The organism is Halalkalibacillus halophilus DSM 18494 (assembly GCF_000423105.1).
Taxonomy (GTDB): Bacteria; Bacillota; Bacilli; order Bacillales; family Alkalibacillaceae; genus Halalkalibacillus; species Halalkalibacillus halophilus.
The window spans coordinates 346,029-403,699 of record NZ_AUHI01000004.1 but is presented as its reverse complement, the minus strand read 5'-3'; the positions used below and the strand labels follow the sequence as shown (position 1 = coordinate 403,699).

Here is a 57,671-nt window from a genome sequence, read left to right as displayed (position 1 = left end):
TTTTTCTTGGTTACATTTTTTCGCAAAATCACCGTTTTCACTTAATAATCCATACCCCGGGTGGACTGCATCTACCCCATGTTCTTTAGCTACATCAATAATTTTCTCCGCGTTTAAATAACTTTCATTTACCTTTGCGGGACCTATTAGTACAGCCTCATCAGCTTCTGAGACAAATGGAGCTTCTTGATCTGCTTCTGAATATACTGCTACAGTTTGGATGTTTAGCTTTTTACATGTGCGAATAATCCGAGAAGCAATCTCTCCTCTATTAGCGATTAATATTTTTTGAAACATGCATACACCCCTTTTATTATTGATTAAATCGATTAGTTGCTTCGTCTCTTAATTTTGCTTTTTGAATTTTACCACTTGCAGTCATAGGAAATTCTTCTTTAAAATATATAGCTTGAGGGATTTGTTTATCAGGAAATTTTTCATTTAATTGTTCAAAGATTGCTTCTGAGGACAGTGCCTCATCCTCTTTAATCACCCAAGCAATTATTATCTCTCCATGTACCGGATCTGGAATGTTAACGATTTTCGCATCAAACACCCCGTCAATGGAAGCTACAAATTCCTCTACTTTATATGAATCGACTTCTTCCCCATATTGTTGCATCAAAGTATTCTCCTCCCTTTCAAACGGTCTATATAATTAACATCCTAGCTGTCTAGCAATAACTAGACGTTGAATCTCTGAAGTACCTTCTCCAATTTCAAGAAGTTTGGCATCTCTAAGGAATCGCTCTACTTCATATTCACGCATATATCCATATCCTCCATGAATTTGAATCGCTTGATTAGCAGCTCTAAAAGCTGTTTCTGTTGCATAAAGTTTTGCCATTGCTGCTTCTTTAGTGAAATTTTTACCTTGGTCTTTTAGCCAAGCTGCTTTCATAATCATGTTTCTAGCTAGTTCCACTTCCATTGCTATATCTGCAAGTTTAAACTGGATAGCTTGGAAACTAGAAATTGGTTGACCAAACTGCTTTCGTTCTTTCGCATAAGAAAGTGCCTTATCTAATGATCCTTGAGCAATCCCTAACCCTAATGCGGCAATGGAAATGCGTCCACCATCAAGTGTGTGTAAAAATTGTTTAAATCCTTGTTGTGGATCACCTAAAAGGTTCTTCTGCGGCACGCGAACATCTTCAAGTACAATTTCTGCTGTGTCAGAACCACGTACACCCATCTTGTCGTAATTACTTGAGATCGTCATCCCTTCCGTATCCGTAGGCACAATAATAGCAGAAATAATATTTTTCCCTCTGTCATCTTTCCCTGTAACTGCAGTTACGATGATTTGTTTTGCAAATGAAGCGTTTGTGATATAACACTTTTCCCCATTTATAATGAAATCATCACCATCTTTAATCGCAGTAGTTTTGGTTCCACCAGCATCAGAACCAGCATTAGGCTCAGTTAACCCAAATGATCCAAGTGCTTTACCTTCAGCAAGTGGTACAAGAAATTCTTGTTTCTGCTCTTCTGTACCGAAGTAATAAATAGGACTAGCACCAAGTGAAACAGCAGCTGCATAACTTAAACCAGTACTGCCGCACACACGACCAATTTCCTCAACTGCTAAAGCATATGTGATTGTATCACTACCCGCTCCACCATATTCTTCTGGAATAGGAATACCTAGTAATCCTAATTCCCCTAATTCTTTAAAAATATCTTCTGGAAACTCCGCCTTCACATCAATATCAATTGCGCGTGGTTTGATTTTAGCCTCTGCATAATCCCTAACCATCTTCCTTGTCATCTCTTGTTCTTTCGTTAATTCAAAATTCATCGTAAGCCTCCCTTATTTTGTAGACCGACTAGTTGGTCTGATAAAAATTAAATGAAAACGCTTTCTAAAAGCGCTAAAATTAATAGATGCGATCACTATGTAACAGGAGATCCTTATACTTTTCCTGTGACTCGCCCGTTAAAATCCCTCGAAGTAACAAATCGATGTAAACAGTTGCAATTTCATCTATTGATTGTTCTCCATCTCGTCTATACCACTGATAAGTCCAGTTCACCATTCCGAGAATCGACATTCCTGTTATGATTGTTGGGAGCTCTTTACGAAAGTCCCCTTGTTCTTGACCTCTTGCTATCACTTCAATCACAATTTCTTTAAAATCGTCACGTTTTCGCTTTATTTGTTCTTCATAAACTTCTTTTAAATATTTATTCTCTTGATAAAAAACAGAAATATGTTCATTGTATAAATCAAATACCCTCACGAATGAGCGGAGAATTTCATAAAGCTGAGTAACCGGTTGTTCTTCTTTCCATTTAGCTTCATGTGCTTCATTTAAAACATAAGAAATAAACAAGTCATGAATCACAAACAATAATTCGTCTTTAGAAGTAAAATGGTGGTAAAATCCACCCTTTGACGTTCCACAATGCGATACGAGATCATTAATTGATACTCCATGAAAACCATGTTCTGAAAATAATTCCAAAGATGATTGTATAATTCTTTCTTTTAAATCTGCCATATCCCCCTCCTACCTTTGTCAATATTTTAACACAATTTAGAAAACTATCAAAATAAAATTAAAAACGAGCGCTCAGTTAATTTTCTGAACGCTCGTTTGTTTATTTGGGTTCTTCAAAAGCTCTTTGGTACGTTGCGATTTTTTGAGTTTTTAATACTTCCCCATTCTGATCAGTATCTACAGCGAAAGATCCATTACTATATCGATTGTTATACTTAAAATCAAGTGGCAATAACTCTTGTTTCTTTCCACTCTTCAGCGTTAAGCTGACTTTTTCATCTTCATCAACTACATGAAATCCAACTATTCGATGTGGATTGCGTTTTAATTCCTTCAACATAGACAGTCCACGCTTGGCACGAGACCCTTGTTCAAAATCATCTATTTTCATTCGTTTTCCTGCACCACGTTGTGTGATGATAAACAAGGAAGGGTGAGAAAGCTCAGGGAAAACTTCCCCATTGACCACATGCTCTCCCTCTTTTAATTGAATAGATTTCACGCCAGCACCTTTAATGCCAATTGTTTTAACATCATGTTCGTGGTACCACAAACCATACCCAGTATTAGAAGCCAAGAAGATCTCATGATGACCATCCGTTATATGCACATTAACGATCTCATCATCATCCTTAAGTTTCATTGCTGTAAGCGCACGAGAATATCGCTGAACTTTGAAGTCCTCTAACAATGTTTTCTTAATCATCCCATTTTTAGTAATGCTTATTAAATAGAAGTCTTTTGAAAAAGTTCTGACTGGGATTGCTTTAACAATTTCTTCATTTTTACTAATCGATACCATACTAGCTATATGCTGCCCCATGTCTTTCCACTTAATATCAGGAAGTTCATGAACAGGAATATAAATATATCTACCTTTGTTTGTGAAGACCAGTAAAGTATCGGTAGTGTTGATTTCGTGTAAATGAAGTAATTCATCTTCTTCTTTCATTTGCATGTCTTCTACCTGTGAAGCTCCAAAAGAACGTAAGCTTGTTCGCTTTATGTATCCTGCCTTAGTCACAGATACAACGATATCTTCTGAGGGAACCATTACTTCAAGATTTATTTTTAAATCTTCAACCTCTTGTTCAATCTGAGTTCGACGCTCGGATTTATACGTTTTACGAACACGCTTTAAATCATCCTTAATAACTGTGAGCAACTTATTTTCATCTGCTAAAATTTCATTCAAATAATTAATTCTTTCACGTAATTGCTCAGCCTCTTTTTCAAGTTCCGTTATATCTGTATTTGTTAAACGATATAATTGCAACATAACAATTGCTTCCGCTTGTTCCTCAGTAAAATCATAAGCGGCTATTAATTGTTTCTTTGCATCTTGTTTATCTTTAGAGGCTCTGATCGTAGCAATTACATCATCTAAAATAGATACAGCATAAATAAGACCTTCTAAAATATGAGCCCTTTTCTTCGCTTTACTAAGGTCGAATTCTGACTGCCTTTTAACTACTTCTCTTTGGTGAGCAATATAGGATTCCAGCATGCCCGATAAGCTCATCATGGTAGGTGTTTTATTAGCAATTGCAACCATATTGAAATGATATGATACCTGTAAATCCGTGTTTTTATAAAGGAAGTGAAGCACACTTTGACTATCTGCTTCCTTTTTTAATTCGATTACGACACGTAAACCTGTACGGTCCGTCTCATCTCTTACTTCAGAAATACCTTCTACTTTTCTTTCCAAGCGAAGTTCATCCATTTTTTTTACCATACTAGCTTTGTTTACATCATAAGGTAGTTCAGTAATAACAATTTGTTCTTTTCCGCCTCTTAGGGGTTCAACGTTCGCTAGCCCCCTTACCATGACTTTACCTCTGCCAGTTTCGTAAGCCTGTTTAATTCCATCTGCACCTTGAATAATTCCACCTGTTGGAAAATCAGGGCCAGGTAGCTTTTTCATTAATTGATCTACAGTTGCATCTGGATGCTCAATTTTATAAATAACTGTATCAATAACTTCTTTCAAGTTATGTGGTGGAATATCAGTTGCGTAACCAGATGAAATCCCTGTAGACCCATTGACTAGTAAGCTTGGAAATTTCGCAGGTAATACTACTGGTTCATAATCTGTATCATCAAAGTTTGAAATGAAATCAACAGTTTCTTTATCAATATCTTGAAGTAGTTCAGATGCAATTCCAGATAACCTTGCTTCTGTATAACGCATTGCAGCTGGTGGGTCTCCATCGACACTCCCATTATTACCGTGCATTTCTACTAGTGGTTGACGGACTTTCCAAGTTTGACTCATACGAACGAGCGCCTCATAAACAGAGGAATCCCCATGTGGGTGATAATTACCAATAACTGTACCTACTGTTTTAGCAGACTTACGAAATGGTTTATCGAACGTGTTTCTTTCTGTATGCATCGCGTAAAGGATTCTTCTTTGTACTGGTTTTAATCCATCCCTCACATCTGGTAAAGCACGATCTTGTATAATATATTTACTATATCTGCCAAAACGGTCTCCAATTACTTCTTCTAAAGGTAAATCTAAATACTTAGCTTCTTCCGCCAAACTATTTCACTCCTAATTAAGCAATCTTTCATTATCTAAAATGCTATCATCTTCTTCCATGCCAAATGCTACATGAGATTCAATCCACTTACGACGAGGTTCTACTTTATCGCCCATCAGTGTCGCTACTCTTCTTTCTGCTCTTGCTACATCATCTATTGTAACACGAATAAGTGTTCTTGTTTCTGGGTCCATCGTTGTTTCCCATAATTGATCAGCATTCATTTCTCCTAGACCTTTATATCGTTGGATCGTATAGCCGCTTTTGAATTCAGCTAATAAACGGTCCATTTCATCATCATCCCATGCATACGCTTCTTTTAACTTTTTACCTTTTCCTTTTGCAATTTTAAACAAAGGAGGTAATGCAATATAAATTTTCCCTTGCTCTATTAAAGGCTTCATATAGCGGTAAAAGAAGGTTAACAATAATACTTGGATGTGAGCTCCATCGGTATCAGCATCTGTCATAATAATTACTTTATCGTACTGACAATCTTCAATAGTGAAATCAGAGCCTACCCCAGCGTTGATTGTATGAACGATGGTTGCGATTTCTTCATTTTTAAAAATGTCATCAATTTTAGCTTTTTCCGTATTAATAACTTTACCCCGTAAAGGAAGTACAGCTTGAAAACGACGATCTCTACCTTGTTTTGCTGACCCACCTGCAGAATCACCCTCTACTAGAAACAGTTCATTCTTAGAGGCGTTTTTTGACTGAGCTGGAGTCAACTTTCCACTTAGTAACGAATCTTTACGCTTTCTTTTCTTTCCATTTCGAGCATCTTCTCTTGCTTTTCTTGCGGCTTCTCTAGCATCTCTAGCTCGGATAGCTTTCTTAATTAGCATTTGAGAAACTTCGGGATTTTCTTCTAAGAAATAAGCAAGTTTCATAGCAACTACTTGATCTACTACTCCTCTGGCTTCTGGAGTACCTAACTTACTTTTAGTTTGTCCTTCAAATTGAAGCATTTGTTCAGGAATTCGTGTGGAAATGATTGCTGTTAACCCTTCTCTTAAATCATTTCCATCTAAATTTTTGTCCTTTTCTTTTAAGAATTGCATTTTACGGGCATATTCATTAAACGCTTTCGTTATTGCTGTTTTCGCGCCTGATTCATGAGTTCCCCCATCTTTTGTACGGACATTATTCACAAAAGAGAGTATATTTTCTGAATATCCATCATTAAATTGCATCGCAAAATCGACTTCTATTTCCTTTGCTTCACCTTCTAGTGAAACGACTGGATGAAGTATATCCTTCTCTTCATTAAGATATCCAACAAACGCCTCTAAACCATCTGGATAGACATAACTTTCTTCTTGCTCATTTCGCAAGTCGATTAGATCAATTTTAATGCCTTTAAGTAAAAAAGCGGCTTCTCTTAGTCGCTCTGAGAGTGTTTCAAAGTGATAATGGATGGAAGAAAAAATGATAGGGTCGGGCTTGAAGTGAATCAACGTACCGGATTTTTTAGTTTTACCGATATTCTCTAACCCTGTAGATGGTTTTCCTCCTGCCTCAAACAATTGTTCATACGTTTGACCATCTCGGTAAATGGTTACTTTTAGCCATTCAGATAAGGCATTTACTACGGATGCTCCAACTCCATGGAGTCCTCCACTTGTCTTGTAACCGCCTTGGCCAAACTTTCCTCCGGCATGTAGAATCGTGAAGATGACTTCAGGTGTGGGCTTCCCCATCTTGTGCATTCCAGTAGGCATACCACGCCCTTCGTCTCTAACTGAAATTGACTCATCCTCATGTATAGTTACTGTAATCGTTTCCCCGTGCCCTGCTAGTGCTTCGTCAACGGCGTTGTCAACAATTTCATAAACCAAATGATGAAGTCCACGGTGGTCTGTGCTACCAATATACATCCCCGGTCTTTTTCTAACTGCTTCTAGTCCTTCGAGTACTTGGATCGAATCATCGTTGTATAATTGGTCTGATTGCGTCAAGTTTAAGACCCCTTTCTTTCTGCTTTCTCGTATTCACTGTTACTGAATTTTATTTATTTTCCGATAGTCATTTGATGGACTACTTTTATACATGCATCCATTATGACGTTGATTTCTTTTTCTTTCAATATCTCATAAGCCTCATCATTTGAAACACCTAGCTGAGCCCAAAAAGTTTTTGCATCTGTTTCTAATGTTTCTTTAGCAATTTCAGGTAAATATTCAGATCTTCTAAAGACGTTCACAATGTCGATAGAGTGTGGAACTTCTTTTAAACTAGGATAGCTTGTCTCTCCTAAAACTTCTTTAACTTTTGGATTAACAGGAATGATCTTATATCCTAATGTTTGCATTTCTTTTGCTATCATATAAGATGTTCTAGCCGTATTATCTGACAATCCAACGACTGCAATTGTGTTCGCCTCTTCTAAAACACTTTTCATCGAATCTTTTGTTGGGTTTTGCATCGAATCATCCTAACTCCTAAGATTTATTGTAGTACTAGAATAGCGTTAATTCTATATTTTCTCAACTTTATATTGAATTAGTAAAGAAACTCTAAATCGATATCTTCTTTCATGAACATTAATTTGATAGAATAGAATGAAGAAAGAATAGGAAATGGGGATTTTTATGGAATTTGTACTTTTTGCAATTATAGCCTACATATTTGGCTCAATGCCTTCAGCTTTAATAATCGGAAAGCTTTTTTACAAAATTGATATTAGAGAACACGGTAGCGGAAACCTTGGTGCTACAAATACGTTTCGCACATTGGGTGTAAAAGCTGGACTAGTTGTAACTGTCATGGATATCTTAAAAGGTACTCTAGCTTCACTTCTTGTTATCCTTTTTGCAACAGATATAAACCCTTTAATTATTGGTGCCTTCGCTGTTGTCGGTCATACTTACCCCATATTTGCTAAGTTTAAAGGTGGTAAAGCAGTGGCGACATCTGGTGGTGTGCTTTTAGCGGTCAGTCCTATATTATTTTTCATTAGTTTAGCAGGATTCTTTTTATTCTTGAAATTATTTAAATATGTATCACTTGCCTCCCTGCTAACAGGGTTAACGGCAACAATCACTGCTATTATACTAAACGAAATTGGTCTCATTATTGTTACTGCATTATTTTTCTTATTTGTGATTTACAGACACATGGATAACATCAAACGTATTAAGGAAGGTACAGAACCAAAAATTAAATGGTTGTAAAGAGGTAAGTTTTGTATACTCGCGGAAGAAATGCTGGTGAGTATTGAGTAAAACAATCACACCCTTTAGGAATTAAATAGAATAAACAAATAAGAGGATTGTTTCACCGATAACTAATTATAACACTAAAAGATCTCATCACCTAGGAACGGATAATACTGCTGCGATATCTTTCGGTGAAACAAAACCAACAAATATACCTATTTACTGATCCCCTCAAAGCCGTCTCGTTTGAAGATTGAGTTCAATTAATTGAATCAATTTCATTCAATCTTGTATAATAAACTAGTACATCCTGAGAGATGGCAGTGTGAAAGGAGTCATAGCTATGCACGAAACAACTTCTAAGAAACAATTACCTAATAAACATGACCGCCACCAATTGTTTGGGTCAGTAGAACCTGGACCTCGAACCAAACCGGCAGAAAAAAGCAAAATGAAAGATTTGCAAAATACAAAGAAGGATTTTCTTTTTGAATTAGATGCTGTTGGGATTTCGAATGTAAAACATCCTGTTGAAATACCAAGTAAATTAAACCCTACCAAACAGACTTCCATCGGTACTTTTTATTTTGCATCATCTATTATGCAGGATTCAAAAGGCACGAATATGAGTCGTTTTACAGAACAGCTACAGGAATACCACACACAGGGATTTGAATTAAGTCTCGAAACATTAAAACAGTTTACGCATGACTTACATCAAAGACTTGATCAAAGAGATGCAGAACTACATGTATCTTTCCCATGGTTTTTTGAAAGAGAAGCACCTTTTACAGGTCAAACTGGATTAAATCACGCGGATGCATGGATTCAAGTAAATTACCACAAAACTACTGGCTTTGAAGTGAAGGTCGGATTAACAGGTAAAGTGACAACTCTGTGCCCTTGTTCAAAAGAAATTAGTGAATATAGTGCACATAACCAAAGAGGTAATATCAAGATGGAAGTAACTTTATCTCCTGATTTCGACGAGAAACAGGCAGATTGGAAAGAACTTCTATTAGAAGCAGCTGAATCAAACGCTAGTGCTCGGATTCATCCAGTTCTTAAAAGACCAGATGAAAAAATGGTGACCGAACAGGCGTATGAAAATCCTCGTTTTGTGGAGGACATGGTGCGACTTGTGGCAAGTGATCTTTATGAAATTGATTTAATTGATCAGTTCACGGTGAAGTGTACGAACGAAGAATCCATCCATTTACATGATGCGATTGCTTCGATCACATATGATAAAAGATAGGATTTTTTATGAAAACAGTTTTAGTTAGTTTGATTAAAGTTTATCAATCATTTATTTCACCCTTACTTGGACCAACTTGTCGTTTTCAACCTACATGCTCTCATTATAGTATGGCAGTGATTGAAAAGTTTGGAGTTTTGAAAGGGACTTACTTAAGTTTAAAGAGGATACTAAAGTGTCATCCTTTTCATCCAGGCGGGTTTGATCCTGTTCCCGAGTCTAAAAAGGAAAAAGCTAAAGAACCAAAATAGGTTCTTTAGCTTTTATTTTCTAAACGCTCTAACTGTTCTAACTTTCCTTCTGCTTTTAATATGTCTCTTTGAAAAGAACCGATTAAGTCAAAATGTGGGTACTTTTCATCTCTATGAATCCAGGATGCTTTGAGGCCATATTTTTTTCCCCAGTTAATTAATCGATCTAAGTCATTACAACCAACTTTCGTCACAGTATTCATAGTTGGGAACCTCTCATCTATCCAAAAATGAGTAATAAATGCAATTTCCCCTTTTTGAACTTTACTCTTCCACATTCTCAGTTCTTCTTTTTTTATCCCAAAAGCCATTTACTCTTCACCACTAGCTTTCTTGTAAGCTTCATGCCAATCCGGAAATTGTTTACGAATAGATATCGGCTTAAAGTTACTTCGTTTTACACATACATGCGATGATACCCCAGTTACACATAGTTGATCATCTTCATTATGTATTTCGTAACCATATACTACACGAAAACCATCATACTTCTTAATCCACGTTTTAACTTTTGCAGTCTGCCCATAACGAAGCGGGTATTTATACTTTGCTTGAATATCAATTACTGGAGATAATACATCCTCTCTTTCCATATCAGCATATCGAAACCCTAATTGTTCAATTAAATTCGTTCTTCCTATTTCAAACCACACAAGGTAGTTCGCATGATAGACAACACCCATTTGGTCTGTTTCTTGATACCTTACCTTTACTTCCGAATGATTAATTACCATTTAAGTAACATCTCCTATATTTAATTCTGTCTATATTCATTATTTTACACCAAAAAAAAGAGCTAGCAAAATCGCTAGCTCACTTCTATTCCTGATGTTTAGCTTCGTCAGATATTTCGTTACGCATGCCTTTAATGGATTGTTTTCTTCGTTCATTTTTTGCTTCTATTGTTTTCCGATCTTTGTCTGAAGCATGTTCCATTTCCTCTTTTGCTTCTCTATAGTTTTCGATCGTATCCTGTACCTTTGATTGCAGTTGTTCTACATTATCACTTCGATCATCCGGATTTGGATTATTACGCATATTGTCTGCCCCCTCCTATTCTTCTGATACATTTATTATGAGGGCATTTGACAAATACTATGCATGTTTGGTTTGATCCTTTATAACACTAAGTCTTTCTTCTACTTTTTGATGAATTTGTTCAAGTTCTTCCGGATTACTCAATATCTTCTCTTTTTCTTCTGTGAACAACTTTTGAAATGACAATTGCTCTCTTCTTCTCATTTAATCGACTCCTTTTTTTAAAAGGATAGCCATTAAATGTAATATTTATACTAATCTAACTCTTCAATATACCCAACCATCTCATCGTATGACATTGGACCTACTTTCCTAGGGATCTGAACAACTCCATCCGTATTTATAAAATAGGTCGTAGGAAGAGATATTGCTTGATAAGTTACATTCACTTCGTTAGTTTCATCCATAAGAATTGGGAAAGTTAAATCTAATTCGTTAACAAAATCCTGCACATTATCTTCATTGGTTTCTGATGCAATCGCATTAACTGCAAGAATTTCTACTTCATCTCCATATTCCTCATGAATATCTTGCATATGTGGCATTTCTGCTCTACAAGGTGGGCACCAAGTAGCCCAGAAATTAATAAACACTTTCTTTCCTCTTAATTCGTTTAGTTCGATCTCATTGCCGTCCAATGTGGAAAGCTTAAAGTTTGGGGCTTGATCACCAACATCGACACCATCCATATCAATATCCATTCCCTCAGGTTGCACAAAAACCCCTTCTCCTTCTTGCACTTCCTCTGCCTCTTCTTCAAAGAAGACATTATAAACAATGATTCCTAACAATACTCCGATAATACCAAGAGCAATAATTCTTTTTGCTACTATCATTCTACTCTTCCTCCTGTACCTTGGTCCACTTCCATTCAATCATTAGGTTTAAGAAAGCGAATATAATCAAAACGATTAACCAGGTTGTATGTAAATGTAATTGATCTGTTAGAACACGAAAAGCAATCCATACTAGGGCTGTCCATCTGGTAAATTTTAAACCTAGTAAAAATGCATCTTCTTTTCTTCTCCAAAATAAAGTTACAACTACTGCAATATACGCAATACTTTCCATAAACATGTATATATTCATTCGATAATACGCCTCAACTAGTGTATCTATAACCAAATATACTAATAAGGCTTGTATCATCAATAACACTTGTACTGAAAAATTTATATTGTTTCTTTTTCTTTGAAAAAACATATAAAGAACTATTATGAATAAGCCCAATAGTAACCCAATACTTCCACCGTCAAAATAAACAACAGCAAGTGGGTAATTCAATAAGTCTTGAGGATACATTAAAAAATAACTTAACTTCCATACTAGAATAAACACAATCCAATACTCTAACACTAAGTCAGTTGCTTTTTTATCAGCTGTTTGGAGCTTAAATTTTCCAAAATAACTTGCTGTAAAAACAGAAATTACTATAGCAATAATAGAAGCTACATAAGGAATATATAAATTAAATGGCCCTAATTGAATAACATCTGTCATCAAGCAACGCACCCCCATGCCCCTATCCTAACAAAAAAAGTGAACCATTAACCTATATAAAGATTAACGATTTTTGAACTTATATAAAATCATGTATAGATAACCGTTTTTTAGTACACAAATAGTATATAAGTCTTCAATGGATATGGAGGAGTTTTATGGAAAATAATAAAGACAATCAATCAAATAGAAAAAAAGAACAATTAGAAGAATACACCCAATCTGATGCAGGTACGAAGCATACAACCGACCAAGGAATTCCAATACACCACGATGAAACAACATTAAAAGTCGGTGAGCGTGGGCCATCTCTAATAGAGGATTTTCATTTCAGGGAAAAAATAACTCATTTTGACCATGAACGTATACCAGAACGCGTGGTTCACGCAAGGGGATTTGGAGCACATGGTTACTTCCAAGTATATGAACCATTATCAGACCTCACAAAAGCTGGATTTTTAAACGATACGAACGTTAAAACCCCGGTATTTGTAAGGTTTTCAACTGTAGTAGGCTCAAGAGGTTCTGCAGATACTGTCCGCGATGTGAGAGGATTTGCTACTAAGTTCTATACAAAAGACGGTAACTTTGATTTAGTGGGTAATAATATGCCGATTTTCTTTATACAGGATGCAATTAAATTTCCAGATCTCGTTCATGCAATAAAACCCGAACCCAATAATGAGATCCCACAAGCTTCTGCTGCACATGACACGTTTTGGGATTGGGTAGTTAATAATCAAGAATCAGCTCATATGATTATGTGGTTATTATCTGACCGAGGTATACCAAGAAGCTTTCGAATGATGGATGGCTTTGGCGTTCATACTTTCCGTTTCGTTAACAGTCAAAACGAAGCTCATTTTGTGAAGTTTCACTGGAAACCTCTTTTAGGAGTACATTCTTTAATTTGGGATGAAGCACAAAAAATTGCTGGTAAAGATCCGGACTTCCATCGAAAAGACCTTTATGAAGCAATCGAGCGAGGAGATTATCCAGAGTATGAGCTCGCTATTCAAGTGCTAACTGAAAGGGAAGCTCAACAGTTTAATATTGACCTTTTAGATGCAACGAAGATCTGGCCGGAAGAACAAGTTCCGCTGCAGCGAATTGGTAAAATGACCTTAAATAGAAACCAAGATAATTTCTTTGCAGAAACGGAACAAGCCGCTTTTCACCTTGCTAACATTGTTCCAGGAATTGATTTTACAAATGATCCACTTTTACAAGGAAGACTTTTTTCTTATTTAGATACTCAGTTACTGCGACTAGGCGGCCCAAATTTTCATGAAATCCCAATAAACCGTCCAATTATTCCGATTCATAATAATCAGCGTGACGGCTTTCACCGTATGACAATCAATAAAGGTAAAGTAGCTTATTCTCCGAACACTTTACAAATGAACAGCCCGGAAATGCATGAAGAAAAAGACGCTTTTATGCCATTCAAAGAACATATAGAAGGTATAAAGACACACAAACTTCCACAAAGTTTCTCTGATCATTTTAGTCAAGCTAGATTGTTCTATTATAGTTTGTCGTCCGTTGAGAAAAAACATATTATAGATGCATTTCATTTTGAAGTAGGTAATGTAAATGACCCATCTATTAAACAAAAAGTCGTCACTATGTTTAATCAAGTTGATCACCAATTAGCTGTTAAAATTGCTAATGGAGTTGGCGTAAAACAACCTGAGGAAACCGAAAACCAGGCCCCAGCTAATCTATCTCCAGCCTTAAGTCAATTAAACACACCTATGAAGCTTAAAGGTAGAAAAGTAGCTTTTTTACTTGAAAATGGATTTAACCATAAGGAAGTTGCTGATTTAAAATCCTTCTTAGAGGCTAAAGGCATTGTAATAGACATTGTTAGTGAGCAGCTGGGAGCAATTAGTAGTGATCAAGAAACATCGATTTCAGCGAATAAAAATTACGCTACTACTCACGCCGTTTTATACGATGCCATTTTTATCCCAAGTGGTGAGCAGCATGTTAAAAAATTAAACCAGACCATGGAGAGTAAAGAATTTATTCTGAATACCTTTCATCACATGAAAACAATTGGTTCCTGCTTTGATGCCAATCAACTAGTTAATCAACAAATAAAGCCTTCCTTCAAAGATTCATCTATTAAAAATTCTGAAGTAGGAATTATTCAATTGGACGATCAATTAGCTGAGGAACAATTCCTTACAGCCTTTTCTGATGCCATCAAGGTTCACCGCCATTGGAAGCGGGAAGTATAAGAAATAATATTTCTATATAAAAAACCGAATCGAGTGAACCTCGATTCGGTACATAATCTAGTTATTTTGATTTAAACATTTGTGTCCAGTACGTTGTCCCATTGTGTTCAACATATCCAACACCAATGTGTGTAAAGTTTTCACTTAAAATATTTGCACGGTGGCCATCACTATTCATCCAACCATTCATCACTTGTTCTGGACTACGTTGTCCCATTGCAATGTTTTCTCCAGCTGAACGATATTGAATACCATATGCATCCATCATGTCAAATGGGGAACCGTAAGTTGGTGACTGGTGACTAAAGTAATTATTCTCACCCATGTCCTGTGATTTCTGACGTGCTACATTACTTAATTCTACAGAGATCTCAAGTGGTGCTAATCCGCGAGATTCACGCTCTTGATTGACTAAGTTAAACACTTGCATCTCAAAATCATGAAGGTCAGAAGAAGCAGGTTGTTCCACTGTTGATTTATTTTCTTCAACCTCAGGCTCCTCTTGTACTGGTTCTTCTTGTGCTGGCTCTTCTTGAGCTGGTTCTTCTTGTGCTAGTTCTTCTTCAACCGGTTTATCTATAGGTTGTTCTTTATTTTGATTAAATTCTTCAAAGCTATTATTTTTTAGCTTATTATAGAACTCTATGACTGAATCCCAATCATTAAATTTGTTTATACCTTTTTCTATACTTTGATCAGATTGACCAAATTGAACGTCTATCGTTTTCACTATTTGATAGACATTATGATCTTGCTGTGAATCGACTTGGTTTGTAGCACCCACCGTTCCCGTCATTAAAACTACGGAAAGCATGACAGCGCACACCGTTAAAAATGTTGATCTAAACCACTTCATAAAAAATACCTCCTTGTTGTTTTGACCCCCACGTACATTATCGTTATAGAAGCGGGTTTATTCAACCATATAATGCAGGCCAAAAAATGGAAGAGATTTAAATGAGCTATAAACCTTGTTATAACAGGATTTCAATACTTATTTGAAATGTTTTCCTATTTCAATAATCGTAAAGTATCTACATAATTTTAGAATAAAAAAGTCACCACTATAAAAGTGGTGACTTTTCTCTTACTTATTTATTAAACCGTTTCTAATTTATTACGTAGTACCATTGGTAAAATTCCACCATGGCGGTAGTAATCTACTTCTACATCACTATCAAAACGAGCGATAACTTCAAATTCTTTCTTATTACCTTCTTCATCCGTTGCAAGAACTGGAATTAGATCGTGTGGTTTCACATCTTCTGTTACTTGAACATCAAATGTTTCACGACCAGTAAGGCCTAGAGAATCAAGAGTATCATCCGATTTGAACTGTAATGGTAGAACACCCATCATTACTAAGTTCGAACGGTGAATTCTTTCGAAGCTTTCTGCGATTACTGTTTTAATTCCTAGAAGATCTGTTCCTTTTGCTGCCCAGTCACGAGAACTTCCCATTCCATAATCTTGACCTGCAATGATACAAAGACCTGTATTCGTCTCCTTGTATTTCATCGCAGCATCATAAATTGGCATTACTTCATTTGTTGGCCAGAATGTAGTATAACCACCTTCTTTACCACCTGCAATTTCATTACGAATTCTGATGTTTCCAAATGTACCACGCATCATTACCTCATGATTACCACGGCGGGAACCATAAGAGTTAAAGTTACGAGGAGATACATCTTTCTCCATTAAATATTGCCCAGCTGGCATATCTTTTGGAATAGCCCCTGCAGGAGAAATATGGTCAGTTGTTACTGAGTCGCCAAATTTACCAACTACACGAAGTCCATTTAATGGATGCACTTCTTTAGGATCTTTAGACATTTCTTCGAAGAATGGTGGATTTTGAATATATGTTGATTCTTCGTCAAATTCATATAAAGGTTCGTCTGTTGTCTGAATTTTATTCCACTCTTCATTCGATTCAAATACTGACTCATATTCTTTACGGAAGATTTCAGGAGTAACTACTTTCGTAATTTCGTCCTTAATCTCATCAGAAGAAGGCCAGATATCCTTAAAGTATACATCATTTCCTAAAGTATCTTTACCAATTGGCTCGTTATAAAGATCGATATCAACTGTACCAGCTAATGCATACGCCACTACTAATGGTGGTGAAGCAAGATAGTTTGCACGCACTAGAGGGTGGATACGCCCTTCAAAGTTACGGTTACCAGAAAGCACAGAAGAAACTGTTAAATCATTGTTAGCAATTGTTTCTTCGATTTCAGGTAGTAATGGTCCAGAGTTACCAATACATGTCGTACAACCATAACCTACTAGGTTAAATCCTAATTGATTTAAATAATCCATTAATCCTGCGTTTTCTAAGTAGTTCGTTACTACTTTAGAGCCAGGAGCCAATGAAGTTTTTACATATGGTGGTACATCTAATCCTTTTTCTACTGCCTTTTTAGCAAGTAGTCCAGCACCAAGCATAACGTGCGGGTTAGAAGTATTTGTACAAGAAGTGATTGCCGCAATTGCTAAAGAACCAGTCTTCATTGTCGTCTTCGAACCATCGTTAAAGTTTACTTCAGCTTCACGGTCAATTTCTTTTGAAGTTAATCCGAATCCTTGGTTACCTGCAGGAGCAGTCAATGCTTCATTAAATGATTTTTTCATTGCAGATAAAGGAATTAAATCTTGTGGACGTTTTGGTCCAGATAGATTCGGCTCTAATTCTGATAAGTTAATTTCTACTAATTCCGTGAATTCAGGATCTTCTTGATCTGTAGTATAGAATAAATCATTTCTCTGCAAATACTCTTTAACTAACTCAATTTGATCTTCTGAACGGCCTGTTAAACGCATGTAATTAAGTGTTTCATCATCGACTGGGAAGAAACCACACGTTGCACCATATTCAGGAGCCATGTTTGAAATAGTTGCACGATCAGCTAATGGCATTGACGTTAGACCTGGACCAAAGAATTCAACGAACTTACCGACAACATTCTTCTGACGTAGTACTTGAGTTACTTTCAAGGCTAAGTCAGTAGCAGTTGTAGCTTCTGGCATACTACCAGTTAACTTAACACCAATAACTTCTGGAGTAGGGAAATAAGAAGGCTGACCAAGCATACCTGCTTCCGCTTCAATTCCTCCTACACCCCAACCAAGTACACCTAAACCGTTAATCATAGTAGTGTGTGAGTCAGTACCTACTAAAGTATCTGGGAATGCATCATACGTACCATCCTCTTGCTCTTGAGAATGAACGACATTTGCAATGTACTCTAAGTTAACTTGGTGCACGATACCAGTTGCTGGTGGTACAGCACGGTAGTTGTCAAAAGCTTTTTGTGCCCAATGTAAGAACTCATAACGTTCTCCATTACGATTAAATTCCATATCCATATTAAATTTCAATGAATCAGGAGTACCATACTTATCTACTTGCACCGAGTGGTCAATTACTAAGTCAACTGGTACTTCTGGGTTAATTTTATCAGGGCTTCCACCCATATCAACCATCGCTTTACGTAAAGAAGCTAGGTCCACTACAGCTGGTACACCAGTGAAGTCCTGTAAAATGACACGTGATGGCTTAAAAGGTACATCGACCTTTTCTCCATCTGCCCATTTTGCTAATTTTTCAATGTGTTCATTTTTAATTACATGGCCGTCATGTTGACGCAATACAGATTCTAGTAAAACACGAATAGAGAACGGAAGCTTCTTAATATTTACTTGCCCTTGTTCTTCTAATGCTTTTAAATGATAATAATTGTACGTTTTACCATTCAGTTCAAATTGCTTTTTTGAATTAAAAGCGTTGCTTGATCCCATGTTATTTACCCCCTTGAAGTATGTAATTTTTTTGGATTTTTAATTAGCAATTTTCGTTTAAAATAGCCAATCTTTCTGCACGTATTCATTTTATATGAAAATATATTAGAAGTAAAACGTTTAAAACGAAATTTCGGCAAAAAATATCCTTTTATAACAGTTCTTCACGTAATTGTTTATCCAACTCCACTATAGCATTCATACATCTTTTTTGTTCTTCCCAATCAAGTGTTCGAAAATCCAAAACACAAGCTTCGTGTTCGATTCTACAAACAATTGGTTGCTGATCACTTCTTAAAAGTTCTTGGATTTCCATACTATTTATACTTTCAGACTTTATTGCAATTCCGTATGAATCCAGTTCAACTTCTGGAAGCGTCCCCCCTCCCACTTTCGATATAATATCTTTTCCGTAAACTTTCAACATTTTTAAGTCATTTAATTCGGCTAATTTTGCTTCTACCTCTTGCCTCAGTTCACTAGCAGGCTTTAATATATCCCTAATAGTTGGGTTTTGACTTCTTAAAAAATCTGAACCCTTCGTATAATCTTTAAGTGTCTGTTCTAAGGCAGCATACGAGAATTTATCCATGCGAAGAACCCGCGCGAGTGGATGCTTCTTTAATTTATTTATCCATTCTTTTTTTCCAACAATAATCCCAGCTTGTGGCCCTCCTAAAAGCTTATCTCCACTAAATGAGACAAGGTCTGCGCCTGTGCGAATAACATCGGCCACACTAGGTTCTGAGCCTATTTGATGCTGTTTCAAGTCATAAATCATGCCACTTCCAAGATCCTCATAATAAAGTAATTCTTCTTGCTTTGAGGTTTTAATAAGTTCTTCTCTTTCTACACTGGAAGTGAAACCTTTCATATAAAAGTTACTTGTGTGGACACGCATAAGCATGCTACTCTCAGACGTTATTGCTTCCGTATAATCATATAAGTGCGTTTTATTCGTTGTTCCTACTTCCACTAATTGTGCGCCGCTTTCTTCCATTATTGTAGATACCCGAAAACTTCCTCCGATTTCTACTAACTCACCTCTAGACACAATTACTTCTTGATTTTTGGCAAAAGCAGACAGTATCAGATAGACCGCTGCCGCATTATTATTAACTGTCATAGCAGCCTCTGCTTCTGTTAAATGTATTAATTGCGATTCCACTAGGTCATGCCTAGATCCCCTCCTACCACTTTTGATATCAAACTCTAAAGAGGAGTAATTTGCTCCAATTTGTTGTAAAGCATCAAGAGAAGATTTAGAAAGGCGAGCTCGCCCCAGATTTGTATGAAGAACTGTTCCTGTAGCATTAATTACTTGTTGAAGATTGGGTGTAGAAATCTGATCACTATATCTCTTAGTTAAAACATAGATATGATCCATTACTTCTTCTTTGCTATTTAAACTTACTTTTTCTGCAAAAATAGACTCTCTAAATTCACTCAAAGATTCTTGTAATACTTGTTTTAGTTCTACACTGGTCAACTCATACTCACTTTGAATGAATTGAATTCGATCATCTAGCATTAGCTGATGTATGGAAGGGATAAGTCTCATTTTATCGTTCATAATTGTATCTCCGTTCTATTATTGAAGTAAAACCGTTTTCCTGTCCCTATTTTATACATAAACCCACCGAAATTCTTACTTATTCGGTGGGTTTGGGTTAATTATTTCATGGTGTGAATATCATTGATTATATCTTCAGACTTTGGAAACACGCCTGTATCTAACTTAGAATAAATTTTATTTCCGTCTATTTTTACTTCAAATGCTCCACCCGATGCAGGGATCAGTTTCATTTCTGAAATGTCATGACGAAAATGTGTAAATAATTCATCTGCGAAACTCGCAGCTTTTGGCGCATAGTTTCACTGCATGCAAAATTCGATAGATACTTTATAGCTCATTCCAATTCCTCCTAGTTGTATATTACTTCTAGCTTAAAAGAATACCCTTTAAAATTCAATCATTTTTAATTGTCCAATTGGCTTAGTTTTCTATTTATCTTATATCACGTATAATGAAATCAGTGGATTGGGGGTATGGGAAATGAATAAAAGTGAAGATGAAATCATCCGATTAACTTCTCTTTCAACCAAAGCTGGTTGAGGATGTAAACTCGCGCCAAGCGAACTGGCTCACGTGTTGAGTCAAGTAAAAGTACATCCAAAAAATGACGACGTTTTATTCAGCCAAAATAGTTCAGACGATGCTGGTGTGTTTAAACTCACGGATGACATTGCTCTCATTCAAACAGTTGATTATTTTACACCTATTGTCGATGATCCTTATACTTTTGGTGAAATAGCCGCTGCGAATGCTATGAGCGATGTGTACGCAATGGGAGGCGAAGTGAAAACTGCACTGAATATTACGAATTTCTCTGTAAAAAAATATGGTGCTGATATGTTGTCTTTTATCCTTCAAGGAGCAGAAGATAAAGTCCATGAAGCTGGAGGCTCCATTATTGGTGGCCACTCCATCGATGATCTAGAACCAAAATTCGGCATGGCAGTAACCGGTATTGCTCATCCTGATAAAGTTTTAACAAACACAAGTAGTCAAGTTGGAGATCTACTTGTATTAACAAAACCTATTGGTGGCGGAATCATTACTACAGCTGTAAAAAAAGGATTCGCTCCTGAACATATATCTAATGAAGCAATCTACTGGATGAAAGAATTGAATAAAAAGGCTGCATCTTTTTTACATGAGTGTAATGCCCATGCAGTTACAGATGTTACTGGATTTGGCTTATTAGGCCATGCTTTAGAAATGGCTCGTGGTAGTAATAAAACGTTTACGATCTTTAACGAACAAGTTCCAGTAATCAAAGGAACTTCAGAGCTAGCTGAAAAAGGAGCCATACCTGGTGGTAGTAAAGAAAACTTAAAATGGTTAGAATCATCTATTTCGTTCTCAAATGAGATTACGGAAATTCAACGGGTAATCCTCGCTGACGCAATCACTTCAGGTGGGCTATTAGTTTCTCTACCTGCTGAACAGGCCAAATCCTATGTAGAAAAATTAAATGCTACTGGCTCACTCGGAGCTAAGGTTATCGGAGAAGTATCTGAACAACAACCATATCCGATTTATGTTAACTAAACCTCTGGCAATACTTTTCGAATTAGGTGGCCATTAATTAAAAAACTCCAGTGTAATTCCATTTTAAAATGAATTACATTGGAGTTTTATTTGTTTGATCGTCGCAGAATACATTCACTTTAAAAGATAAATTACGAATTCCATACACGTACATTTTCCTGTCGAATGGTTATCCCTTTATGATCCATTAATTCTAGTAACGGTATAAGATACTTTCTTGATAGACCCAATTCATCTTTCGCTTCTTTTAAAGAGAATGACTCTTCAGAAATTCCCTTTAGTTGGTCCACACTCTCTTTAAACCTTGAAGAATCCATCATTAGTTCGTCGGTTAGAGGTTCAATTCGACTCTGATCAATTAAATAGTTTATCACATTTACTTGCTCTGAAGCTGACATCTCAGTTAAGTAATTGCTATACTCCTTCACCTCATATTTGTCTTTATACAACTGGTTCAAGTATGAATCTACCATTTCCTTTAAGTTGTCTGGAACATAAGGTGAAAATCCTTTTAGGTAAATATAATGCATCGACTGTTCAATAACTTCTTGGTCAATAAAGTAGTGAAGTAACGTCATTTCACGTTTGGTTTGATAAGGTAATGATTGAATGACTTCTGATTTATTTAATCCTTTTTTCATCGGGTTACTTTCATGGAATTTTGTTAAAGTCCTAATTAACGAATCTTCTGCATATTTCACCTGATTAACAGTATATAATTTGTAATCTATTTGTACGATTCTCTCTTTTTGTAATTCATGAAACTTATCTTCTACTTCTGACAAAGAGGAGGTGAATTGACTTTTCAATTTGGTAAAATCGATTCCCGGATCCTCTTCGATTAACAATAGTATTTGTTCCTCCAAGGAGGCTTCAGACCTTTCTTTTAACCATTCCACTGTATCCATCCCAAATTTATGTTTCGAGGCTTGTGGGACTATAATACGACCGCCTCCAATGGTTTCAACCGGAGTTGCCCTTCGAAGTACAAAACGATCCCCTTTATGGACATATATTGGGTCGTCTAATTCAACTTGAACATAAAGAAGTTCGTCTGGCTCCTCTACTCTATTCCTATCGAAAAAAACAATTCTACCATATGCTTCACTAGTGTTAACATGCAGTTTAATAGGTGAACGTTGTTTAATCCATTTATCTAAATACGGACTAACCCTTAACTCCAAGTCCACTCGTCTAGTAGCAAGTGCTTGTAAATTAGAGGTAACTACTTCCCCTCTTTTTATCTCATTCACTTGTAAGTTTCTTAACGATAGAGCAGTCCTACTTCCCGCCTTAGCAAGAGATACATTGTTTGAAAACTGTCTAATCGTTTTAACTTGAGTTCTATTATTTGAAGGGAGAAGTAGAACCTCTTCGCCTTCTTGCACAATCCCGCTCATTATAGTGCCTCTCACAACAGTACCAGTCCCATGGATAGAAAAAACTTGATCAACTGCAAGTCTGAATTCGCCAAACTGATCCTTTACAGGTGAACTCTCTAGGTGTTGCGTGATGGCATCTTTTAATTGTTTTATTCCTTGGAAGCTAACGGAGTCCACATGAAAAATCGCCTGATCATGATAATATGATTGTTTCATATGTTCTCTTAAATCTTCTTCTACAATGGAAAGCATCTCTTCCTCTACGGTATCCACCTTGGAGATCACAAACCACACATTCTCAATGCCGAGATAATGTAAAATCTCCATATGTTCTTTCGTTTGTGGCATCACGCCTTCATCAGCAGCAACAATTAATAAAACGAGATCAACGGAATAGACGCCTGCAATCATTTGACGAATAAATTTTTCATGTCCTGGAGCATCTATAATCGATATCGTTTGTTCCTCAGATTGGAGGAGCGGAGCATACCCTAATTCTATAGATATTCTTCGTTCTTTTTCTTCTTTCAACCTGTCTGTGTTTGTCCCAGTTAATGCCTTCGTAAGTTCCGTTTTTCCATGATCTATATGGCCAGCCATACCGATAGTATAATTTCGTTGAGACATTTTAACACCAGCCTATTATTTTAAGAATTGAACACGAAAGATACTTCCTGTTGGCTCATGGTCGATTATTTGAATCGTGGCATCATGTTTCTTTAAAATATCTTTAGAAATCATTAATCCAAGCCCAGTCCCTTTTGATTTAGTGGTTAGAAAAGGTTGCCCTAATTTTGCTTTCAATTCATCAGGAACCCCGCAACCTTGATCTATTACATCAATTGTTAAATAGTCACTGTAATAGACATTTACTTCTATTGTGCCTGGGTCTTCCATAGCTTCAATTGCATTTTTAATTAGATTAATAAAAACCTGTTTCAAATGCGAGCGATCACAATGTAGTGTGAATTGATTCATATTAAAATCTTGCTTTATTTTGATATCATTTATTCGTGCTTGTGAGCGCATTAATGTACATACTTCTTTAAGCATTATAATTAAATCATCTTCTTGGAATGTATTCGTAGAAGGTTTGGCAATATATAATAATTCAGATGAGATTGCTTCAATTTTTTCTATCTCATCTTTCATAATTTTTAGGTATGCCTCTTTCCCCTTCATATTGGTATCCATTAATTGAAGGAAACCCTTTAAAGAAGTGATCGGATTTCTTATTTCATGTGCAACACAGGCAGACAATTGCCCTGCTGTTGATAGTTTCTCAGATCTGACTAGCATTTCTGCAGCTTGCTTTTGATCTGATATATCTTGAGCTACAGCTACATAATAAGGTTTTCCTGTTTCAGGGTCTACAATTTTTCCTGCATAGCTTTGAGAATGAATATACTCACTATTAGCATTTTTAACAAGAAGCTCGATGCGCTGACGACTGTTTTCCTCTAGTCCCTGTACAAATGCTTTTAATTCTTCATGCTGTTTAGGATGAATAAAATAAAGTAACGAAGCACTCAGTACCTCTTCTTGGGTATACCCAAATAAACTTTTAACAGATGCACTGACACTATGTATATTAAAATCGTCATCGAAAACGACATGAACGTTCATCGAATAGTTGTCAATCCATTTACTAGCAGCATCATTAATTCTAGTGAAAGACTGCTCATCTGTTGCGCTCCTTGGCTCAATAAATGTTAGCGATTTATCCATTCGATATTACTCCTCTCAAAAACGTATATATCATCATCTTATGATAAACCTAACAGAATATAACAGTTCAAAACCATTTTATCCAATTTCATACGAAATGTCCAAGGAATTTCAGATATAATTCTTTATAAAGAACATTATTGTGGTTAACTTTGTTGCTACAGACGTTCTCAGCTTGTATAATAAACTAGAAAATTATTTTGGGGCTGGTTGCAAAGCTGGTGCGTGTCACGGTCTTCAAAACCGCTCGAGAGGCACGTGTTGTCTCTGGTGGGTTCGATTCCCACACAGTCCCGCCATTTATATGTTTAAGAGATTTTTATTATAGAGGATGACAAAAGATGTCTGGAATCGTTGCGATATTATTAGTTATTTGGTCATTTATTATGTTAGGATTGCTTACCATTGGTGGCTACTTTATGTTTCGAAAGTTTCTTAAAAAGCTACCAAAAGAAGATGGAAAATCAATTATCGACTGGGAAGAGTTTTATATTGAAGAAACTATTCATTTATGGAGTGACGAGAAAAAGCAGTTACTTAATGAATTGGTAGAGCCTGTCCCAGAAATTTTTCGGGATGTTGCCAAACAAAAGATCGGAGCAAGAATTGGGCGACTAGCATTAGAAAGAAAAGCAAAGTCTATTACCTTGGAACTACTCATTGAAGGATATATTCTTGCAACACCTAAGCGGGATCATAAATTTTTGATAAAACGTTTAAATGAGAAGAACATTGACTTTACACCATATCAACATCTATTAGAACCACAAAGCGGGTAGAAGTGATTTACACTTTTACCCGCTTTTTTTATGCTATTTGATTTTTTAGTTTCATAAATTTAATCAACATGGCTATTCTCCAAGTCACTAACATCGCAAATGCTAATAAGAAGAACATAGCGCTTGTTTCCCCTACCGATATTTCTTGTCCCAAGACGGACTTAAAGCTCACACGTATAACTAGCAAGCCAACTAAAATGAATGCTAGTGCTTTCGACGGTTTTAAATATATTTCATTCTTCTTCACTTCAAAATTAGAAGTATAAATTAATAGAATGGAAAATAAAACACCAACAATCATCGCTTCGATTACTTGTAACCAACTTATTTGGAAGTAAGGAAATAAAAACATAAGTGCACCTGTACTCATAAAAAATGGTGGTAATATTATTTTCTTTACAGATGCGGGTCGTTTAGCCGCACGGGACCTTATAACGATCATACCAATTGCCATAATAACTGCAATCACGCTTATAGTCCCAGCGATCAATGGTTGATCTAAAACATTCATTACGCCTCAACCTTTTCCTCATTCATTTCATTATCTTCTGTTGCATCCGTTGCGATTGTTAAGATAATTGTCATCGTTACCCCAACTACAGCTAGATACACTCCTAAGTCAAAAATGAGTGCAGTAGCCAATTCTGTTTCACCGAAAAACGGGATGTCAAAATACCCAAAAGTTTGTGATAAAAAGGGCACTCCAAACATGATTGCCCCTACACCAGATAGTGTCGCAATCATTAATCCGGCTATGAACATCGTAATGTAATTAATCGGCAAAATTTGTTGGATTTTTTCGATACCATACGTAATATACATTAGAATAATAGCAGATGCTGTCATTAAACCACCTATAAACCCGCCACCTGGTGCATTATGACCAGCGAAAAATAAGTAAATAGAAAAGCCTAATAATAAGAAAGCTATTAATTGTGTCAACGTTTTAAGAATTAAGTCATTCGTATTTTTCTTCATGTCATACTCCTTTTAGTTGTAAACAATTGTGGTATTAATTATAAGCGAATTAGATAGAGGATTCAATGCTTATAGGCCGGTAAAACCAAAGAAATTAGCCAAATATGCAGTTAGAATTCGCAACCAATCGAAGAATAATGCGACACCTAATACAATTAAAATGTAACCACCAATCGTTACAATGCGCTGTGAATTTCTTTTAATCCAATCCATTTTCCCGATGAAGAAGGACATGACAAAGAAAGGAATTGAAAAACCTAGAGAGTATGCTGTCATCATAATTACTCCAGATTCAGGATTAACGGCTGCTAAACTAATTACTGCTGCTAAGATTGGTCCCGTACATGGTGTCCAACTCATGGAGAAAGCTGCACCGATGAATAAAGTACCAATATAGCCTGTTGGTCTGTTTTTAAAAGTTACTTTCTTCTCTTTCATTAAAAATTCGAAATTAAATACACCAATCATAACAAACCCAAAGAAAATAATTAAAATTGCGCCAATTTGACGAATCAAATCACGATAGGTATATAACATTTCTCCAATATAATAGGTAGAAAAACCAAGCATGATAAAGATCGATGAGAATCCGATTAAGAAAAATAGAGTATGTAGCATGCTACGTTTTCTTAGCATCGCATTATCATTCTTCAACTCATCTACGCTCATACCCGTGACATACGAAAGAAATACCGGGTATAGTGGTAACACACAAGGAGATATAAATGAAAGGAACCCTGCTCCAAATGCTAATAAAATATTCACTTCATTCATCGAAACAACTCCTACAATTTACTGTTCTTTCCCCTATCCTATCAGATAATTACCATATTCATGTTAACACTGCTTGACAGTTTTATGAATTCTGCAGGAAAACATTATAAAAACGGAGAGCCACTTTCTGCTCTCCGTTCCTTTATTTTTTATCTTTACTATCCATTTGTTGAGTCATTGCGCGCATCATTTGATTAATCTTTTTCTGAGATGGCTTTTGACCCATTTGCATCATCATTGTACGTAACATTTGCTCATTAATTGGCGGGTTCTTTTTCAGGTAATTCATCATCGTTTTTCTAGCGATAAGGAAACCAAGTAATACACCTACAACCAATGCTGCAAGAGCAATTAAAACTACCCATATTGTGCCCATGCTTCTAGATCCTCCTATTTCGTTGTCTCTATACAGTATAGTAAAACAAATCTAGAAAAACAATAGTAATTAACCATGATTAAGTAGTTTTTTCCTCTTATAAGGACGAACCCATCCAAATTCTACTGATGTTTCATTTAAAACAAAGATGTACTCGTGGTATTTCTTTAAGTATTTAAGTAATAACGTTTCTAATTCAATCAAGGATGTAGCATACAATTCTAACCCGTTCGAACTTTTTTTAACGATAATTCTTTTGTTACCCGATTGCATTTCAAAAGTTTCTTCGTCGATCCAGTTTACATTTGCGGTTGTACTATTTTTTAAATACGAAAAAAGTTGTTCAAGCTTTACTTCCTCTAATGCGTATTTTATCTGTTTCGTTGTTATGCCATCCTGAAGACTTTGCATTTTGTACTTTTTGAGTAGTTTGTATAATAAACTTACTTTAAAATAAAAATGTTCTCCATAATTTGGTTTAAAGAAAAATAAGGAATATTGGTACATGGCTTGACCTCCCTTTAGGCCAAGCTTACCAACATTCCTTAGAAAAGTTTGTCGCATTATTTGTTATTTATTTAAAAAGTTTGTAGAAAATTATTTATTTAATAACACTTTTACTCTGCTAACCACGTTTTCTACAGTAAAGCCATACTCTTCAATTACTTTATCTCCTGGTGCAGACGCTCCAAATGTATCAATTCCTAATACATCACCATCAATGCCTACATAACGTTCCCAACCAAATGGAGAAGCCATCTCTACTGCTAGTCGCTTCGTTACATTTTGTGGTAACACTTCTTCTTTGTATGCATCAGATTGTAATTTGAAACGATCCCATGAAGGCATGCTAATTACTCTAGCTGAGATATTTTCTTTCTCAAGTTCTTCTGCCGCTTTTGTAATTAACTGTACTTCAGAACCTGAAGCAAGTAATAAAACGTCTGCTTCTGATTTCTCTGCTTCACGTAAAACATAAGCCCCGCGTTCCACACCTTCTCTTGCTTTTTCATTCGTTCCAGCTAATACCGGTAATCCTTGGCGCGTAAGAACGAGTGCAGTTGGATGATTCGTAGCTTCTAGAGCCAACTCCCATGCAGCCTTCGTTTCATTTGCATCACCAGGACGCACAACAGATAATCCTGGCATTGCACGTAAGGCAGGTAATTGTTCAATCGGCTCATGTGTTGGCCCATCTTCCCCAACTGCGACGGAATCGTGAGTAAATACATACGTTACAGGAACTCCCATTAAAGCTGATAAACGTAATGCGGGACGTAGATAGTCACTGAATACGAAGAACGTTCCTCCGTAAACTTTAAGACCTCCATGAAGCGCCATTCCGTTTAATGCACATGCCATTGCAAATTCACGAACACCAAACCAAACATTTCTGCCACTGTAATCTGGCGCTTTAAAGTCTTCCTCATTTTTAATCGTTGTCTTATTCGAACCAGCTAAATCTGAGCTTCCACCAAAGAATTGTGGAACTTTTTCTGAGATTGCATTCATCACTTCGCCTGATGCAGCACGTGTTGCAAGTGCTTTAGAATGCTCATCATACGTAGGTAAGTCTGCATTCCACCCTTGTGGTAAATCCCCTTTAATTGCTTGTTCTAACTCTTCTGCTAATTCAGGGAATTCTTGTTTAAATTGATTAAACAATTGATTCCACTCATCTTCGGATTGCTTTCCGCGCTTTTGTACATTTTCTTTAAAGTCTTTATACACTTCATCTGGAACATGGAAATCATCTTCATAGTTCCATCCATAATGTTCTTTCGCTGCTTTTAACTCTTCATGGCCTAACGGTGCTCCGTGTGCATCTGCCTTACCAGATTTGTTCGGCGCTCCGTAACCAATAACAGTTTTCACTTCGATCATTGTCGGTTGTTCTTTATTCGCTCGTGCATCTTCTAATGCTTTTTCAATTGCCACTGTATCATTTCCGTCTTCTACACGAATTACTTGCCAGCCGTAAGCCTTATAACGATCTTCTACACTTTCAGAGAAGGATCGATCTAAATCACCATCTAACGAAATATCATTCGAATCATACATGACGATTAATTTCCCAAGTTTTAAATGGCCTGCTAGAGAAGCGGATTCTTGAGAAACACCTTCCATTAAGTCCCCATCACCACATATAGCATATGTGTAATGATCGATAACATCATAATTAGGTCGATTAAATTTCCCTGCTAAGAAGCTCTCTGCCATTGCCATTCCAGTAGCCATTGATAACCCTTGGCCAAGTGGACCCGTTGTTGCCTCCACACCGTCAGTATGGCCAAACTCCGGATGACCTGGAGTATTAGAACCCCATTGGCGGAAATTCTTTAAATCATCGATTGATACTTTGTATCCCGATAAATGTAATAATGAATAAAGTAGCATGGAACCATGTCCAGCTGATAAAACAAAGCGGTCTCTGTCAAACCAATTTGAATTCTGCGGGTTATGATCCATCAATTTGGTCCATAATGTGTAAGCCATTGGAGCAGCCCCCATCGGCATACCTGGGTGACCTGAACTCGCTTTTTCTACTGCGTCAATTGTTAATGTTCGTATCGTATTAATTGATAGCTTTTCTGTTTCTTTACTCATTAATTTTATTACTCCCTTCGTTAATCACGATTTATTGCGTTCACATTTTTAAATTATAACAAAAATATGCCGAGAAAACGGCAAAAATTAGTGTTTTTTATTATTTTCTTGTTCTTTTTTAAGCTTTTCTGGAGTAACATCTGTTCCTTCTGGGTCGACAACTTTCATCGACTGTAACTGATTTTTGAATGAACTTCGAAACGATTGCAAGTATTCTTCCCGTAGTTTCTTTTGTTCTTTTTGTTCTTTATCTGTTAAGCCCTCTGTTTTTTTCTTGTTAGCAAGCTCATTTATACGTTTAATTTCTTCTTCTGATAACATTTTCATACTCCTTTACTTAAATAATTTTCATTATATTTTTCAATCCACTTTTATCATTTTATCGTCTACAGTATATGAAAACAAGAAATCTGAATAAAATACGAACGAACGTTTGTGTTCTTGGATAAAACTTGCTATACTATAGGTAGTTCATGTCAGGTATAGGACATTCACAAAAATCTCGGGGTGAGAAAATGAAGAAATTATCAAAGAGACAAAAAGAAATTTATGATTTTATTGAACAAGAGGTTAAAGAAAAAGGATATCCACCATCTGTGCGTGAAATTGCTGTTGCTGTTGGGCTTGCTTCTAGCTCCACTGTACACGGACACTTATCTCGCTTAGAAGAAAAAGGATTTATTCGTCGCGATCCAACCAAACCAAGAGCGATTGAAATTACCTTTGCAGATAGCCAAACCGTTCGTGAACGTAATGCTATGTACGCACCTTTAATAGGTAAAGTTACTGCTGGTGAACCAATAACAGCGATAGAAAACATTGAAGAATATATTCCTCTTCCTCAAACGTTTTCTACTTCCGAAGAAGATGTATTTGTCTTATCTGTACAAGGTCAGAGTATGATCGACGCTGGAATCCTTGATCAAGACCTTGTCATTGTTCGCAGGCAATCTACAGCTTCCAATGGCGATATCGTTGTTGCAATGACAGAAGAAGATGAAGCTACTGTCAAACGCTTCTTTAAAGATGAAGACCACTACCGTTTAGAACCTGAAAATCCTTCGATGGAAGCGATTATTTTAGATCACGTTACGGTATTAGGTAAAGTTGTCGGTTTATACCGCGACATTCATTAATTAAAATATGAAAAGGTATTTTCCCTGTTTGGAAAATACCTTTTTTCTGTTCCTATGCATAATGGCCTCCAATCTTCTTCCCTCTTTCCACCGCAATTCCACCACTCGTATAACTACTCGCTCGCAGTAAAGCTGTAGAACCGAATCGATCTTTCACTTCATCCATGACTCGGTACAAATCACGATATTTAGACCGATCATTCCATAAGCTCAACTGTGTCCCTGCCTCCTCACTTAAATTCGTGAGTGACATAGAAGCTTTTCGAATACTATACCCTTCACTGTAGAAACGATGAAATAGCTGCAGACAAACTTCATATACTTCAAGCGTGTCATTCGTTGGAACATCAACGGAAATAGACCTACTGAATCCCTTCGCAAACTCACTTGAATAGCCAATTGCCAAGTGAATCGTTCGTCCCAACCTCTCGTCCTTTCTCGCCCTTCGGCACGCTTCCTCACATAGATCGAGTAAGCATGCATAAATCTCTTCTTTTGAGTAATCCCTTAAAAGTGTAATTCCATGGCCATAACCTTTTTGCTCCGTTTTCGTAAAATTTCCGGTAACTGGACTTAAATCAATTCCCCACGCATGCCAGTACAATTGTTCTCCCATAATACCGAAGCGCTTTTTTAAGTGGGGTAAGGAATGATTAGCGAGGTCGCCTAAGTTGCTCATGCCCATTCGATTTAAATTGCGCATCATTCGTGATCCAATACCCCAGACTTCTTCTAGGGCAACTGGCCAAAGTAAACGTTCCACATCTTCATACCGACATTCGCTAATTCCATCCTCTGCTTTTTTCGCATGTAGATCCATAACCACTTTTGCTAAAAATTTATTTTCACCAATTCCAATCACCGATTCTATACCAAACAATTCCCGAATACTCTCCTGTACCTTTTGGGCAATTTCATAAGGAGTACCATATAGTTTACGAAGTCCATCCACTGTAATCCAGATTTCATCGACAGAATAGACGTGAATGGCTTCTTTTGGGACAAATCGAAGCATCAATTTAGTGATTTCCAAAGAAACCATCACATAATCACCCATATGAGCTTTCGCGATAATTAAATTAGGATCATTTGGTAATTCAAAATAACGACTTACATTACTAACGCCGTGTTGTTTTTTTAGTGCAGGAGAAGCGGCTAACACAATGCTGCCATTCCGGTTCGGATCACCCACGACAGCGAGCAATGACGTTTGTGGATCAACGCCTCTTTTCATGCATTCTACACTTGCATAAAATGACCGCATATCAATACAAAACACATCATGTCTAGGATAGCCTTGATAATCCATTCTACCCCTCCTTAAAAATCAATACGTTTCACCGCGGTAAAAGAAATCTGTTTATAGCTTCGTTGATGATATTTAAATTGAAAGTGTTGATTAGTAGCATCAATAGAGATCACCTTCCCATGTAAATGTTCATAACGAAATCCATTATAAAAGCACAAATTTACATCCTGTTCTATTTGGTAAGCCTGATTAATTTGTTCGAGCACCTCATTCAGATCACCAGTTATTTGCTTTGGCTCATAGTAATCTTCTTTCCAAATTTCCTGTAGTTCCTCCACATGCTCAGGAAGCATGAGTGACGTCCATTTGATACTACCTCGATCCTGGTGCATCGAAGAACCTCTCCCCTTTCCTTTGACGTTGATACGGATAGACAGCAAGTAAATTGTTTTTATGAAATTTGCGCACCTTTTTACGAGTAAAACAAAAAGCGAGAAAATAATCTTCTTCCAATCTGACAACCCTAACCACACGCTGTGTCATCTCTTGCTGTTGATCCAGATAGACAATGTCTAGTTTCATTTTTTCTTCATATGATCTTCTCAGTAAGTAATTGCTCATATGGTCACCTCATCAATTAAGAACGTTTGTTCGTATTATACTATATTTCACCTGAACAGAACAAGTGTTTCTTTTTTCCTTTTTTAGGCATTCACCCATCTTCTTCTCCAATCATAGTTTAATATTAGCGAAAAGGAGGCAGGTTACAGTAATGACAAATCAAATCGATTACACTTCTCCATCTGTTCAATATTTCTTTAATATGAATAACAGTCATTTGTTCGTTAAGGATAGACAAAATTTAATTAATGTAGCAGGGCAAGCGCAGTTAAACAGCTTACAGCACTCCTCCCTGCTTGATATTTTTTTAAGTAGAGGGAATGTTGTAGAGCCGCATTATCACCAAAACGCTTCAGAGATCGTCTATTGTATATCCGGGCAAGCAGAAGTATCCCTATTAAATCCATTCACCAAAGAGTATTTGCATTTTTGTATCACACCAGGGCAAATAGTAAATATTCCACAAGGATGGTGGCACTATATAGTAGCATTAGAAGATCATACTCATTTATTAGCCGTATTCGATGCAGCAAATCCAGAAGTCGTTTTAGGATCTGACATATTAGCACTAACCCCTGCAAATGTCATGGCTCATACGTATTGTATGAATGAAGAAGAGTGGGTAAATGTCACTGCACCAATAAAACCAAGCACTTATATAGGACCATACAGCGACTGTAAGAAGGATCATTATATGGGATATAACAATCAGCATCACCCTAGTCATTATTCGTACTCTCCCAATAGTCACTACTAAACAAAAGCCTGACACTACTAAGAAAGTGTCAGGTCTAATCATTTATATTATTCAAAAAAACCTCTTGAGCCGTTATAGCTCAAGAGGTCTAAAGGTTTAATAACTATTCATATACTGTTCACGTTCCCAAGGGTGAACTTGCGTACGGAACATATCCCATTCAATTTCTTTTGCTTCTAGGAAGTGTTCTAATAAGTGTTCACCTAGAGCAGCAGAAATCGTGCTATCTTCTTTTAGTTTTTGAAGAGCATCGTTAAGCGTTGCTGGTAAATCTTGAACACCATTCGCTTCACGTTCTTCTTTATCCATTACATAGATGTTACGATCTACTGGTTCTGGAGCTGTTAATTTGTTTTCCACGCCGTCAAGTCCAGCAGCTAGCATAACAGCCATTGCCATATAAGGATTTGCTGCAGGGTCCACACTACGTACTTCAATACGAGTACTTAGTCCACGAGAAGATGGAACACGCACTAATGGACTACGGTTTTGACCAGACCAAGCTACGTAACATGGCGCTTCATACCCTGGAACTAAACGCTTATAAGAGTTAACTGTAGGGTTTGTTACCGCTGTGAAGTTAACTGCGTGTTTAATGATCCCGGCTGTGAATTGGTGAGCGATTTCACTTAACTGCTCTTCTCCTTTTTTATCGAAGAAAGCATTTTCTTTCCCTTTAAATAGAGACATGTTTGCGTGCATTCCTGAACCGTTCACACCGAATAATGGTTTTGGCATGAATGTTGCATGCAAACCGTGTTTACGCGCAATAGTCTTAACAACTAATTTGAACGTTTGAATATCATCACAGTGTTTCACTGCATCAGAATATTTAAAGTCAATTTCGTGTTGACCAGGTGCTACTTCGTGGTGAGATGCTTCAATTTCAAAGCCCATTTCTTCAAGCTCTAAAACGATGTCACGACGGCAGTTTTCCCCTAAGTCCGTTGGTGCTAAGTCAAAATAGCCACCTTTATCATTTAATTCCATGGATGGTTCGCCTTTTTCATCTAACTTGAATAAGAAGAATTCTGGTTCTGTACCAATGTTAAATGCCGTAAAACCTAAGTCTTCCATATGTTTTAAATTACGTTTTAAATTATAACGAGGGCACCCTTCAAATGGTGTACCATCTGGGTTGTAAATATCACAGATAAAACGAGCAACTTTTCCTTTTTCAGATGTCCAAGGGAATACTACAAATGAATCTAAGTCAGGAGATAGTTGCATATCTGACTCCTCAATCCGCACAAACCCTTCAATGGATGAACCATCGAACATCATTTGGTTGTCTAACGCTTTATCCAGCTGACTTAATGGGATTTCAACGTTTTTGATTGTTCCTAGAAGATCGGTAAACTGTAATCGAATGAACCTCACGTTTTCTTCTTCAATACGTTTGTAAATGTCTTCTTTCGTAATCTTTGGCAAAATATTTTCCTCCCAGAAATTGTTTTATTATTAATGGTAGAACCTTGATAGTTCCCCTTTAACAATCGATGAATGATTTTGGTAACCTGATTCCATTAGTTCTTTTCGAAGTAATTGATGCAGTTGTTTCTCTGATAAATCTTTCTTCATTACTTCCGGTTCAGTAGGAGGTGTAGGTTCTTGCTCCTGTTCACGAACCTGTTCTTCTTTCATTTTTAAAACATGTTGAATTCCAGCCATGTTAACTCCCTGATCAATTAATTGCTTTATCTCTAACAAACGATCAACATCATAAAACGAGAATAATCGTCTATTACCTTTTGATCGAACCGGAGTCACCAAGCCTTTTTCTTCATAGTATCTGATTTGACGACCTGATAAATCTGTCAATTCACTCACGATACTCATAGGAAACAAGGGCATTGATTTTCTATCTTGTAAATCCACATCAACACCTCCAACTTAATATTCAGTTTATTACATGTAACTTAAGTTGTCAACTGATGTTAAGAAAGTTTACATGAATTTATTATCTATTCTATTTAATACCCCAAAATAAAACAGCATAACCAAAAAAGCTATGCTGTTGATAAATTATTTTTGTTGTAAAGCTTGTATTCCTTGAACAATTGCGATCTTCACATGTTCATAAGTTAAACCACCTTGCACGAAAAGTGTATACGGCGGCCGAATCGGTCCATCTGCAGTTAATTCTAAACTAGCTCCTTGAATAAACGTACCCGCAGCCATAATTACGTCATGCTCATAACCAGGCATATAACTTGGTTGAGGAGATACGTAAGCATTAATAGGCGAATTTTGCTGAATCATTTGTGCAAATGCAACCATGGCCTCTTTATCGTCAAAGGTGATAGATTGAATGAGATCTGTTCTTGTTTCTTTCACACTAGGAGTGGTTTTATAGCCATGATCACTTAAGAGTTGCGCTGTGAAGTACGCTCCTTTGAGTGCTTCTCCAACTGTATGTGGCGCTAGAAAAATCCCTTGAAACATTTCTTGTAAGCTGTTTAAACTGGCACCTGTTTCTTTACCAAGTCCGGGTGCAGTAAGTCGGTTGGCACATTTTTCAATTAAATATTTCTTTCCGGCTATATATCCGCCCGTTTTCACAATCCCCGCACCAGGATTTTTAATAAGAGAACCAGCGATCAAGTCAGCTCCAACATCAGTTGGTTCTTGTGTTTCCACAAATTCCCCGTAACAATTATCAACAAAAATAATCGTTTCAGGTGAACGCTCTTTCACAAATTGAATCAAAGTCTTTATTTCTTCAATATGAAAAGAAGGCCTATCTGCATATCCTCTGGAGCGCTGAATCATTACAGCTTTAGGCTTATTTTTTAGTTGTTCTTCTATTAACGAATAATTGATTGACCCATTTGGTAGAAGACCCGCTACTTGATACAAAATCCCATAATCGGTTAAAGAGCCATCAACTGGTTTCGACGCTCCAATCACACCTTCAAGCGTGTCGTAAGGATTGCCAGTAAGCGACAATATCGTGTCTCCTGGTCTTAGTATCGCAAACAATGCTGTAGAAATTGCATGTGTTCCAGACACCATTTGCTGGCGAACTAATGCGTCTTCCGTATGAAAAATAGCAGCATAAAGTTCTTCTAATTTTTCTCTGCCAAGATCATCATACCCATACCCTGTGGTCGGATTAAAATGTACATCCCCTACGCGTAAATACCGAAAAGCAGCTAAAACTTTTTCTTGATTCCACGTTACAATATTACGAACGTCTTGCAGATGATCTATAATTTTATTTTCTATATCATTCATTAAAGTAAGTGTTTCTTCTTTCATGATGAGCTCCTTTATTTAACCAATTCTTGATAAAGAGGTGAGTGTGTGTGTACATATCCAAGTAAATGGTATGTCTCGTCTTCTTTTATAAAAGACTCTTCCGCTACAATCGTTTCTCTTTTTAACGTATCAAGCTTTTTCCCTTGATCACTATTAAGTTTTACTTCATATGCATCAAAGTAGTGTAACAAAGTTTCTTCTATTTTTGATTTTAAACGAATCATGTCTTCATTCCTATGTGCACTCATTAAAATATGGGGGGTAGAATAAGGAATGAAATCTTCTGATGTTTGATCAGATTTATTGTATACCGTTAATACAGGGATATGACTTGCACCAAGTTCCGTCAATATATCTTTAACCGTCTGTTCTTGATCCACAATTTGCGGATTAGAACTATCTACCACATGTAAAATCAAATCCGCTTCTAGCACTTCTTCTAATGTTGAGCGGAAAGCTGCAATAAGCGTCGTAGGGAGATGTTGAATAAATCCTACAGTATCTGAAAGGATCGGTTGAAATCCACTCGGGAGCTTTATTTTATTTGTTTTCGGATCGAGTGTTGCAAACAATTTATCCTCTGCTAGCATATCTGTTTTACCTAACTGATTGAAAATGGTCGACTTTCCAGCGTTCGTATATCCCACTAATGCAATTTGAAAGGCTGCGTTCTTTTTTCTTCGTTCTCTATATTGTTTCCGTTGGTTGACCACTTGTTCAATCGAGCGCTTTATTTCAGTTATTCTTCTTCTTATATGACGCTGGTCGGACTCTAACTTTGTTTCACCAGGTCCACGGGTTCCAATTCCACCACCTAAACGAGATAAAGAAGTACCTTGGCCGTGCAACCTTGGAAGGAGGTATTGAAGCTGAGCTAACTCTACCTGTAACTTACCTTCTTTTGTTTGCGCACGCATCGCAAATATATCTAAGATTAATTGCGTTCGATCAATAACTCTCGCTTCCCATTCGTTCGAAAGGTTACGAGATTGCGTTGGAGATAACTCTTGGTCCACAATGACGACATCTACTTCATTTTCTTCTATAAAAGTAGCAATTTCTTCCGTCTTTCCTTTCCCTAGATAATGAGAAGGTTGGATCCGTTCTCTCTTTTGCGTAAACACTGCAACTATATTTGAATCGACTGTTTCTGCTAATCGTTTTAATTCTTCCATGGAAGATTCGAATGTTTCTTCTGATTGTTTGGAGGTATGGCAACCTACTAATACAACTTGTTCTTGCATAAACAAACTCCTTTGCTTTTCTATTACGAGTAATTAAAATGAATAAGCCTATCACCTATACGAGATGATAGACTTAAAGGGATAAAATAATTTTATAAATCCAGATCAAGATTCTTCGATGGTGCAAATGTAGAAATGGCGTGTTTAAAAATCAATTGTTGTTTTCCATCTGTTTCCATTAAGATTGTGAAATTGTCAAAGGACTTGATTACACCTCTTAATTGAAAACCGTTCGTAAGAAACACCGTTAATTGAACCTTTTCTTTTCTCAATTGATTTAAGTACTGGTCTTGAACATTAGCATTCGCCATACAATTCCTCCTCTATCTATCTAATACTTAAGTTATTCTTTACCCGTTTGTAAAAATCCTGCCACATCTTGAAAAATTGTTGTGAAACTTTCTTCATATGTCGAAGGATGTACAGTATACCAATTTACATGGGGTAATTTGTTGCGATAATAGGTAAGCTGTCTTTTAGCAAAACGTCTAGTGTTTTGCTTTATAGAAGCAGCTACTTCTTCAAGAGAGTTTTCCCCTTTCAGGTAAGGAATAAACTCTTTGTAACCAATTCCTTGCATTGCTTGGATATCTTCCCCATAAACATAGTATAAATGTTTTACTTCTTGTTCTAGACCAGCCTCTAGCATTTCATCCACTCGACTATTGATTCGTTCATACAATAGCTCCCGGTCCATGTCTAGTCCTATAATAAAACTATTATATGGCGCTTCTGCAATCTGCTCTTGTTGATAATCACTCATCGTCTTTCCGGTAGTATCGTACACTTCTAAAGCTCTTATCACACGTCTTATATTTTGAGGATCCATTTTATTAGCTTGAACTGGATCTATTTTTTTCAACCTTTCAAAATAAGGTTCTACGCCAATTTCATCGATAGACTTTAACATTTCATTTACATAACGTTCGTCTCTTTTAGCCTCTGAAAAATTAAAGCCATATAATGCCGCATGGATATAAAATCCCGTACCTCCTACAATGATCGGTAACTTATTATTCTTAGAAACGAAGGTGATCTCTCTACTCACATCTGTTTGAAATTCAGCAGCTGAATAACCTTCTTGTGGTGATTTGAAATCTAATAAATGATGGATAATCCCATCTTGTTCTTCCTTTGAAACCTTCGCAGTTCCTATATCAAACTCTTGATATATTTGCATAGAATCACCATTAATAATTTCTCCACCAAACTGTTTCGCTAACTCCACCCCAAGCTTAGATTTACCAACAGCAGTAGGTCCTACGACACTAATCACTTTTTGTTTCATATTTTACCCCTTCTTACATAATTCGTTTAAACATACGTTGAATCTCATAATCACTAAAGTGAACAACAATTGGTCTACCGTGTGGACATGTAAATGGATCAACACACGCTCTTAGTTCCTGAAGGAGATATTCCATTTCAGCATGATTTAAATAATGATTCGCTTTAATCGATCGCTTGCATGATAATAGAATGGCAGCTTCTTCTCGTAGCTTTTCAATATTAATGGCACGGTCTGTCACTAGGTCCTCTACCATATCTCTTATAATTTGTTCTTCTTCCCCTGTTGGAAACCAACTAGGGTGTGCACGTACAATATAACTTCGATCTCCGAAGCCTTCTAAGATCAAACCAACAGCTTCTAATTCCGCTTTTTTAGTTTCAATCATGATTGATTCATTTTGTGAAAAATCAAACGTTAATGGAACGAGTAATTCTTGAAGCTCATGTTCTGGATTCCCGAGTTTATCTTTATAAAATTCATACTTAATACGTTCTTGAGCAGCATGTTGGTCGATCATATAAAACCCTTCTTCGTTTTGCGCTAAAATATAAGTTCCACGCAACTGACCTATAGGGTAAACAACAGGCATTCTTTCTGTGGGTGTATCTTCCTTTGTGTTCTTACCGAGTAATTCCCCCTCATTCGTGAAAGAAGAGTCTTCCTTGTTACTAGATTCATTTATAGAATCAGAGGAAGGTGTAGTAGCTGGCTGTTCAGTAAACACTCTTTTAGGAGTATCAAAGTTTCCACTTAGTGGCGCCTGTGTTTCTTGTACATGATTGGTCGAAGAAAAGTCGAAAGTAGTTTGTTCACTCGTATCTTTGTGTTTCTTTCGACCTTCTGGGATCAGTGTTTCCTGGTGAAGTGCTTTGTATACTGTATCTTTCACAATTTGATAGAGTTCTTTCTCTTTTGAAAAACGCACTTCGGTTTTTGCAGGATGCACATTTACATCTACTAAATAAGGATCCATTTCCATATGAATGACGGCAATTGGATAGCGGCCAATTGGTAGGAAGGTATGAAACCCTTCCATGATCGCTTTATTAATGACAGGGTTTTTAATATATCTCCCGTTCACTAATAGAGAGATATAATTCCGGTTAGACCGGGCATTTTCAGGCTTTGCAATAAAACCTGTTATTCGATAATCTAATGAGCTATTTTCAATTTTCAGCATATCTTGCACAATTTTCGCTCCATATACTTGTTGAATAACTTGTAGCAATTGGTCATTTCCAGGTGACAAAAATAGTTTTTTTCCATTGTGCGTACATTCAAAGCGAACTTCTGGGTGCGCGAGTGCCATTCGGTTAATGACGTCAGTGATATGACCCAGTTCTGTATGAACCGTTTTTAAATACTTTAATCTTGCAGGCGTGTTATAAAATAAATGTTCAACAATAATTTCCGTTCCTTTTCGTTTTGTTGTAACATTTTTTTCTTTTACATTTCCTCCATGAATATGAACTTCAGTACCTGCTTCCAATCCCGTTGAGGTGCGTAATGTTAGTTGGCTGACAGAGGCGATACTAGCTAATGCTTCTCCTCTAAAACCCAATGTTTGAATTCGAAATAACTGAGCTTCATCTTTGATTTTACTTGTTGCATGCCTGTTGAAAGCTTTCATAACATCTTCAGAATCGATGCCCTCTCCATCATCAATTACTTTAATCGAACGCAAACCAGCCTCTTCTATTTCAACTTTAATAGAATGACTATTTGCATCAATTGCGTTTTCTAAAAGTTCTTTAACAACAGATGCCGGTCGCTCTACCACTTCACCAGCTGCAATTTTATCGGCAAGTGCATCTGGTAACTCATAGATCTTCCCCATTACGGTCACCTCGCTTTCTTATTTCTCTACTTTTTTCTGCAACTCAAATAACGCGTTCATCGCATCCATTGGTGTCATATTCATAATGTTTAGATCTTTAACATAGTTAATCAACTCTTGTTCACGATTAGAAGGTAATGATTCACTTTCCTCGAACAGTGTTAATTGTTGCTCCTTAGCTAACTCATCTTTATATTCTGTAGAGCTTTCAAAAGTTTCTAGTAGATAATTGGCTCGATGAATGATCTCATCCGGTAAATTTGCTAATTTAGCAACATGGATACCATAACTTTTATTCGCTTTTCCTGGTTTAATATGATGTAAGAAAACAACTTCTCCATCTTTTTCATCTACTTCTACATGAACATTTTGTAGTGTCTCAAGCGTATCTTCTAATGAAGTCAGTTCATGGTAATGCGTTGCAAATAACGTCTTCGCTTTTACTTCATCATGTAAATATTCCACAATTGATTGAGCTAACGCCATCCCATCATAGGTGCTTGTCCCTCTGCCAATTTCATCAAACAGAACTAGGCTATTTTCCGTTGCATGGGTTACAGCATTTTCTGCTTCAAGCATTTCCACCATAAATGTACTCTGACCAGAAACTAAATCATCTGCTGCACCGATTCTTGTAAAAATTTGATCAAATATCGGTAAAGTCGCGACATCTGCTGGGATAAAGCAACCTACTTGGGCCATTACAGCAATCAAACCTAATTGACGCATATACGTACTTTTACCTGCCATATTAGGTCCTGTAATTAACTGAATTTGTGTACCCTCATCCATTTTAATCGTATTAGGGACAAACTCCTCTTGCATGACCTGTTCTACAACGGGGTGTCTTGCTTGTTCTAAGTTTAAGACGTGATCTTTTGTATATGTTGGATGAATGTAATTATTTTGTTCACTAACTTGGGCGAAACCAAGTAAAACATCTAATTCACTGACTTGAGATGCTAATCGTTGAAGCTTCGGAATAGCTTCTTTTAATTGGCTTCTAATTTCAACAAATAAATCATATTCTAAAGCGACACTTTTTTCTTTCGCTTCTAATATTAGGCTTTCTTTTTCTTTTAGTTCTGGTGTAATATATCTCTCTGCATTTGAAAGTGTCTGTTTACGCTCATATCGTTCCTGATCCACATGCGGAATATTCGCTTTGGTAATCTCAATATAATAACCGAAGACTTTATTGAACCCGACTTTTAACGAGCGAATTCCTGTATGCTCTCTTTCTTCCCTCTCTAAGTTTGCAATCCATGCTTTCCCATTACGAGAAGCTTCTCTATAAGCATCCAGCTGCTCATTATAGCCATCTTTGATAATGTCACCTTCCGTAATGGAAACTGCTGCATCTTCATGTATGCTTTTCTCTAATAAGGTGAAAATTGGCTTATAATCGTTAACTTCTTCTATTAACTTAGATACTTCCTCTGTATTTATTTGTTTAAGTAAACTTTGTATTTCAGGTAATGCCCCCAAGGAACGTTTCAATTGTAATAAATCTCTAGCATTTACATTCCCATATGAAATTCTTCCAGCCAATCTCTCGAGGTCATATACATTTTGTAAAGACGTTCGAAGTGATTCCCTTTCCATAAAACTAGAAATGAACGTGCTCACTTGTTGGTGTCTCACTTCGATATGTTTCTTGTTTAATAGAGGCCGATCCAACCATTTCTTAAGTTTTCTACCACCCATAGCTGTAACCGTTTGGTCCAAAACATGAAGTAACGTCCCTTGTTTAGACTGGTCTCTAATTGATTCCATGATTTCTAAATTGCGCTTGGAATAGAAATCCAATTTCATGTAGTTTTCAATTTCAACGTACTGGACAGGTTGTAAATGAGCAATATATCTCTTTTGCGTCTGACTAATGTATTGAAATAAAAGGCCAAATCCTTTTATTAAGTCTTCCTCATCTAAAGAAGCAACTAAATAGGCAACTTCATCTGGAATCTCTGTTTCTTCACAGTAAGATACAGTTACTCGCATATGAAGTTCTAAAAGCTCGCGGTTGGATTCAGGAAAGTCTGAAGTAACGACAATCTCTTTCACCGGACGATTTACAATTTCACTTAACACTTGTTTAAAATCTCCAATAATCCGACTAACAGAAGACTCTCCAGTTGATAAATCAGTATAAGATACAATATGTATATCATTCTTTGAATAAATCGACGCTAAATAATTATTCTCTTTTTCCTCCAGCATGTTGCCTTCCATGACAGTACCAGGAGAGATCACTTGTACTACCTCACGTTTCACTACTCCCTTCGCATCTTTTGGGTCCTCAACCTGTTCACAAATAGCCACTTTGTATCCTTTAGTGATTAAATTTCTAATATAAACTTCCGCAGAATGGTGAGGCACCCCACACATGGGTATTTTCTCTTTGCCCGCATCACGCTGGGTTAAAGTAATCTCTAATTCCTTAGCTGCTTTAAGAGCGTCATCAAAAAACAGTTCATAAAAGTCACCGAGACGAAAAAATAAAAAGGCATCCTGATTTTCATTTTTAATGTTTATATATTGTTTGATCATTGGCGTATAGTTTGACATCTTTTAAGCCTCCATTAACACTACTCTTTCGCCATTATAGCATAGATATTTACCAACAAGAACATCACAAGATTTCTGTTAAGGATCAAGTTTCCTGTAAGTTTTATATATTACAATAAAACTAAAAAGGTAGGTGAAGGAATCACCTACCTTTTCTAAATAATGTTATTCCCGATCTAGTTTGATCTGAGACAATTCTGATTCTAATTCACTTAAATCTACATCATCTTCGTCAAAGCCATTCGGTTCAATTTTCGCCCACACTTTTGTTTCTCCGATTAAGTCCACCACAAATTCTCTTTCAAGCTCTACTTTAATATGATGCGTTTTTTCATCAATTTGACACTCTAATGTATTAGGCTGCTGCGTCGCACGAGCAACAACATCGAATTGGCTAGAAATACAACGTTCATCTCGCATGGAAACTTTTACCTCGTCGACATATTGCTTTCTTTCCGTTATTACTTCTGTTTTTGTATTGTTGCTATACGAATACCAAATGTTAATATCATATGCTCCAGATACTTCTACTACTTCACCTTTTTTTCTAGCTTGATACTGATGGTTAATGATCCAACAACCTAAAATGCTCGTTGGCTTATGATTTGGTACAACAGTGTGAGCTGTCTCTGTAAATTTCTTACCCTTACCACAAACTGCTTTGGTAATTATCTCCCGGTAATCTCGATCACTCATATTAAATCCTCCTCTTTAGTTCCGCCACTGTATCATATGTTTGATAGGCATATACCGTTCCTAGCATTATGACGAAATAATCGTTTCTTGCTATTAACATATGAAAGTGCCTAAAAGATGTGAGAATGAAGTACAGTGTAAAGATAAAAAAACTCCATCTGTACAATTGTACAAATGGAGTTAATGAGAATTTAATCTAATAATTCTTTTCCTGTTTCACCTTTTAAATAATCGCCGCCAGTACTACGGATCATTTCATTCGTAACTTCTTCTGCGATTGTTTGAGTAACTCTTTGAAGAATGTCGTTTACAACAACTTGAGACTCTTTAAACTCTTGAACCACTGGAATCTCATCCAATTCATTTTGGAAACGATCTAATTCTTCTTCTACACGTTTTTGTGCTTCGGTTTTACCGTAATGTTGTAAATTCACTGCTTGCTTTTGTAGTGCTTTAATCTTTTTAATATGACTTTGCACTTTTGTATTTTGATTAATTTTAACTTCTAACTGTTTAAAACGTTCAATTTCATCAATCTTTGATAATTTATCTGCTAATGTCTTTGCATCAGCTATAACTTCTTGTCTTGAATATTCTGCCATCCTATTTCACCTCTGCTACTTCTTCTACCATTTCGCCATCTAACGACCAGGTTTTTGCCTTTGTAACTCTAACTGGTATGATTTTCCCGACCGTGGACTTAGGTGCTCTGAAGTTTACTAATTTACTGTATTCTGTATACCCTGCTAGTACATCTGGGTTATTTTTACTTTCTCCTTCAACTAATACATTGACAATCTCGCCTTCATAGCGTTTCATTGCTTCAGCAGCATAGCCGTTAACCTTTGTATTTAAGCGTTGAAGTCTTTCTTTCTTCTCTTCCATAGAAATTTTATCATCAAACTTTGCAGCAGGCGTCCCATCTCTAGGAGAAAAGATAAACGTGTATGCCCCTTCAAATCCAATTTCATCATAAAGAGAAAGTGTATCTTCAAATTGTTCTGCGGTTTCATTAGGAAAACCTACTATGATATCTGTTGAAAATGAAGCATGTGGAATTGCTTCTTTTATTTTTCCAACTAGCTCTATGAAATGTTCGCGCGTGTATTTTCGCCCCATTAATTTAAGCACTTGAGAATTACCTGATTGTACCGGTAAATGGATATAAGGCATTAAGTTTCCGCCTTTTGCAAGTACTTCAATTAATCGATCATCAAAGTCTCTCGGGTGAGAAGTAGTGAAACGGACACGTGGTATATCTATCTTACGTATCTCATCCATTAAATCTCCAAGTCCGTACTCTATATCAAGGTCTTTCCCATAGGCATTCACATTTTGACCTAACAACGTTACTTCTTTATAACCTTGTGCAGCTAAATGTCGGACCTCTTGAATTATATCTTCTGGTCTACGACTACGTTCTTTTCCACGGGTGTAAGGAACGATGCAATACGTACAAAACTTATCGCAACCGTACATAATATTGACCCAGGCCTTAATATTACCCGCTCTACGCTTCGGAAGGTTTTCAATAACATCTCCTTCTTTAGACCATACTTCAATTACACGTTCTTTACTTAAATGTGCATTGTGAACTAACTGAGGAAGCCTGTGTATATTGTGAGTACCAAAAATCAAATCCACTTGGTGGTGCTTTTCTAATATACGGTTTACAACTGCTTCTTCTTGAGACATACAGCCACAGACACCAATAATTAGATCTGGATTTTCAACTTTCAATGGCTTTAAATGACCGATTTCACCAAATACTTTGTTCTCGGCATTTTCTCGGATTGCACACGTATTAAGTAAAATTACATCTGCTTCTTTTGTATCCGTTGTAGCTTCATAACCCATCGCTTCAAAGATTCCAGACATCACTTCAGTATCGTGTTCATTCATTTGACACCCATAAGTTCGTATTAAGTATTTTTTACCTGTGCCCAGACCTTGAAATTGTTCATCAATCTTAAAGTCATCATGGTATACCACATCTTGTTTTCCACGCTTTTGGGCTTTACGTAAATTTGGCTCTTCATATGTCGTTTCAAAATATTTAATAAAATCATCTGAAGATTTTTCCTTTAAACGATTTAAATTTTCATGTTCATTCTTTTGAGTAGAATCAACTTGTTTTATCTGACCTTGTTGCTTACGTTGTTCTTCATTCATATAGAAGGAACTCCTTTCAACTATCTTGAAACCCTAATTAAAACATAATTATACATGTTACAATTATAAAACCTAAACTCTAAATTAACAACCAACGGCTGGGATTTACATAAAGAAACCTCAAAGATGTCAACAGAATGACATAAATGAGGTGTTTTTATGAACTATACCTATCATTTAATCCTATAAAAACTGACATTGGGATTCCCAATGCCAGTTGATAGTACACTTATCTAGGTTCTACAATTAATTTTATTGCTGTTCTTTCTTCCTCATCGATCATAATGTCCGTGAATGCTGGGATACAGATTAAATCAACGCCACTTGGAGCAACAAATCCGCGTGCTATAGCCACTGCTTTCACCGCTTGGTTTAGCGCTCCTGCTCCAATTGCTTGAATTTCTGCTGTACCTCTTTCTCTTAGTACGTTTGCTAGAGCTCCTGCTACAGAGTTAGGGTTAGATTTAGATGATACTTTTAATATTTCCATTACTAGTTCCTCCTTCAGATACTATAATGAATACATAACTAATCTATTCAGCAACATTAGGACCTATTCATTAATTATGGACGACTTGTTTAAAAAATTCAAATAATTCGACTAATCAAAAGACAAGTGGTCTTCATTAATTAATATTCGCTTTACTTTTTTTGCTATACCACTTTGGTCGTCAATTGAAACATACACACCACTTAAAACTGTATTTTCTGTTTCAGGTACATCAAATTTTACTGGAAGTGATGTTTTGAATCTTCGAATAACAGCTTCTTTTTCTACACCTAAAATACTATTATAAGGACCTGTCATGCCTACATCAGTAATATATGCAGTTCCATCAGGTAAAATACGTTCATCTGATGTTTGAATATGTGTATGTGTGCCAACCACTGCTGATACTCTACCGTTCAAATACCAACCCATCGCTTGCTTTTCACTTGTAGCCTCTGCATGAAAATCTACAAATATATGATTTGTTTTTTTCTTTGCTTCATCAATTAAATCATCAATTACTTGAAAAGGATCGTCTATTGGATTCATAAACGTTCTTCCCATTAAGTTAATAACCGCAACTTGCTTATTTTTCACTTTAACAAATTGCAAACCTGTTCCTGGAGTTCCAGCAGGATAATTTGCTGGACGAACTAATTGAGTGGCCTCATCTATGAAATCAAATATCTCTTTTTTATCCCACGTGTGATTTCCAAGTGTGACAATATCTGCACCCCAATCAAGGATTTGATGATATATTTTCTTTGTTAGTCCTTTCCCATGTGCTGCATTTTCACCATTTACTATAGTAAGGTCTGCCTGATACTGTTTTTTTAATTTACCTATGTTTTGTTCTAGTGCATCTCTACCTGGCTTTCCTACAATATCGCCTATAAATAATATATTCATTGTTATCGATCCCTTCCATTCCATTCTATTATCAATTTGATACATATGTAAGTCAAAAGAAAAGACGGCTTCATAGCCGTCTTTTCTTTATTTTGCATATTCAACAACGCGTGTTTCACGTATAACAGTTACTTTTATATGTCCAGGATATTCTAAACCATCTTCAATCTTCGTTCGAATATCTCGGGCTAACTGTATTGCTTTTGAATCATCAATATCATCTGGTCGAACCATAATACGTACTTCTCGACCTGCTTGGATTGCAAATGATTTTTCTACACCTTCATATGAGTCCGCAATTTCTTCAAGTTTTTCTAATCTCTTGATATAATTTTCTAGTGATTCACTTCTTGCACCTGGTCGAGCTGCAGATAAAGCATCTGCTGCTGCAACTAATACAGAAATAACACTTGTTGCTTCTTCATCCCCGTGGTGTGATGCAATTGCATTCACTACGACGCTGTTTTCTTTGTATTTTTGACCTAATTCTTTACCAATCTCCACGTGACTACCTTCTACTTCATGATCGACAGCTTTACCAATGTCGTGTAGTAGTCCTGCACGTCTTGCAAGTTGTTCATCCTCACCTAACTCGGCAGCTAATAGCCCTGAAAGATAAGCAACCTCTAGAGAGTGTTTCAATACATTCTGACCATAACTTGTACGATAACGTAATCGTCCAATAATCTTAATCAAATCAGGATGGATTCCGTGAGCACCTACATCAAATGTAGCTTCTTCACCAACCTCACGAATGTAATCATCCACTTCTCTTCTAGACTTTTCAACCATCTCCTCAATTCGAGCAGGGTGAATTCGTCCGTCTTGAACTAAGTTCTCCAATGCAATTCGAGCAATTTCTCGTCGAATAGGATCAAATCCTGAAAGAATGACAGCTTCTGGTGTATCATCAATAATCAAATCAATTCCTGTTAACGTTTCAAGTGTACGGATATTTCTACCCTCTCTACCAATGATTCGACCTTTCATCTCATCATTTGGCAAGTTCACCACAGAAACTGTTGTTTCAGATACATGATCTGCAGCAAGACGCTGGATAGCTAAAGATAAAATATCTTTTGCTTTCTTATCAGCTTCTTCTTTCGCACGGGTTTCTTCACGTTTAATAATCATCGCGGTCTCTTGAAGCATTTCGTTTTCTACACGATCAAGAATCACTTGTCTAGCCTGATCTTCTGTGTAGCCAGAAATACGCTCCAATTCCGTTTGTTGCGTGTTCATTAATTCTTCCACTTTGCTTTCAGCTTTATGAAGTTGTTGTTGTTTTTCGTTTAAAGACTCCTCTTTGTTCTCTAAAGTAAGCTCTCGTTTATCTAAGGTCTCACTTTTACGATCAAGTGTCTCTTCCTTTTGTAATAAACGACTTTCCTGCTTTTGGACCTCTGTTCTTCGCTCGCGCAATTCTTGTTCTTGTTCCTGTCGCAAACGATGTGTTTCATCCTGAGCTTCTAATAGAGCTTCTTTTTTAGCAGCTTCGGCATTTCTCTTACCTTCTTCTTCAATCTTTCTTGCAAACTCTTCTGCACTCGAAATCTTAGCTTCCGCAATAGATTTTCGAATTAGGTAACCAACAACAGTACCGACAACTAAAGCAAGCAAAATGGAGATGATTAATATCGCAATGTTATCCATACTCTCACCTCCTCTTGCTATTCATTTTTTACGTTTCAAAATTCATCATAAGTCGGTAATGTACAATCAAATACTTCATTTTGTTGTGTTTAAAAATGAAAATTATACATTTTAATTTTAAGCTTGTCTACTGTGCATGTCAAGGAATTGTCAAACTATTTACTATGTTATTACAAATAAACAGTAAAAACCATTCTTCCTATTACTAACGGAGAATGGTTTTAAACTTACTTAAATTATTATAATTCAAGTCTCTCTTGATCTTCTTCCTCTTCTTCTGGTTCTGCATCAATATTAAAGTGATCGCGAACCTGACCATAGATTTGTTCAAAAATATCTCGATTATCTTTCAAAAATTGTTTTGCGTTTTCTCTACCTTGGCCTAGTTTCTCACCATTATAGGAAAACCATGCACCACTTTTTTGAACGATATCTAAATCAGAACCAATATCTAGAATTTCTCCTTCTTTAGATATACCTTCACCATACATGATATCAACTTCAGCTTGTCTAAATGGCGGTGCAACTTTATTCTTCACTACTTTAACACGTGTTTTGTTACCTACCATTTCATTACCTTGTTTCAAAGTTTCAGCACGACGAACTTCTAACCGAACGGAGGAATAGAATTTCAAAGCACGTCCGCCTGGTGTCGTTTCAGGACTACCAAACATTACCCCAACTTTTTCACGGATTTGGTTAATAAATACCGCAGTAGTCTTCGACTTATTTATAGCTCCCGAAAGCTTACGTAATGCTTGAGACATTAAACGTGCCTGCAAACCAACGTGAGCATCTCCCATTTCACCTTCAATTTCTGCTTTAGGTACTAATGCAGCAACAGAGTCTATTACAATAATATCAATCGCACCGCTTCGTACTAATGCCTCTGCGATTTCAAGTGCTTGCTCCCCTGTATCGGGTTGAGATAATAACAATTCATCTATATTCACGCCGAGATTTTTAGCATACCCTGGATCTAAAGCGTGCTCCGCATCGATAAAAGCTGCCTGTCCACCAGCTGATTGCGCTTCAGCAATTGCATGCAGTGCAACAGTCGTTTTACCAGATGATTCCGGTCCGTAGATCTCAACAATACGCCCTCTCGGATAACCACCGACACCTAAAGCTACATCTACTCCAAGTGAGCCACTGGAAGTTGTAGCGATAACCTGTCCTTCTCTTTCACCTAACTTCATTACAGAACCTTTACCGAATTGTTTCTCTATTTGTTTTAAAGCCATATCTAATGCTTGTTTACGTTCACTCATATTCATTCCCCTTTCAGTCTACTATACATATCATACTATTAAATTTTAAGTTTGCCAACAAAAAAGCGAATATTTGTTCTGTTTATTTTATTATTTTTCTATCACACGTTGATAAAGCAGTTGCACACCTTTATTGACAGCCAGCTGACGAATTTGATTACGATCACCTTTTAAGTTCACTTCAAATGTTTTGGTTTCCTCATCTTTAAATGCTAAACCAATTATAACGGTGCCTACATCTATTCCATCTTGTTTATCAGGTCCAGCTACACCCGTGAAACTAAGAGCACAATCAACATTTAAAATTTTCTTCGTATTATTCGCCATTTCTGATGCACACAAATGACTTACAGCACCATGTTGCTCTAACGTAGTTTCGCTCACATGCACTAAAGTTTTCTTTACTTCGTTTGAATACGCAACAATGCTTCCAGAGAAAATTTGTGAAGCACCAGACAAAGAGACCATTTCTGAACCAAATAATCCACCAGTCAAACTTTCACAACAACCGATCGTTAACTTTTCACTACGTAACACATCTAATAAATCCCTTAATGGTTCTTCATGAACATATCCCATGAAATATTCACCAACAAGGTTTAATATTTCCTTTTCAACAGGTTCGATTAATGCGTCAGCATTTTCTTGATTCAATGCTTTTGCTGATAAACGTACATTTACAAAACCGTAACCTGCCAACGGGGCAATAGTAGGATTTGTTTGTTTTTGAATGATTGGTAATAGCTCCGTTTCAAGTGTTGCTTCCCCAATACCATAAAATTGTAATGTGCGATGAAAAACAGGTTCACCAACTAGTTGATTTTTCATTAAGTAAGGGAAAATTTTATGTTCCATTAACCATTCCATCTCTTTGGGTACGCCAGGTAAGAAAAACCAATGAGTATCTTCATGATAATAATGCAGACCCGGAGCCATACCTACCTCGTTTTCATAAACATCTCCGCCTGTAAAACTGTAAGCTTGTTTCTCGTTATTTATTGTCATATATTTATCTCGATCCATATAATACTGTTTTATTTTATTAAAGATGAATGCATCTGTTTGGATTTCGGTATTAAATAACTCTGCCGCTACTTCACGCGTTAAATCATCTTCAGTAGGACCTAGACCCCCGGTTACAATAACTAGATCTGACCTGCTTTGTGCCAATTCAAAAGCTTCCTTTAACCGAAAAAAATTATCTCCTACTGTTTGCTTGTGATATATATCAATACCATGCTGATTTAATTTTTCAGCAATCCACGGCGCATTCGTGTCTATGATCTGTCCCAATAATAGTTCTGTGCCTACAGATATAATTTCACTTTTTAATTGCATTATTTTGAATCCCTCATTACATGCCAATTTTTCTTAAAGTAGTCGACTCCAGAAATAACCGTGACAATGGCAGCTAAGTAAAGTAAAATCGTTCCAATTGGAAGCCCTATATAAGAAAGTGGAAAGTGGTGTAAAAGCAAAAATGAGGCAGAACCGATTTGTAACGTTGTCTTCAACTTGCCCATTTGACTTGCTGCTAACACAATTCCGTCACCAGCTGCAACGAGTCGTAATCCAGTTACCGCAAACTCCCTACTAATTATAATAATAACAATCCACGCAGGTGCTAATTGTAGTTCCACTAAACAAATTAAAGCAGCTGAAACTAATAATTTGTCAGCAAGAGGGTCGAGAAATTTCCCTAAGTTAGTTACTAAGTTATATTTTCTTGCATAATATCCATCTAGCCAATCCGTTAAGGAGGCAATGATAAATAGGATTCCTGCAATTAAATGTGATATTGGTAATTCATACGCACCAATGTCTATAGCTCCCCATCCTAATGGTATTACTAGTAATGCAATAAAAATAGGTATTAAAAATATTCTAGATATTGTTATTTTATTTGGAACATTCATTGCCATCCTCCTAAGTAATAAATCCTTTGCAGGAAGAAAATTGCAAAGGATTTCACATAATCTTATCTATTCCACTGAATAATTACACGTTGGTGAACATTACTCCCTGATTGTCCATCAGGTTCGATTTCATATTCGATCGCTTCTCCGTTTACTTCAATTTGTAAACTACTAGCCCGACCGATATTTAAATTTACTTCATCTTCTTCAATTGTATATTCTTGCGGAGAATCTCCACTACCGAACATACCTTCAAAGTAAGAATTATCTTCCCCACCAACGACTTGTAAATAAGTTTCGTCTTCAGTAATTAACGTAAGCACTGCTTCTTCCGCATTATTCACTTGATACGTTGTGTTTGGAACATTTGTTGAGTCATTAACTTCAACTGTTTCGATTTCAATAGCATCAGATTCTTCCTCTGACTCTTCTTCAGACTCGTCTGCATCAGATTCTTCTTGATTAGACTCCTCATCACCCTCTGACTCCTCTTCTGATCCATTCTCAGATTCATCAGATTCTTCTTCTTCTTGTTCAGGTGCAGTGATCACTTCAGTAGATTCTTCGTCTAATTCATCATCTGTTATAGTCGGATGAATGAAATTGACATAAGAATACCAAATAGCAAAAACAATACCTACAATTAATAAAAACACAAATAATTTAGGCATAAACGCAAACACTTGGCTTGAAGATTTACTTGATTTTTTGTTTTTTCTTGAAGGAGAAACATATTGATACCCTTGGCTTTGAACGGAAGGAAGTTCTTCTTTATGATCCTCAAGAAGTTCTTCACCATTTAAGTCGACAGCTTCAGCGTATTCTCGAACGAACGCCCTAACATAAAAGTTTCCAGGCATCTGAGTCCAATCATTAGCTTCTAAAGCTTGCAAGTATCTCGGTTGAATTTTTGTTTCTTTAGCTATTTCATCAATGGTTAATTTTTTTTCTACCCGTGCTTCATATAATCTTTCTCCTAGTTGCATTTATTAACACCTTCCAAACTAGAAATCGAACATAGAAAATCCATCTTGTTCTTCAAACTGCGGTCTTTGAATTTTCTCATATTTAATTTCTTCATCTACACTATTTCTAAGTTCGATAATATAATCAAAATCATCTAAAGAGTACTCTGAGTTTTGTACAAATACATCTGGGTGCTCAACAACTTTCACCGCAGGAATATTCATCACTTCACGAATTACTTGCCAATGCTGATGATTATCTCGCTTAACTGAAACCACACCATCAATAATAAATAAATTACCTTTACTATATTCATCTTTAATTAATTGATTTCTTACTGTTTGTTTTAACAGCGTGCTAGAGAGAAATAACCACCGTTTATTGGCACAAACACTAGCCGCAACAATGGACTCTGTCTTACCAACACGAGGCATTCCACGAATTCCAATTAATACATGGCCTTCTTTTTTAAACAGCTCAGCCATAAAATCAACAAGTAAACCTAATTCATCACGAATAAAACGAAAGGTTTTCTTATCATCTGAATCACTTTTGATATACCTTCCATGCATCACTGCTAAGCGATCTCTCAATTTTGGTCTGCGAATTTTCGTAACACGTATCGTTTCCATTGTATTCAAAATACTGATTAATCGATCTATTTGTCGATCATCTTTACTCAGTAATAACATTCCACGTCGATCATCTTCTACTCCATTAATCATAATAATATTAATGGAGAGCATTCCTAAAAGCGAAGATATGTCACCAAGTAAGCCAGGCCGATTGTACTTGATTTCGTACTCTAAATACCAGTCTTTCCTTTGATCCATATAATCAGCCTTTCTACTTATTTATTTCTGAACTACTATTTATATAATAATGTATTTTTTAGGTAAAGAAAAGGATATACCTATAATTTAAAAATTTATTTCAGAATTTATGAAAAATACCTATGGATGAAGAAGTTAGTATCTTGATAGTTGATCTTTAAAGCCATAATAAAAACGACCAGAGAAATACTACTACTTCTCTCTGGTCGCTTTCCATTAATGTGTTCCTTCGTTTTCCACTAAACGAACCATCATAGCTGCAATTGTCTTTCTTTCCTCTTCAGAAGCCACATTCCACAAATCTCTAAGCATTGCCTCTTCGTTGTTTTTCGCATCCACTTGAGAAGCCAAGTGTTCTCCAACTTGATAAGCAAGATTTTCAATCGTGTCTTGTTTCACTCCTTGTTGCTGAGCTTGATGTAAACGATCACCTAAAAAATCTTTCCATTGTTCAAAGTTATCTAAAACAGACATATCTCATCCTCCTTGATATCATTCTTTATTAGAATGAATCAGAAGCAAGATAATTATACATCAAATTAATACATTCCACCGTTTACTCGAAGAATATGCCCATTTATATAACTAGATTGTTCAGAAATGAGGAAATCTATTGCAGATGCTACTTCGTCAACTAGAGCTACTCTAGATAAAGGTATTTGCTCGATAAATTGTTCCACTTCCTCTTGTGAAATGTGAGCATTCATTTGTGTATCCACGAAACCTGGAGCAATAGCATTTACCCTCACTTGACTAGGGCCTACTTCTTTAGCCAAAGATTTCACAAAGGCATTTTGCGCACCTTTCATAGAGGAATAGACAACTTCATTACTTGCACCTATTTCACCCCAAATGGAGGACACAACAACAATATTTCCTGACTTTTTAGTAACCATTTCAGGTAAAAATGCTTTACTAATCATCATTACGGATTTTAAGTGTATATGATACATTTGATCCATATCATCTAAATTCGTTTCCGTTAACAAAGTACTGCCTGCTATACCTTGAGCAAATATAATGGTATCGATCGAAAATGGAATGCGTTCAATCATTTCTTTAACAGAAGACTCTAGGGCTAAATCTGCATTTACAGTCAGTAATAACTCACTTTGTTCTAAGTGTTTTGCTAAATCATCTACAGCTGACTTGTTGGAATGGTAGTGCAGAATAAACTGTCTACCCTTCCCCTTTAATTTTTTAATCACTGAACTACCCAATTCTCCACTTGCCCCTACAACTAATACATTTTCCATATGATTATTCCTTCTCAGGTACTACCATACAAGTTGAAATTCGTTCTTCTGATATCCATTCATTGAGTGCTTCATTTATATCTTCAATCGTTACGTTTTCTAATACGGAAAATGCATCTCGATAGTCTACACCCTGCTGAAAATAAGATACGAAATTACTAGCCGTCTCCTCGAGGTCATTAAACTCTCGAATGAGCTCTCCGTATTTCTTCTTCTTTGCACGTTGAAATGCTTTTTCATTTATCGTTTCGTTTTTTAAAGATAGAAGCATTTGTTTAACTTCTTTAGCAAACTGTTCAGGTTTTGTAGTACTAGCACCAATAGCAGTGAATCCAAAAGAATCTTCCATAATTAATTCTAACCTTAACGAATCAATCATCAGACCTTCTTGATATAGTTTTTCATAGTACGTTCCACTCTTAGAGAAATATAGATCAAGTACAAGATCCCTAACAAGTTCATTCTTTAGTAGCTGCTCAGGATTTAGTTGATCTATTTTTTCTTTTACTCCAACCATACATTTCGCAGTGGTGACTGGCATTTCAATTACTTCTTCTTTCTTAAAGACTTCATTGTCTTCTTTACCAAAGTCACGCTTAATCTCCCCAGGTTCGATAAAACTTTTACTATTCTGGTTAGATTCCACTAGCTGCTTCATTTCTTCTAAATCAAAATTACCGATTACAAACAATTGCATGTTTGATGGGTGGTAAAACGTTTCGTAGCATTTGTAAAGGTCATGATGCGTAATCGAATGGATAGAGTCTACTGTACCGGCAATGTCGATTCGAACTGGATGCTCTTTATATAATGCACCTATTAATCCAAAGAATAAGCGCCAATCAGCTTCGTCATCATACATACGAATCTCTTGCTCGATAATGCCTTTTTCACGTTCCACCGTTTCTTCTGTGAAATATGGATCTTGTACAAAGTTTAATAAAGTTTCTACATTTCCTTTTTCTTCAGAAGTACTAGAAAATAGATAGGCTGTTTGTGTAAAAGATGTAAATGCATTAGCAGAAGCTCCGCGCTCAGAAAATTGTTGAAAGACATCCCCATCTTCTTTTTCAAACATCTTGTGTTCTAAGAAATGAGCAATTCCGTCTGGAACAGAAGTCCATTCTTGTTCGTCTAAGGGAATGAATTTCTGGTCGATGGAGCCATACTTTGTTACGAACATAGCAAAAGTTTTTTCCATCTCTGGTTTCGGATATAGATAGACGTTTAAACCATTTTCTAATTGAAACTGATACAATGATTCATCAATACGAGGTATCTCTAATTTATTCACTATCATTACCCCCTTCTTCAGCCGTTAGGAAATAGACCGTATCAAGTTGTACTTTATTTGCAACTTTAATTACATCTTCAAGGGTTACTTTATTTATGGCTTCCATCATTTCTTGACTCGTCCAACTTTTATTCCCAATCACTTGTTGAAAATACCACTCCACCATTCCTCGAGGTTGGTCGATTGTTTCTTTTA

At 36.5% G+C, this 57,671-nt stretch carries 59 protein-coding genes, 1 tRNA gene and 1 pseudogene (2 of these 61 cut by a window edge); 9 read left to right on the top strand and 52 right to left on the bottom strand.

The genetic code is table 11. The annotated features are described in order from the left end of the window. The 7 genes from G532_RS0102060 to G532_RS0102030 form a co-directional block, all read right to left on the bottom strand. Positions 1 to 297: the 5' portion of an acetyl-CoA carboxylase biotin carboxylase subunit gene (locus tag G532_RS0102060; protein WP_027963301.1), read on the bottom strand. Its footprint begins 1,044 nt before the window's first position; 297 of the gene's 1,341 nt are visible here — the first part of the coding sequence; it begins with the start codon at positions 295 to 297; its stop codon lies off the left edge, out of view. 16 nt (positions 298 to 313) lie between these two features. Then, on the bottom strand, positions 314 to 622 hold the full coding sequence (locus G532_RS0102055; protein WP_027963300.1) for an AMP-binding enzyme: 309 nt from the start codon (positions 620 to 622) through the stop codon (positions 314 to 316). Positions 623 to 658: 36 nt separating this feature from the next. Beyond that, positions 659 to 1,801: an acyl-CoA dehydrogenase family protein gene (locus G532_RS0102050; RefSeq protein ID WP_027963299.1), complete on the bottom strand. Its 1,143-nt coding sequence runs from the start codon at positions 1,799 to 1,801 to the stop codon at positions 659 to 661. Between the two features lie 79 nt (positions 1,802 to 1,880). Next, positions 1,881 to 2,504 carry a TetR/AcrR family transcriptional regulator gene (locus tag G532_RS0102045; protein ID WP_027963298.1) on the bottom strand — a complete coding sequence of 208 codons (624 nt, stop codon included), beginning with the start codon at positions 2,502 to 2,504 and terminating at the stop codon, positions 1,881 to 1,883. Between the two features lie 100 nt (positions 2,505 to 2,604). Beyond that, entirely contained in the window at positions 2,605 to 5,052 is a 2,448-nt protein-coding gene (gene parC / locus G532_RS0102040; protein WP_027963297.1) for a DNA topoisomerase IV subunit A, read from the bottom strand. 12 nt (positions 5,053 to 5,064) lie between these two features. Continuing rightward, positions 5,065 to 7,017, bottom strand: a complete 1,953-nt coding sequence (parE, locus tag G532_RS0102035) for a DNA topoisomerase IV subunit B (protein WP_027963296.1) — start codon at positions 7,015 to 7,017, stop codon at positions 5,065 to 5,067. A gap of 53 nt (positions 7,018 to 7,070) precedes the next feature. Next, a complete protein-coding gene (locus tag G532_RS0102030) occupies positions 7,071 to 7,484 on the bottom strand; it encodes a CoA-binding protein (protein ID WP_027963295.1) in 414 nt (137 codons plus the stop codon). Between the two features lie 166 nt (positions 7,485 to 7,650). Here G532_RS0102030 and plsY point away from each other — a divergent pair, with 166 nt between their 5' ends. The 3 genes from plsY to yidD all read left to right on the top strand — a co-directional run bounded on the left by plsY (position 7,651) and on the right by yidD (position 9,726). Beyond that, entirely contained in the window at positions 7,651 to 8,232 is a 582-nt protein-coding gene (gene plsY, locus G532_RS0102025) for a glycerol-3-phosphate 1-O-acyltransferase PlsY (protein WP_027963294.1), read from the top strand. A gap of 328 nt (positions 8,233 to 8,560) precedes the next feature. After that, positions 8,561 to 9,475, top strand: a complete 915-nt coding sequence (gene folE2, locus G532_RS0102020) for a GTP cyclohydrolase FolE2 (protein ID WP_027963293.1) — start codon at positions 8,561 to 8,563, stop codon at positions 9,473 to 9,475. Positions 9,476 to 9,483: 8 nt separating this feature from the next. Next, the gene (gene yidD, locus G532_RS0102015) at positions 9,484 to 9,726 is read left to right on the top strand and encodes a membrane protein insertion efficiency factor YidD (protein ID WP_027963292.1); all 243 of its coding nucleotides are present in this window, start codon (positions 9,484 to 9,486) and stop codon (positions 9,724 to 9,726) included. A 5-nt stretch (positions 9,727 to 9,731) separates the two neighbouring features. Here yidD and G532_RS0102010 read toward each other — a convergent pair whose 3' ends face one another. The 6 genes from G532_RS0102010 to G532_RS0101985 all read right to left on the bottom strand — a co-directional run bounded on the left by G532_RS0102010 (position 9,732) and on the right by G532_RS0101985 (position 12,264). Further along, positions 9,732 to 10,037: a hypothetical protein gene (locus tag G532_RS0102010; protein ID WP_027963291.1), complete on the bottom strand. Its 306-nt coding sequence runs from the start codon at positions 10,035 to 10,037 to the stop codon at positions 9,732 to 9,734. Then, on the bottom strand, positions 10,038 to 10,460 hold the full coding sequence (locus G532_RS0102005) for an acyl-CoA thioesterase (RefSeq protein WP_027963290.1): 423 nt from the start codon (positions 10,458 to 10,460) through the stop codon (positions 10,038 to 10,040). Positions 10,461 to 10,545: 85 nt separating this feature from the next. Then, positions 10,546 to 10,764 carry a small acid-soluble spore protein Tlp gene (gene tlp / locus G532_RS0102000; protein WP_027963289.1) on the bottom strand — a complete coding sequence of 73 codons (219 nt, stop codon included), beginning with the start codon at positions 10,762 to 10,764 and terminating at the stop codon, positions 10,546 to 10,548. A gap of 57 nt (positions 10,765 to 10,821) precedes the next feature. Beyond that, the gene (locus G532_RS15950) at positions 10,822 to 10,968 is read right to left on the bottom strand and encodes an FbpB family small basic protein (RefSeq protein WP_156882508.1); all 147 of its coding nucleotides are present in this window, start codon (positions 10,966 to 10,968) and stop codon (positions 10,822 to 10,824) included. 50 nt (positions 10,969 to 11,018) lie between these two features. Next, positions 11,019 to 11,600, bottom strand: a complete 582-nt coding sequence (locus G532_RS0101990) for a redoxin domain-containing protein (protein ID WP_027963288.1) — start codon at positions 11,598 to 11,600, stop codon at positions 11,019 to 11,021. Position 11,601: 1 nt separating this feature from the next. Then, positions 11,602 to 12,264 carry a hypothetical protein gene (locus G532_RS0101985; RefSeq protein ID WP_027963287.1) on the bottom strand — a complete coding sequence of 221 codons (663 nt, stop codon included), beginning with the start codon at positions 12,262 to 12,264 and terminating at the stop codon, positions 11,602 to 11,604. Positions 12,265 to 12,422: 158 nt separating this feature from the next. Here G532_RS0101985 and G532_RS0101980 point away from each other — a divergent pair, with 158 nt between their 5' ends. After that, positions 12,423 to 14,510 (top strand): catalase, encoded by a 2,088-nt coding sequence (locus G532_RS0101980; protein WP_027963286.1) that lies wholly within the window; start codon positions 12,423 to 12,425, stop codon positions 14,508 to 14,510. A gap of 61 nt (positions 14,511 to 14,571) precedes the next feature. Here G532_RS0101980 and G532_RS0101975 read toward each other — a convergent pair whose 3' ends face one another. The 4 genes and pseudogenes from G532_RS0101975 to G532_RS15765 form a co-directional block, all read right to left on the bottom strand. After that, positions 14,572 to 15,366 carry a CAP domain-containing protein gene (locus G532_RS0101975; RefSeq protein WP_035512357.1) on the bottom strand — a complete coding sequence of 265 codons (795 nt, stop codon included), beginning with the start codon at positions 15,364 to 15,366 and terminating at the stop codon, positions 14,572 to 14,574. 242 nt (positions 15,367 to 15,608) lie between these two features. After that, positions 15,609 to 18,317, bottom strand: a complete 2,709-nt coding sequence (gene acnA, locus G532_RS0101970) for an aconitate hydratase AcnA (protein ID WP_027963284.1) — start codon at positions 18,315 to 18,317, stop codon at positions 15,609 to 15,611. A gap of 151 nt (positions 18,318 to 18,468) precedes the next feature. Continuing rightward, positions 18,469 to 19,890, bottom strand: a complete 1,422-nt coding sequence (selA, locus tag G532_RS0101965) for an L-seryl-tRNA(Sec) selenium transferase (RefSeq protein WP_027963283.1) — start codon at positions 19,888 to 19,890, stop codon at positions 18,469 to 18,471. Between the two features lie 101 nt (positions 19,891 to 19,991). After that, a pseudogene (locus G532_RS15765) lies at positions 19,992 to 20,180 on the bottom strand (Rdx family protein); the annotation flags it as partial. Positions 20,181 to 20,373: 193 nt separating this feature from the next. Here G532_RS15765 and selD point away from each other — a divergent pair. Next, on the top strand, positions 20,374 to 21,432 hold the full coding sequence (selD, locus tag G532_RS0101960) for a selenide, water dikinase SelD (protein WP_084500474.1): 1,059 nt from the start codon (positions 20,374 to 20,376) through the stop codon (positions 21,430 to 21,432). A gap of 131 nt (positions 21,433 to 21,563) precedes the next feature. On the opposite strand, the gene selB is transcribed toward selD, so the two are convergent. Together selB and G532_RS0101950 are read right to left on the bottom strand one after the other, a co-directional pair. Further along, entirely contained in the window at positions 21,564 to 23,441 is a 1,878-nt protein-coding gene (selB, locus tag G532_RS0101955; RefSeq protein WP_027963281.1) for a selenocysteine-specific translation elongation factor, read from the bottom strand. Positions 23,442 to 23,456: 15 nt separating this feature from the next. After that, complete coding sequence (locus tag G532_RS0101950; RefSeq protein ID WP_051189013.1) at positions 23,457 to 24,542, bottom strand: ATP-binding protein; 1,086 nt, start codon at positions 24,540 to 24,542, stop codon at positions 23,457 to 23,459. Between the two features lie 202 nt (positions 24,543 to 24,744). Between G532_RS0101950 and G532_RS15945 the strand changes: the two genes are divergently transcribed. After that, positions 24,745 to 24,841 (top strand) — tRNA-Sec (locus G532_RS15945). Positions 24,842 to 24,883: 42 nt separating this feature from the next. Continuing rightward, the gene (locus tag G532_RS0101945) at positions 24,884 to 25,321 is read left to right on the top strand and encodes a DUF2621 family protein (RefSeq protein WP_027963279.1); all 438 of its coding nucleotides are present in this window, start codon (positions 24,884 to 24,886) and stop codon (positions 25,319 to 25,321) included. A gap of 28 nt (positions 25,322 to 25,349) precedes the next feature. Here G532_RS0101945 and G532_RS0101940 read toward each other — a convergent pair whose 3' ends face one another. From G532_RS0101940 to G532_RS0101910, 7 genes are all read right to left on the bottom strand, one after another. Then, positions 25,350 to 25,832, bottom strand: coding sequence for a CcdC family protein (locus G532_RS0101940; RefSeq protein WP_051189012.1), 483 nt, complete (start codon positions 25,830 to 25,832; stop codon positions 25,350 to 25,352). Continuing rightward, a complete protein-coding gene (locus tag G532_RS0101935) occupies positions 25,832 to 26,299 on the bottom strand; it encodes a Na(+)/H(+) antiporter subunit B (protein WP_027963277.1) in 468 nt (155 codons plus the stop codon). Before G532_RS0101935 ends, G532_RS0101940 begins: the two co-directional genes overlap by 1 nt. 69 nt (positions 26,300 to 26,368) lie before the next feature. Continuing rightward, positions 26,369 to 27,073, bottom strand: coding sequence for a cytochrome c biogenesis CcdA family protein (locus tag G532_RS0101930; protein WP_027963276.1), 705 nt, complete (start codon positions 27,071 to 27,073; stop codon positions 26,369 to 26,371). Positions 27,074 to 27,215: 142 nt separating this feature from the next. Continuing rightward, a complete protein-coding gene (locus tag G532_RS0101925; RefSeq protein WP_027963275.1) occupies positions 27,216 to 27,449 on the bottom strand; it encodes a YneF family protein in 234 nt (77 codons plus the stop codon). Between the two features lie 69 nt (positions 27,450 to 27,518). Continuing rightward, positions 27,519 to 27,956, bottom strand: coding sequence for a sporulation inhibitor of replication protein SirA (gene sirA, locus G532_RS0101920; RefSeq protein ID WP_027963274.1), 438 nt, complete (start codon positions 27,954 to 27,956; stop codon positions 27,519 to 27,521). Positions 27,957 to 28,046: 90 nt separating this feature from the next. Continuing rightward, positions 28,047 to 30,056: a transketolase gene (gene tkt / locus G532_RS0101915; protein WP_027963273.1), complete on the bottom strand. Its 2,010-nt coding sequence runs from the start codon at positions 30,054 to 30,056 to the stop codon at positions 28,047 to 28,049. An 87-nt stretch (positions 30,057 to 30,143) separates the two neighbouring features. Next, complete coding sequence (locus G532_RS0101910) at positions 30,144 to 30,377, bottom strand: DUF896 domain-containing protein (RefSeq protein ID WP_027963272.1); 234 nt, start codon at positions 30,375 to 30,377, stop codon at positions 30,144 to 30,146. 194 nt (positions 30,378 to 30,571) lie between these two features. Between G532_RS0101910 and lexA the strand changes: the two genes are divergently transcribed. After that, the gene (lexA, locus tag G532_RS0101905) at positions 30,572 to 31,192 is read left to right on the top strand and encodes a transcriptional repressor LexA (RefSeq protein WP_027963271.1); all 621 of its coding nucleotides are present in this window, start codon (positions 30,572 to 30,574) and stop codon (positions 31,190 to 31,192) included. 52 nt (positions 31,193 to 31,244) lie between these two features. Here the strand turns inward: lexA and G532_RS0101900 are convergent, their stop codons facing one another. The 3 genes from G532_RS0101900 to G532_RS14570 are packed head-to-tail and all read right to left on the bottom strand — an operon-like array spanning position 31,245 to position 33,062. Then, the gene (locus tag G532_RS0101900; RefSeq protein WP_027963270.1) at positions 31,245 to 32,501 is read right to left on the bottom strand and encodes a DNA polymerase IV; all 1,257 of its coding nucleotides are present in this window, start codon (positions 32,499 to 32,501) and stop codon (positions 31,245 to 31,247) included. 11 nt (positions 32,502 to 32,512) lie between these two features. After that, the gene (locus G532_RS14575; protein ID WP_051189011.1) at positions 32,513 to 32,833 is read right to left on the bottom strand and encodes a YolD-like family protein; all 321 of its coding nucleotides are present in this window, start codon (positions 32,831 to 32,833) and stop codon (positions 32,513 to 32,515) included. Next, the gene (locus G532_RS14570) at positions 32,814 to 33,062 is read right to left on the bottom strand and encodes a hypothetical protein (protein ID WP_051189010.1); all 249 of its coding nucleotides are present in this window, start codon (positions 33,060 to 33,062) and stop codon (positions 32,814 to 32,816) included. The genes G532_RS14575 and G532_RS14570 overlap by 20 nt, the downstream gene beginning before the upstream one ends. Before the next feature lie 151 nt (positions 33,063 to 33,213). On the opposite strand from G532_RS14570, the gene G532_RS14565 reads away from it, so the two are divergent. After that, on the top strand, positions 33,214 to 33,819 hold the full coding sequence (locus tag G532_RS14565; RefSeq protein WP_051189009.1) for a cupin domain-containing protein: 606 nt from the start codon (positions 33,214 to 33,216) through the stop codon (positions 33,817 to 33,819). 96 nt (positions 33,820 to 33,915) lie between these two features. Here the strand turns inward: G532_RS14565 and glnA are convergent, their stop codons facing one another. The 23 genes from glnA to yfmF all read right to left on the bottom strand — a co-directional run. Continuing rightward, entirely contained in the window at positions 33,916 to 35,250 is a 1,335-nt protein-coding gene (glnA, locus tag G532_RS0101880; RefSeq protein WP_027963269.1) for a type I glutamate--ammonia ligase, read from the bottom strand. 30 nt (positions 35,251 to 35,280) lie between these two features. Further along, positions 35,281 to 35,673 carry a MerR family transcriptional regulator gene (locus G532_RS0101875; protein WP_035512414.1) on the bottom strand — a complete coding sequence of 131 codons (393 nt, stop codon included), beginning with the start codon at positions 35,671 to 35,673 and terminating at the stop codon, positions 35,281 to 35,283. A gap of 171 nt (positions 35,674 to 35,844) precedes the next feature. Next, positions 35,845 to 37,080, bottom strand: coding sequence for a methionine gamma-lyase family protein (locus G532_RS0101870; RefSeq protein WP_027963267.1), 1,236 nt, complete (start codon positions 37,078 to 37,080; stop codon positions 35,845 to 35,847). An 11-nt stretch (positions 37,081 to 37,091) separates the two neighbouring features. Next, entirely contained in the window at positions 37,092 to 38,324 is a 1,233-nt protein-coding gene (hflX, locus tag G532_RS0101865) for a GTPase HflX (RefSeq protein ID WP_035512355.1), read from the bottom strand. Positions 38,325 to 38,416: 92 nt separating this feature from the next. Further along, positions 38,417 to 38,635 carry an RNA chaperone Hfq gene (hfq, locus tag G532_RS0101860; protein ID WP_027963265.1) on the bottom strand — a complete coding sequence of 73 codons (219 nt, stop codon included), beginning with the start codon at positions 38,633 to 38,635 and terminating at the stop codon, positions 38,417 to 38,419. 32 nt (positions 38,636 to 38,667) lie between these two features. Beyond that, the gene (miaA, locus tag G532_RS0101855; protein ID WP_027963264.1) at positions 38,668 to 39,612 is read right to left on the bottom strand and encodes a tRNA (adenosine(37)-N6)-dimethylallyltransferase MiaA; all 945 of its coding nucleotides are present in this window, start codon (positions 39,610 to 39,612) and stop codon (positions 38,668 to 38,670) included. A 13-nt stretch (positions 39,613 to 39,625) separates the two neighbouring features. Then, positions 39,626 to 41,452, bottom strand: coding sequence for a DNA mismatch repair endonuclease MutL (mutL, locus tag G532_RS0101850; protein ID WP_027963263.1), 1,827 nt, complete (start codon positions 41,450 to 41,452; stop codon positions 39,626 to 39,628). Between the two features lie 18 nt (positions 41,453 to 41,470). Further along, complete coding sequence (gene mutS, locus G532_RS0101845; protein ID WP_027963262.1) at positions 41,471 to 44,020, bottom strand: DNA mismatch repair protein MutS; 2,550 nt, start codon at positions 44,018 to 44,020, stop codon at positions 41,471 to 41,473. A gap of 165 nt (positions 44,021 to 44,185) precedes the next feature. Next, positions 44,186 to 44,716, bottom strand: coding sequence for an outer spore coat protein CotE (gene cotE / locus G532_RS0101840; protein WP_027963261.1), 531 nt, complete (start codon positions 44,714 to 44,716; stop codon positions 44,186 to 44,188). A 191-nt stretch (positions 44,717 to 44,907) separates the two neighbouring features. Beyond that, complete coding sequence (locus tag G532_RS0101835) at positions 44,908 to 45,318, bottom strand: YlbF/YmcA family competence regulator (protein ID WP_027963260.1); 411 nt, start codon at positions 45,316 to 45,318, stop codon at positions 44,908 to 44,910. A gap of 1 nt (position 45,319) precedes the next feature. Beyond that, positions 45,320 to 46,888, bottom strand: a complete 1,569-nt coding sequence (gene miaB / locus G532_RS0101830; protein WP_027963259.1) for a tRNA (N6-isopentenyl adenosine(37)-C2)-methylthiotransferase MiaB — start codon at positions 46,886 to 46,888, stop codon at positions 45,320 to 45,322. 229 nt (positions 46,889 to 47,117) lie between these two features. Continuing rightward, on the bottom strand, positions 47,118 to 47,378 hold the full coding sequence (locus G532_RS0101825) for a stage V sporulation protein S (protein ID WP_027963258.1): 261 nt from the start codon (positions 47,376 to 47,378) through the stop codon (positions 47,118 to 47,120). A gap of 111 nt (positions 47,379 to 47,489) precedes the next feature. Further along, complete coding sequence (locus G532_RS0101820) at positions 47,490 to 48,287, bottom strand: TIGR00282 family metallophosphoesterase (protein ID WP_027963257.1); 798 nt, start codon at positions 48,285 to 48,287, stop codon at positions 47,490 to 47,492. An 87-nt stretch (positions 48,288 to 48,374) separates the two neighbouring features. Beyond that, positions 48,375 to 49,940, bottom strand: a complete 1,566-nt coding sequence (rny, locus tag G532_RS0101815; RefSeq protein WP_027963256.1) for a ribonuclease Y — start codon at positions 49,938 to 49,940, stop codon at positions 48,375 to 48,377. A 239-nt stretch (positions 49,941 to 50,179) separates the two neighbouring features. Then, on the bottom strand, positions 50,180 to 51,211 hold the full coding sequence (gene recA, locus G532_RS0101810; RefSeq protein WP_027963255.1) for a recombinase RecA: 1,032 nt from the start codon (positions 51,209 to 51,211) through the stop codon (positions 50,180 to 50,182). 90 nt (positions 51,212 to 51,301) lie between these two features. Further along, on the bottom strand, positions 51,302 to 52,549 hold the full coding sequence (locus G532_RS0101805; RefSeq protein WP_035512352.1) for a competence/damage-inducible protein A: 1,248 nt from the start codon (positions 52,547 to 52,549) through the stop codon (positions 51,302 to 51,304). Beyond that, complete coding sequence (gene pgsA / locus G532_RS0101800) at positions 52,549 to 53,127, bottom strand: CDP-diacylglycerol--glycerol-3-phosphate 3-phosphatidyltransferase (RefSeq protein WP_027963253.1); 579 nt, start codon at positions 53,125 to 53,127, stop codon at positions 52,549 to 52,551. Before pgsA ends, G532_RS0101805 begins: the two co-directional genes overlap by 1 nt. Positions 53,128 to 53,189: 62 nt before the next feature. Then, positions 53,190 to 54,113: a helix-turn-helix domain-containing protein gene (locus G532_RS0101795; RefSeq protein ID WP_027963252.1), complete on the bottom strand. Its 924-nt coding sequence runs from the start codon at positions 54,111 to 54,113 to the stop codon at positions 53,190 to 53,192. 18 nt (positions 54,114 to 54,131) lie between these two features. After that, entirely contained in the window at positions 54,132 to 54,926 is a 795-nt protein-coding gene (locus tag G532_RS0101790; RefSeq protein ID WP_027963251.1) for a DUF3388 domain-containing protein, read from the bottom strand. A gap of 216 nt (positions 54,927 to 55,142) precedes the next feature. Then, the gene (locus tag G532_RS0101785) at positions 55,143 to 55,400 is read right to left on the bottom strand and encodes a DUF3243 domain-containing protein (RefSeq protein ID WP_027963250.1); all 258 of its coding nucleotides are present in this window, start codon (positions 55,398 to 55,400) and stop codon (positions 55,143 to 55,145) included. 65 nt (positions 55,401 to 55,465) lie between these two features. Next, positions 55,466 to 56,182 (bottom strand): elongation factor P 5-aminopentanone reductase, encoded by a 717-nt coding sequence (gene ymfI, locus G532_RS0101780; RefSeq protein ID WP_027963249.1) that lies wholly within the window; start codon positions 56,180 to 56,182, stop codon positions 55,466 to 55,468. Positions 56,183 to 56,186: 4 nt separating this feature from the next. Further along, positions 56,187 to 57,482 (bottom strand): EF-P 5-aminopentanol modification-associated protein YfmH, encoded by a 1,296-nt coding sequence (gene yfmH, locus G532_RS0101775; RefSeq protein WP_035512351.1) that lies wholly within the window; start codon positions 57,480 to 57,482, stop codon positions 56,187 to 56,189. Next, a protein-coding gene (gene yfmF / locus G532_RS0101770) for an EF-P 5-aminopentanol modification-associated protein YfmF (RefSeq protein WP_027963247.1) crosses the window boundary here: on the bottom strand, positions 57,469 to 57,671 show its end. It continues 1,087 nt past the right edge of the window; the window shows 203 of its 1,290 coding nt (coding positions 1,088-1,290); its start codon lies off the right edge, out of view; it ends in the stop codon at positions 57,469 to 57,471. Before yfmF ends, yfmH begins: the two co-directional genes overlap by 14 nt.

Coding starts and splice junctions, on each gene's coding strand:
- G532_RS14575 (WP_051189011.1), bottom strand. CDS start 32,833: ATGCACCAGGATCGAGGTAGTATCAAATGGACGTCACTCATGCTTCCT.
- tlp (WP_027963289.1), bottom strand. CDS start 10,764: ATGCGTAATAATCCAAATCCGGATGATCGAAGTGATAATGTAGAACAA.
- hfq (WP_027963265.1), bottom strand. CDS start 38,635: ATGGCGAATGCTAATGTTCAAGACCAGTACTTAAATCAATTGAGAAAA.
- G532_RS0101980 (WP_027963286.1), top strand. CDS start 12,423: ATGGAAAATAATAAAGACAATCAATCAAATAGAAAAAAAGAACAATTA.
- acnA (WP_027963284.1), bottom strand. CDS start 18,317: ATGGGATCAAGCAACGCTTTTAATTCAAAAAAGCAATTTGAACTGAAT.
- G532_RS15950 (WP_156882508.1), bottom strand. CDS start 10,968: ATGAGAAGAAGAGAGCAATTGTCATTTCAAAAGTTGTTCACAGAAGAA.
- yidD (WP_027963292.1), top strand. CDS start 9,484: ATGAAAACAGTTTTAGTTAGTTTGATTAAAGTTTATCAATCATTTATT.
- G532_RS0101975 (WP_035512357.1), bottom strand. CDS start 15,366: ATGAAGTGGTTTAGATCAACATTTTTAACGGTGTGCGCTGTCATGCTT.
- G532_RS0101985 (WP_027963287.1), bottom strand. CDS start 12,264: ATGACAGATGTTATTCAATTAGGGCCATTTAATTTATATATTCCTTAT.
- miaB (WP_027963259.1), bottom strand. CDS start 46,888: ATGAATGAAGAACAACGTAAGCAACAAGGTCAGATAAAACAAGTTGAT.
- tkt (WP_027963273.1), bottom strand. CDS start 30,056: ATGAGTAAAGAAACAGAAAAGCTATCAATTAATACGATACGAACATTA.
- pgsA (WP_027963253.1), bottom strand. CDS start 53,127: ATGAATGTTCCAAATAAAATAACAATATCTAGAATATTTTTAATACCT.
- ymfI (WP_027963249.1), bottom strand. CDS start 56,182: ATGGAAAATGTATTAGTTGTAGGGGCAAGTGGAGAATTGGGTAGTTCA.
- hflX (WP_035512355.1), bottom strand. CDS start 38,324: ATGCAAGAACAAGTTGTATTAGTAGGTTGCCATACCTCCAAACAATCA.
- recA (WP_027963255.1), bottom strand. CDS start 51,211: ATGAGTGAACGTAAACAAGCATTAGATATGGCTTTAAAACAAATAGAG.
- G532_RS0101945 (WP_027963279.1), top strand. CDS start 24,884: ATGTCTGGAATCGTTGCGATATTATTAGTTATTTGGTCATTTATTATG.
- plsY (WP_027963294.1), top strand. CDS start 7,651: ATGGAATTTGTACTTTTTGCAATTATAGCCTACATATTTGGCTCAATG.
- G532_RS0101870 (WP_027963267.1), bottom strand. CDS start 37,080: ATGAAAGAAGAAACACTTACTTTAATGAATGATATAGAAAATAAAATT.
- G532_RS0101835 (WP_027963260.1), bottom strand. CDS start 45,318: ATGGCAGAATATTCAAGACAAGAAGTTATAGCTGATGCAAAGACATTA.
- G532_RS0101990 (WP_027963288.1), bottom strand. CDS start 11,600: ATGATAGTAGCAAAAAGAATTATTGCTCTTGGTATTATCGGAGTATTG.
- G532_RS0102045 (WP_027963298.1), bottom strand. CDS start 2,504: ATGGCAGATTTAAAAGAAAGAATTATACAATCATCTTTGGAATTATTT.
- G532_RS0101820 (WP_027963257.1), bottom strand. CDS start 48,287: ATGAATATATTATTTATAGGCGATATTGTAGGAAAGCCAGGTAGAGAT.
- G532_RS0101930 (WP_027963276.1), bottom strand. CDS start 27,073: ATGAATGAAGTGAATATTTTATTAGCATTTGGAGCAGGGTTCCTTTCA.
- yfmH (WP_035512351.1), bottom strand. CDS start 57,482: ATGATAGTGAATAAATTAGAGATACCTCGTATTGATGAATCATTGTAT.
- G532_RS0101825 (WP_027963258.1), bottom strand. CDS start 47,378: ATGGAAATATTAAAAGTATCATCTAAATCTAACCCTAACTCTGTAGCA.
- G532_RS0101900 (WP_027963270.1), bottom strand. CDS start 32,501: ATGGATTATCAAGGCTATCCTAGACATGATGTGTTTTGTATTGATATG.
- lexA (WP_027963271.1), top strand. CDS start 30,572: ATGAAGAAATTATCAAAGAGACAAAAAGAAATTTATGATTTTATTGAA.
- G532_RS0102030 (WP_027963295.1), bottom strand. CDS start 7,484: ATGCAAAACCCAACAAAAGATTCGATGAAAAGTGTTTTAGAAGAGGCG.
- G532_RS0101950 (WP_051189013.1), bottom strand. CDS start 24,542: ATGGATAAATCGCTAACATTTATTGAGCCAAGGAGCGCAACAGATGAG.
- G532_RS0102005 (WP_027963290.1), bottom strand. CDS start 10,460: ATGGTAATTAATCATTCGGAAGTAAAGGTAAGGTATCAAGAAACAGAC.
- G532_RS0101875 (WP_035512414.1), bottom strand. CDS start 35,673: ATGCCCTTGTTTCCTATGAGTATCGTGAGTGAATTGACAGATTTATCA.
- G532_RS0101910 (WP_027963272.1), bottom strand. CDS start 30,377: ATGTTATCAGAAGAAGAAATTAAACGTATAAATGAGCTTGCTAACAAG.
- G532_RS0102050 (WP_027963299.1), bottom strand. CDS start 1,801: ATGAATTTTGAATTAACGAAAGAACAAGAGATGACAAGGAAGATGGTT.
- G532_RS0102010 (WP_027963291.1), bottom strand. CDS start 10,037: ATGGCTTTTGGGATAAAAAAAGAAGAACTGAGAATGTGGAAGAGTAAA.
- G532_RS14565 (WP_051189009.1), top strand. CDS start 33,214: ATGACAAATCAAATCGATTACACTTCTCCATCTGTTCAATATTTCTTT.
- cotE (WP_027963261.1), bottom strand. CDS start 44,716: ATGAGTGATCGAGATTACCGGGAGATAATTACCAAAGCAGTTTGTGGT.
- rny (WP_027963256.1), bottom strand. CDS start 49,940: ATGGATAACATTGCGATATTAATCATCTCCATTTTGCTTGCTTTAGTT.
- G532_RS0101805 (WP_035512352.1), bottom strand. CDS start 52,549: ATGCAATTAAAAAGTGAAATTATATCTGTAGGCACAGAACTATTATTG.
- selB (WP_027963281.1), bottom strand. CDS start 23,441: ATGTCTCAACGAAATTATACTATCGGTATGGCTGGCCATATAGATCAT.
- mutL (WP_027963263.1), bottom strand. CDS start 41,452: ATGGGGAAGATCTATGAGTTACCAGATGCACTTGCCGATAAAATTGCA.
- G532_RS0101785 (WP_027963250.1), bottom strand. CDS start 55,400: ATGTCTGTTTTAGATAACTTTGAACAATGGAAAGATTTTTTAGGTGAT.
- folE2 (WP_027963293.1), top strand. CDS start 8,561: ATGCACGAAACAACTTCTAAGAAACAATTACCTAATAAACATGACCGC.
- G532_RS0101935 (WP_027963277.1), bottom strand. CDS start 26,299: ATGAAGAAAAATACGAATGACTTAATTCTTAAAACGTTGACACAATTA.
- G532_RS14570 (WP_051189010.1), bottom strand. CDS start 33,062: ATGAGCAATTACTTACTGAGAAGATCATATGAAGAAAAAATGAAACTA.
- G532_RS0101795 (WP_027963252.1), bottom strand. CDS start 54,113: ATGCAACTAGGAGAAAGATTATATGAAGCACGGGTAGAAAAAAAATTA.
- miaA (WP_027963264.1), bottom strand. CDS start 39,612: ATGAAACAAAAAGTGATTAGTGTCGTAGGACCTACTGCTGTTGGTAAA.
- G532_RS0101925 (WP_027963275.1), bottom strand. CDS start 27,449: ATGGGCACAATATGGGTAGTTTTAATTGCTCTTGCAGCATTGGTTGTA.
- G532_RS0101940 (WP_051189012.1), bottom strand. CDS start 25,832: ATGAATGTTTTAGATCAACCATTGATCGCTGGGACTATAAGCGTGATT.
- G532_RS0102055 (WP_027963300.1), bottom strand. CDS start 622: ATGCAACAATATGGGGAAGAAGTCGATTCATATAAAGTAGAGGAATTT.
- mutS (WP_027963262.1), bottom strand. CDS start 44,020: ATGTCAAACTATACGCCAATGATCAAACAATATATAAACATTAAAAAT.
- selA (WP_027963283.1), bottom strand. CDS start 19,890: ATGAACGATAAAATGAGACTTATCCCTTCCATACATCAGCTAATGCTA.
- sirA (WP_027963274.1), bottom strand. CDS start 27,956: ATGTACCAATATTCCTTATTTTTCTTTAAACCAAATTATGGAGAACAT.
- G532_RS0101790 (WP_027963251.1), bottom strand. CDS start 54,926: ATGGATCAAAGGAAAGACTGGTATTTAGAGTACGAAATCAAGTACAAT.